Raw genomic sequence first — 57,671 nt, 5'->3', positions numbered from 1 at the left:
AGCCGCAATCGATCAGCCGCTTGGCGATATCGTCCACCGTCACCCCGGCGCTGTCGGCAAAGGGGCGGGTGTCGATGATGCATTCATGCGCCACCCGGCCATGGCTGCCACGATAGAGCACCTCATAGGCCCCCGCCAGCCGCGCCGCGATGTAATTGGCGTTCAGGATCGCCACCCGCGTCGCCTGGGTCAGCCCCTCGCCACCCATCATCAGGCAATAGGCCCAGCTGATCGGCAGCACCGAGGCCGAGCCATAGGGCGCCGCCGAAACCGGCCCCTCGATCCCGCCGGTATGGGGATGGCCAGGCAGGAAGGGCACCAGATGCGGCTTGACCCCGATCGGCCCCATGCCGGGACCACCGCCGCCATGCGGAATGGCAAAGGTCTTGTGCAGGTTCAGGTGGCTGACGTCGCCGCCCAGATCGCCGGGCCGGCTGATCCCCACCATGGCGTTCATATTGGCCCCGTCGATATAGACCTGGCCGCCATGGGCATGGGTGATCTCGCAGATCTGGCGCACCGTCTCCTCGAACACCCCATGGGTCGAGGGATAGGTGATCATGCAGGCCGCCAGCGTATCGGCATAGGCCTCGGCCTTCTGACGGAAATCGTCGAGGTCGATATCGCCATTGGCCGCCGCCTTCACCGGCACCACCTGCCAGCCGGCCATATGGGCGCTGGCCGGGTTGGTGCCATGGGCGCTGACCGGGATCAGGCAGGTCTTGCGGTGATGCTCCCCGCGCGACCGGTGCCAGGCGTCGATGGTCAGCAGCCCGGCATATTCCCCCTGTGCGCCCGAATTGGGCTGCATCGAGAAGGCGGCATAGCCGGTCACCTGACACAGGATATCCGACAGGTTGTCGATCAGCTCGGCATAGCCCTGCGCCTGATCGGCGGGCACGAAAGGATGCAGTTGCGCGAATTCCGGCCAGGAGATCGGCATCATCTCCGCCGCCGCGTTCAGCTTCATGGTACACGATCCCAGCGGGATCATCGCCCGGTCCAGCGCCAGATCGCGATCCGCCAGACGGCGCATGTAGCGCATCATCTCGGTCTCGGCCCGGTTCATGTGAAAGATCGGGTGATCGAGATAGGAGCTTTGGCGCAGCAGCGCCTCGGGCAGACGGTATTCAGAAGCGATGTCATCGGCCTGCAACACCAGACCGAAGGCGCGCCAGACCGCCTCGATGGTGGCCGGGCGGGTCGCCTCGTCGATGGTGATCCCCACCTTGGTCTCGCCCACCGCGCGCAGGTTCACCCCCTCGCGCACCGCCGATTGCAGCACGCCCTGCTGCAGCAGCCCCACATCCACCGTGATGGTATCGAAGACCTGCTTCGGCTCCACCTTGAAGCCCGCCGCCTCCAGCCCGCGGGCCAAGCGCACGGTCTTGCGATGGATGCGCTGCGCGATGGCGCGCAGCCCCTCGGGCCCGTGGAACACCGCGTACATCGAGGCCATGACCGCCAGCAGCGCCTGCGCCGTGCAGACGTTCGAGGTCGCCTTCTCGCGCCGGATGTGCTGCTCCCGCGTCTGCAGCGCCAGACGATAGGCCCGGTTGCCCAGGCTGTCGACGCTGACACCGACCAGCCGGCCGGGCATCGACCGCGCATGCGAAGCCCGCGTCGCCATATAGGCGGCATGCGGGCCACCATAGCCCACCGGCACCCCGAACCGCTGGGCGCTGCCCACCGCGATATCGGCGCCCATCGCGCCCGGTTCCTTCAACAGCGTCAGCGCCATCGGGTCGGCGGACATCACCGCCACCGCCTTGGCCGCATGCAGCGCCTCGATCAGCGGGGTGAAATCGGTCAGATGCCCGTAGGTGCCCGGATATTGGAACAGTGCGCCAAAGACCTTGTCGGCCTCGAGCGTCTCAGGCGCCCCCACGATCACCTCGATCCCCAGCGGCCGCGCCCGGGTCTGCACCACGGCGATGTTCTGCGGATGGCAATTCTCGTCGACGAAGAAAGCCGCAGCCTTCGACTTGGCGATCCGCTGCGCCATGGTCATCGCCTCGGCGCAGGCGGTCGCCTCGTCCAGGAGCGAGGCATTGGCGATCTCGAGCCCGGTCAGATCGCTGATCATGGTCTGGAAGTTCAAGAGCGCCTCAAGCCGGCCCTGGCTGATCTCCGGCTGATAGGGGGTATAGGCAGTGTACCAGGCCGGGTTCTCCAGGATGTTGCGCTGGATCGCCGGCGGCGTCACCGTCCCGTGATAGCCCTGCCCGATCAGCGAGGTCAGGACCTTGTTCTTCCCCGCCACCTGGCGCATGTGCCACAGGAGCTCCCGCTCGGACAGCGGCGCGCCGATCGACAGGGGCGCCGCCTGGCGGATCGCCTCCGGCACGGTCTCGGCGATCAGCGCCTCAAGGCTCGCGGCGCCGACGACCCCGAGCATCTCTGTCATCTCGGCGGGCGAGGGTCCGATATGGCGCCGGTTGGCGAAATCGTAAGGCTGATAATCGGTGGGCGTGTAACTCATTGCATCATCCCCATGGGAAGCGCACCGCCCCCCGTTATCTGGCGTGATCCGGGGACAGGGCGCGCCGCCCCCGGCTTCTTCTCGGTTCAAATACGGCCGCCGGAGGCTCCCCAAGCCGAAGCGAAAGAGCCGCCCGGGCGGGGTCACCTCAGCCCGGGTGTGCCGGCCGGGCGATCCCGGCAGAGGTACCGTGCCGTGTTCTGGCGCGCCTTGCCGGGGCTACGCCCGTTCGCGGCTGCAGTGAGGCGGATCAGAAAACGCTCCAGCGGAGCGTTTTCCGGGTGCCGCTCAGCCAATGAATTCCTTGTAGGCGGCCTCGTCCATGTACTCGTCCAGCTGCGACGGGTCCGTGGGCTTGATCTTGAAGAACCAGGCCTCGCCCAGCGGATCCTCGTTGACCAGCGCCGGGTTGGCCACGATCGCCTCGTTGACCTCGACGATCTCGCCATCGAGCGGCGCCAGGATGTCCGAGGCGGCCTTGACGCTCTCGATCACCACAACCTCTTCTTCCTTCGACACTTCGGTGCCGGGCTCGGGCAGTTCGACGAAAACCACATCGCCCAACTGCTCGGCAGCATGTTCGGTGATGCCCACGACGATCAGATCGCCCTCGGCCAGCAGCCATTCGTGTTCTTCGGTATATTTCATCGGGCTCTTTTCCTCTCAGAGTCGGGATGACAGATGGGTCAGCGTTTGAAATTGGCAGGAACGAAGGGCAGCGGCGCCACCGTCAGCGGCAGCCGCTTGCCGCGCAGCTCGCCGAAAAGGGGCGTGCCGGGGGCGGCCAGGTCGGCGGGGACATAGCCCATGGCGACCGGTGCCCCGACGCTGGGACCGAAGCCGCCCGAGGTCACCCGCCCCACCGGCGCGCCGCCCTCGGCCGCCGTGAAGATCTCCACCCCCTCGCGCATCGGCGCGCGCCCCTCGGGGCGCAGCCCCACGCGCTTGCGGGCGGGGCCATCGGCAAGCTGCGCCAGCACCGCATCGGCACCGGGGAACCCGCCCTGCCGCGCACCGCCGCTGCGGCGCACCTTCTGGATCGCCCAGGCCAGCCCGGCCTCACCCGGCAGGGTCTCGGTGTCGATATCGTGGCCGTAAAGGCAAAGCCCGGCCTCGAGCCTGAGCGAATCCCGCGCGCCCAGCCCGATCGGGGCCACCGCGTCATGCGCCAGAAGCCGGCGCGCCAGCGCCTCGGCCTGATCCGCCGGGACTGAGATCTCGAACCCGTCCTCGCCGGTATAGCCCGAGCGCGACACCCAGGCCTCCACCCCGTCGAGATCGAGCGTGCGCACATCCATGAAGCGCATCTCGGCCACTTCAGGGGCGAATTCGGTCAAGACCGCCTCGGCCAGCGGCCCCTGCAGCGCCATCAGCGCGCGATCGGTGATCTCTTCCACCGTCACACCGGGCTCCAGCGCCGCCTTCAGATGCGCCACGTCCTGCGCCTTGCAGGCGGCATTGACCACCAGGAACAGGTGATCACCGCGATTGGCGAACATCAGATCGTCGAGAATGCCGCCCGTCTGGTTCAGGAACAGCCCATAGCGCTGCCGCCCTTCGGGCAGGTCCAGCACATCCATCGGGATCAGCGTCTCGAGCGCCGCGGCCACGGCGGCCACATCGGCGCCGCGCAGGATCACCTGCCCCATGTGGCTGACGTCGAACAGCCCGGCCCGGGCGCGGGTGTGATTATGCTCGGCCATGATGCCGGCGGGATATTGAACCGGCATCTCATAGCCGGCGAAGGGGACCATCTTGCCCCCGAGTTCCAAATGCAGATCGAATAGCGGCGTGCGCAGCAATTCCGTCATCGGCCCGTCCCTGTTGCAACCGGGTGTTCTGACGAATCCTCCGGCATCCCATATTCGGCGGTCAATGCCCGCCATGCGATGCCCCCTCTGTCCTTTCGCCTGAGATCGTTATCCCTTCGGCGGACGCACAGGGCGCCTCTCTCCAGAGTTCCAGTCGAGCATACGGTCCTTTTGCCTGAGAGTTTCCGGGGGCGGTTGCTCCTTCGGCACCGGGTCGAACCCGGTTCTCCCACATGCTCGGCCGCGACATTAGCGGCGAAAGAAATGCCGCACAAGAGGCCAAAAGCGTCGGATTTCGACCGTCCCGGGCCAGCCCATGGGAGGGCCGGCCCGGAACCGAGGCCATCAGGCCAGAAATACCCCCCAGCGCGCCGGACGGCGACGGGCGGCGCGGGCCAGGACCACAAGGGTCAGCATCAAAAGCCCGGCCTCCGCCGCGGGCGAGGCCCACCAGATGCCGCGAACGCCCCAGAGGCCGGAGAAGACGAAGATCAGCGGCAGCGAGAAGAGATAGGGTTTCGCCAGCCCCAGCACCGCCGCCCGGGGCACATCCCCCACCGCCTGGAAATAACCGCCGAGAATCATCAGGGGTCCCGTCAGCAGGAAGAGCGTCACCATCACGGGCAGGATGTGCCCGACTTCCTGCACCACGGCCCCATCCGCGACGAAGAGCCGGCCCAATCCCTGGGCGCCGAGGCTCAGCCCGGTCTGGACGACAAGGCCGTAGACCAGCGCCAGAACCAGCGCCAGACGCAGGCTGTCGTCGGTGCGGCGGTGATCGCCGGCACCGAAGTTCGTTCCGGTGATCGTCTGCATCGCCTGCACCAGCCCCACCAGCGGCAGGACCGCAAAGGTCATCATCCGGGTGACGATGCCATAGGCCGACAGCGTATCGGCATAGCCCACCCCGCCGGTCCGCCCCACGGTGGCGACGATGGCGGCGGAGACCAGCGAGATGCCCAGGAAGCTCAGGCTCTGCGGGGCGCCAAGCGCCAGGATCGCACCCCAGCCGCGACAAAGGCCACCCTCGGTCAGCGCCCTGAGCGGCAGGGGCGTCGCCGCGCGCAGCCGGAAGACCGCGAGCAGCCCCAAGGCTGTCCCCTGGGCCAGCACAGTGCCCCAGGCCGATCCCGCCACCCCGAGCCCCAGGCCGGCGACGAAAAGAGCGTCGAGCCCGATGTTGAGAAGCGAGACCAGCAGGCTCAGCCCCGCCATCAGCCCCGCCCGCCCCTCGTTCCTCAGCGCGTCGGTCTCGACCGACAGCAGGAACATCACCGGCGCGGCGAAGCCGACGATGCGCAGATAGACCAGCGCCTGAGCGGCGATATCGCCACCGGCGCCGGCAAAGACCCCGGTGAGCGGCCCGCCGAGGGCCATCACCAGCACCACCATCCCAAGGGCGACGGCCAGCGCCAGACCATGCGCCCCGGCGAAGACCGCCCGCGCGCCGCCCATGTCGCGGGCGCCGAGCCTGCGGGCCAGCAGGCTCGACATGCCGCCGGCCACCAGCGTCGCCAGTGCAACGAAGATCATGTAGACCGGGAACAGCAAGGTCACCGCCGCCAGCGCCTCCGGCCCGGCGAAGCGGCCGAGAAACAGCGCGTCGACCACTGTCAGCAGCCCGCTCATCCCCATCACGGTGATGATCGGCACGGCCGTGCGCGCATAGGCCGCCAGCAGCGACCCGGTCAGGAATTTGTTTTCAGGGGGTCTGTCCATCATGCCCCGCCTCCTGTCTGCGCATATCGCCTGTAAAGGAGGGGAACCCGCGTTATCCTCCGCGCGATATGCGGGAAAGGATCGAAAAGCACGACGATGGCAGAGCTTCACCAAGACCAGGGGCCTGCGGGTGGCGGGCGTCTGCGGCCCATGGCGTGGCCGATAGCCGCAGGCGGCGCTCCGGTCAAGCGTCAGCGCAGGGGAACCAGCGCAGCGCCGTTCCAATAGCTGAGCGTTTCGCACCGGGTCTGCCCGACGGTCCGGGTGCAGGAACCCAGCGATCCGGCGAAAGCCAGGGCATCGTTGCCGTTGGTGAGGGGCTGCAGCCGCACCCCCAGCGCCAGGGTGCTTTCCGGGGCGCCGACGCGGGGATAGAGCGCACTGATATAGACCTCGACCAGGCAATTGGCGGCGCCGCAGTTCGGGCGCGGGACGCCGGTCGTACAGGTCACCCCATGCCAGTCGACGACGATATCCTCGGCCCCGTCGCCGTCGATCTGCGCCGGCAGGATCGCCTCGGGCGTCCAATGCGCCGCGCCGCCGCAGCTCTGGCGTATCCCCGCCTCCGCCAGTTGTCGCATGGTCTGGCGGGCGGGAGGGAGAGCCTGGGTCGCAGGCCAGGGCTTGCCGATGCTGGCGAACATGGTCTGGCAATAGGTCGAGAGACCCCCGACACCCGCGGCGAACCCGGCCGAGGACAGCCGGCGGACACCGCCATCATAGCGCAGCTCAAACTCCTGGGCGGCGGCGATCGCCGCAAAGGACGGATCGGTCGCCGGCAAGTCGATCTGCCAGGTCGAAAACGCCGCGTTCCAGCGCAGCCCGCGCAGCCGGTATCCGCTGCCCCCCGCGACGATCAGCACATCGTCGCGGATCATGCGCTGCGGCGCCGGCGCGCCGATCGCGCGATCGCTGAGATAGAGCCGGAAGGCGCCCACCGGGGTGATGTCAGGCTCGAGATTGCCGGTGGCGGCCGGCGACAGCCCCCTGGGCGACCGCTCGCCACAAACCAGCGCCGGCCCGGGCCCGTCGATCGGCGCCAGAGTGGCACTGAAATAAGACCCATCGTCAAATTGCGACATCGACCAATCCTGCGCCGATGCCGCCCCGACCAGCGCCAGCATCGACATCGCCGCCGCCCAGATCGCCTGCCCAATCGCCATAGCCACCCCATCCGCTTTCGCCGCAGACTACGCCCGCCGGACCTCCCGTCAACGCCCGACGCCCCGCGCGGGGGCTTCACAGCCGCCGGCTTTTCTGCTGAGGTCAAAGCAGATTAAGCCATTTTCAGGAAACCGCCACATGAAGACCCTTCTGCTGTCCGCCGCCCTGGCCCTTGCCACCGCGCCGTTGCTGACTGCCCTGCCCGCCTCGGCCGGGGCGCGACCGGCCACTGTGGTCACCGTCTTGGGCCGCACCTGGACGATCACCTCCGAGGCACATAAGCCCGGCTACTGGCGGGCGACGCGCGACTGGAACAACCTCGATCCCTTCGGCCAGCCGGCCCGGCTGCGCACGGTGCAGGCGATGCAGGCCTTCGAGGCCGCCACCGGCTGCAAACCCGTCTACAAGACCATGTATCAGACCATCACCGGCGATGTGCTGAGCCAGTTGCGCTGTCCCGCGGCACGGTGACCCGGCCACGCCCGACGCCTCCCCCACGGCACCGGTTTGCCGGTGTCAAACCGGGATTGAGGTCGGTCAGCCTTCCTGCCATAGCTGCAGCATGAAAGTGGCGATCAACGGATTCGGACGGATCGGCCGCAGCATTCTGCGCCAGATCCTGACATTGCCCCGCTATGCCGGGGTCGAGGTAGCGCAGATCAACGATATCGCGCCGCCGGAAACCTGTGCGTATCTGTTCCAGTACGACAGCACCTTTGGCCCCTTCCCCGGCCCGGTCACCTATGCCGATGGCTGTCTCGAGGTGGGCGGACGGCGCATTCCGATCTCGCGCGAGACGGATATCCGCGCCGTCGATCTTGCCGGCGTCGACGTGCTGCTCGACTGCACCGGCATCGCGCGAACCACCGATCTCGCCCATCGCGGGATCGAGGCGGGCGCGCGCAAGGTGCTGATCTCGGGCCCCTCGCCGGCGGCCGAGAAGACCATCGTCCTTGGCGCCAACGAGGACACGCTGGGCGATGCCCAGATGGTCTCGAACGCCTCCTGCACCACCAACGCCCTGGCGCCGCTCCTGAAGGTGATCGACCAGATCGCCGGGGTCGAGCGCGGCCATATGACCACCATCCACTGCTATACCAGCAGCCAGCCCATGGTCGACGCGCCGCGCGGGGATCTGGCCCGCAGCCGCGCCGGCGCCCTGTCGATGGTGCCCACCACGACCAGCGCGATGAAGCTGATCGACGTGGTGCTGCCGGCGCTCGCCGGCCGGATCAGCGGCGCCGCAGTGCGGGTTCCGACCGCCAGCGTTTCGGCCGTTGATCTGGTGGTGCAACTGGATCGCGACATGACGGAGGACAGCCTCAACGCCGCGCTGAAATCCGCGGCCGAGACCAGCCCGGTGCTGGGCTGGATCGACCAGCCGCTGGTCTCCTCCGACTTGCGGGCGCGGCCGGAGTCGCTGGTCATCGCGCTGCCCGAAACCCGGATGATCGGCCCGCGTCAGGCCCGCGTCTTCGGCTGGTACGACAACGAATGGGGGTTTTCGGCGCGAATGCTGGATGTCGCCGAGCTGATGGCGCGCGACTGACCCCGGACGGCGCCCGCGGCCGCGAACCGGCCAAAGGCGCCAGCCGGCCGGCGTAATCTTGCGCAGCTCCCCGCGAAATGCGCCACCCCCTTAAAATCGCCCGAAAAGACCACGGCTTTCCGGAAAGAAACCGGTTCCCCCCCCCAGATTTCGCATGTTAAGCAAGGTCAGGGGCAAGGGAGAACATCGAGCGCAGGCAACTGTGACACCAATCCCTGCCGCATCTTGAAGCGGGAGCGTCGCCATGACCGGAAACCATCGCAAGGATGCCGTTCTGCGCGGTTTCGGTGCGCTCTGTATCGCCGCCACGCTCGGCCTGTCCTCGCAAATGGCGCTGGCGCTCGATGCGGCGCTGACCGCGCCGAAGGCCTCTAAGGAGCTGCAAAGCACGCTCAGCACCGCCTCGGCCGTGATGGCGGCGAAGGAGCGCGGCACCTCCTCGGTGCAGGAACTGGTCGCCGCCGCCCAGGCCGATTACAACACGCTGGTGCAGGTGCTGTACGATCAGGGCTATTTCAGCCCGGTCATCCACATCCTGCTCGACGGTCAGGAGGCGGCCTATATCGACCCTCTGAAACTGCCGCGCGAGATCAAGAAGATCGACATCGCCGTCGATCCCGGCGATCTGTTCCACTTCGGCAAGGCCGAGGTGGTGCCGCTGGCCCCGGGGACCAAGCTGCCCGAAGGCTTTGCCCCCGGAAAGGTCGCCACCACCGGGGCGATCCGCGATGCCGCCGCCGCCGGGGTGCAAAGCTGGCGTGACGCCGGCTATGCCAAGACCCAGCTCGACGGCCAGCGCATCGTCGCCAACCATCTGGCCGATCGGCTCGACGCGGAAATCAACCTGGCCCCAGGCCAGCAGCTCCGCTTTGGCAAGCTGATCGTCGCCGGCACCTCCACGGTCAAGGAAACCTCGGTCCAACGGATCGCCGGCCTGCCCCAGGGAGCGGTCTACAGCCCGGCGACGCTGCAGAAGGTCAGCACCCGGCTCAGGCGCACCGGCACCTTCGAGACCGTCACGCTGAAAGAGGCCGACAAGCCCAATCCCGACGGCACGCTCGACATCACTGCCACGCTGGAGGATCAGCCCAAGCGACGGGTGTCCTTCGGCGCCGAGCTGTCCTCGCGTCAGGGCATGAACCTGAGCGCGGCCTGGATGCACCGCAACCTGTTCCGTGGCGCCGAACGGCTGCGAATCGAGGCGGCTGTCCGCAATATCGGCGGGACCGAGGATGTCGATGGTCGGCTCGGCATCCGGCTTGACCGGCCCGACCGGCTGGGGCCGGACGACAGCATCTTCTATACCTTCGATCTCGAACGGTTGGACCGCACCCATTATTCGGTGAACATGGTCGACTTCGGCATCGGGATGCGGCGTGTCTATTCATCGAAGCTCTATGGTGAAATCTCTCTGACGGCGAATTATGCCCGCGCCGATGACGCCTTCGGATCGGGGCGCGACTTCCGCTATCTGGCGCTGCCGGTGAAACTGGAATGGGACCGCCGCGACAATCCGGTGAACGCGCGACGCGGCGAATATCTCAACCTCGAAACCATGGGCTTTGCCGGGGTCTCGGGCAGCGCCTCGGGCCTGCGGCTCAAGGCCGACGGGCGGGTCTATCGCAGCTTCGGCGCTGACGAGCGGATCACCCTGGCCGGCCGGGTGCAACTGGGCTCGGTGATCGGGCCGGCGCAGGACGAGGTGTCGCCCAACCTGCTGTTCTTCTCCGGCGGTGCCGGCACCGTGCGCGGCCAGCCCTATGATTCACTGGGGATCGAACAACCCTCGGGCGACATCGCCGGCGGCCGGTCCTTCCTTGGCGCCTCGGTCGAGCTGCGCGGCCAGATCACCGACAAGATCTCGGCGGTGGGCTTCTTCGACTATGGCGCGGTCGATGCCGATTCCTTCATCGGCAGCAATTCACCCAGCCAGGCCGGCGCCGGCCTCGGCGTGCGCTATGATCTGGGCGGCTTCGGGCCGATCCGGCTGGATCTGGCGCTGCCGGTCAACGGCGGCACCGGCGACGGGCTGCAGTTCTATATCGGCATCGGGCAGGCGTTTTAACGGGCAACGGGACAAGAACATTGAGCGTGAAACGGTATCTGGTTCTGGTCACCTGTGTGACCCTCACGGTTTCCACCCCGGGCCTCGCCCCGGCCAAGAGCGCCGCCAAGGACGCCAGCGAATCCGGCGGCATGCTGGTGAACTTCCTGGAAAGCTCGCTGTCCGGCGACAATCGCAAGGTCTCGGTCACCGGATTGGAGGGCGCTTTCAGCTCCCGCGCCACGATCAGGGAAATCCGGGTATCCGACGACCAGGGCGTCTGGCTGACGATCCGCAACGCGGTGCTCGACTGGAACCGGCTGGCGCTGGTGCGCGGACGGTTTTCCGTCAACGCGCTGACCGCGGATGAGATCATCGTCGCCCGCAAACCCATCCCCAGCGCCACCGCCGTCGACCTGCCCAGCCCGGAGGCGACACCCTTTTCGCTGCCCAGTCTGCCGGTCTCGGTCGAATTGGATAACATCGGGGTGCAAAAGCTGGACCTCGGGGCCGATCTGATGGGCACGGCGGCGACGCTGAAGCTCGACGGATCGCTGTCGCTGGCCGACGGCGCGCTCGATACCGATCTGGCGGTGACCCGGCTGGACCGGCCCGGCGATCAGATCGGGCTGAAGGCCTCTTTCGCCAATGAGAGCCGGCAGATCGGGCTCGACCTCAAGATGATCGAGGATCAGGGCGGGCTGATCTCCACCCTGCTGAACATGCCCGATCGGCCGGCGCTGCTGTTCACCGCCAAGGGCGATGGGCCGGTCAGCGATTTCACCGCCGATATCGCGCTGATGACCGACGATGCCGAGCGGCTGGGCGGCCAGGTGCGGCTGCGCGGGCTGGAGGCCCCGGCGGGCAGCGATCCCGCCGCCCCGGTGCCGATCGGCTTCGCCGCCGATCTGGCCGGCGATGTCACCCCGATGCTGCCCTCGGACTATCGCGCCTTCTTCGGCACCGATACCGCGCTGACGTTGCGCGGCGAAAGCAACCCCGACGGCCAGCTCGACATCACCACGCTCGATCTCAAATCCGACGCGCTGAAACTGACCGGCGACATGGCGCTGGCTGCCTCCGGTCAGATCGAGCGGCTGAAGTTCCAGGGCGGCATCACCCCGCCCGCCGGCAATGAGGTGGTCTTGCCGATCAGCGGCGACCGCACCGCATTGGGCACGGCGGAGTTCGACGTGAGTTTCGACGCCAGCACCGGCAACGACTGGAGCCTGGTGCTGTCGACCGAGCGGCTGAACCGGCCCGAGATGTATCTGAACCGCGCCGCGCTGGTCGGCAAGGGCACGCTGGATCAGACCCAGGGCTTCGCCATCCAGGGCGATATCGAGGCCGCGCTCGCGGGTCTGAAACTGACCGACCCGGCGCAGCAGCGGGCGATCGGCGACCAGGTGACGCTAAAGGGGGCAATCGCCCGCGATGCCGGCGGCGCCTTTGAATTCAACGGCTTCAAACTGACCGGCGCAGATTATACCGCCACGCTCGACGGCAAGATCGCAATCCCCGAGAGCGGACTTGAAGTCGATACCAAACTGCATCTCGGCGCCGCCGATCTGTCGCGCTTCTCGGGGCTGGCGGGGCAGGATCTGGGCGGCTCGGTCACCGCGGATTTCTCCGGCAAGGGGGCGCCGCTCGACGGCACCTTCGACTTCACGCTCGACATGCAGGCCCAGGATCTGGCCGCCGGCATCAAACAGGTCGATCCGCTGATCGGCGGCGCCACCACGCTGCAGCTGTCAGCGGCGCGCGGGCTCGACGGGCTGACCATCCGCAATTTCGACCTCAAGGGCGAGGCGCTCTCGGCCTCGGCCTCGGGCACCGCCAAGACCGCCGACAGCGCGCTGCGCTTCACCGCCGCGCTGGACGATCTGGCGCGGGTGACGCCGCAGGTCTCGGGACCGCTGACGCTGAAGGGCGATCTGAAGCAGACCGGCACCACCTGGGCCGGCGACATCAACCTGAAGGGGCCGGACAAGACCTTTGCCGATCTCAACGGCAGCTTCGATCCGGCCGGAGAGGCCGACCTGACCTTCAACGCCCTGCTCGACCGGCTGGAACGGTTCGTGCCGCAGCTCTCCGGTCAGCTGACCGCCAAGGGCACCGCCCAGAGCAAGGGCGGCGTCTGGCAGGGCGATGTGGCGCTGAACGGGCCGGACAGTTCGCAAGCCAAGCTCAGCGGCAGTTTCGATCCGGCGGGTGACGCCGATCTGACCTTCGACGCCGCACTCGACCGGCTGGAACGCTTCATGCCGGAACTCACCGGCCGGCTGACCGCCAAGGGCACCGCCCAACGCAAGAGCGGGATCTGGACGGTGGGCGCCGATGCCTCCGGCCCGTCGGACATCACCACCCGCCTCAGTGGCACCTATGACGAGGCTCAGGGCACCGCCAATATGGATGCCACCGGCCGGCTGCGGCTTGAGGGCGCCAATCCCTTCCTCAGGCCCAATTCGATCAGCGGTGCTGCCAACTTCGACATGAGGCTGCGCGGCGCCCCCTCGCTTGCGGCGCTGAGCGGGACCGTCACCACCTCGGGCGGGCGGATGGCGATTCCCTCCGCTGCCCAGACGCTGGAGAACATCGGCGGCACGGTGACCCTGGCCAATTCGCGCGCCAATGTGGCGATCAGCACCAACCTCGGTTCCGGCGGCACCATCCGCGTCAACGGGCCGGTGGCGCTGCAGGCGCCCTTTGAGGGGCGCCTCGTGATCGACCTGCTGCAGTTGATCCTGACCGACAACAAGAGCGTCACCTCCTCGGCCAACGGGCAGCTCGTCCTGGCAGGGCCGCTGACCGCCGGGCCGAAGCTGTCGGGACGGATCGAATTCGGCGAGACCAATATCAACCTCAACGCCGTTTCCGGCAGCGCCGCCGCCGCGCCGATCCCCGAGGGAATGGTGCATACCGGCGAATCCGCCGCGGTGCGCGCCACCCTTGATCGTGCCGGGCTGCTGCAGACCGAGGACAGCGGCAAAAGCGGGCCCGCGATCGGGCTCGATATCGCGCTGCTGGCGCCCAACAAGGTCTTCGCCCGCGGCTTCGGCCTGCAGGCCGAGCTGGGCGGCGCCATGCAAATCCGCGGCACCACCGCAGCACTCGCCCCCACCGGGCAAATCTCGCTGATCCGCGGCACGCTCGACCTGCTCGGCCGCCGGCTGAAGCTGACCAAGGGGATTGTGTCGCTGCAGGGCGATCTGAAACCCTATGTCGAATTCGCCTCTTCGACCACCACCGAGGACGGCAAGGCCACCATCCAGATCGCCGGCCCCATCGACGGGCCGAAGATCACCGTCTCGGCCGATCCCGACCGGCCGGCGGAAGAGGCGCTGGCCATGCTGGTCTTCGGCAGCCGCATCTCTGATCTCTCGCCCTTCATGATCGCCAAGATGGCCGCCTCTCTGGCAACGCTCGGCCGCTCCGGCGGGGTCACCGACAAGATGCGCAGTGCCACCGGCGTCAGCACGCTCGACATCGGGACGGATTCCAGCGGGGCCGGCCAGGTCGGGGCGGGCGCCTATATCTCGGACAGGATCTATACCGATTTCACCGTCAACACCAAAGGCGAGACCGAGGTGAACCTGAACTTCGATCTGACCAAATCGGTGACGGTGAAGGGCAGCATGGACAACCTGGGCAATACCGGGGTCGGTCTGTTCTATGAACGCGATTACTGACCGGGGACACGCGTGGCGGCAAGTCGCGCCAACCCGGTCAGCGCGGCGGCGTCGTCGGTGATCAGGATCAGCGGCATGTCCTCGGCCAGCCCCGGCGCAGCAAAGCCATCAAGCAAGGCCGCCCGCGCCGATGCCCGCGCCAGCACCGCGCGCGCCATGCTGCCGGCCAGATAGAGCCCGCCCAGCGGCAGATAACTGCAGACCAGTTCACGCGCCAAAAGCCCGATCAGATGCGCCATGCGATCAAGGCTTGCCGCCGCCGCGCCGTCGCTGTCGGCGGCGGCGCTGATCGCCTCGGGCGACAGATCGGCCTGCGCCAGCGCCCGGTGCAACCGGCTGAGCCCGGGCCCGGCGAACAGATGTTCGATGGTCGCGAACCCGTCGCCGGCGGCCGCGGCCACCGGGGTGGGCAGCGCGGCATGACCCAGTTCGGCAGCGAAGGCCACCGGCCCGGCGGCGGTCTCGCGCAGCAGTCCGACGTTGAAGCCGGTGCCGAAATTCGCCACCAGCGCCTGGCCGTTGCCGCTCCCCTCGCCCGGGCGCAGCCCGATAAGCTGATCCGCGGCGAGAGCCGGCAGAGCCAGCGCCAAAGCCTCAAGATCGTTGACCAATTGGACCTCCTCCACCCCGCAGCGCACCCGCAGCCGGTCCGGCACGATCTCCCAATCGCGGTTGGTCAACCGCGCCCCTGCGCCGGTGACGGGACCCGCCACCGCGATCGCCGCCCGCGAGGGTCGCGCGCCAGCCTGCCGCACAAAGGTGTCGATCAAGGCCTCGGGCCCATCGAAATCGTCATTGGCCCAGGTCTGCGCCGCCAGGATCGCCGCGCCGCGCGCCAACGCGATCCGGCTTTTGGTGCCGCCGATATCGGCCAAGAGCACCAGCCCCGCCTCAGTCATGCTCTGCCCCCCTTGTCGTCTCGCCCAGGCTGCCCCAATCCCCGCCCGCCGCCAAGGGGCAAGCCCGCTTGCGGGGGCCGTCAAAGCCGTTAGGCTGTGCGGCAACCGGGCAAGGAGACGCAAATGGCGGAAATGCGGGTGGACGCGGTGGTGATCGGCCGCAACGAAGGCCAACGGCTGATCGACTGCCTGCGCTCGATGCAAGGCGCGGCGCGGCGGGTGATCTATGTCGATTCCGGCTCCACCGACGGCAGCGTCGCGGCGGCCGAGCGGCTGGGGGCCGAGGTGGTGGCGCTGGACATGTCGCAGCCCTTCACCGCCGCCCGGGCGCGCAACGCCGGACTGGCAGCACTGGCCGGGGACGGGGCGGAATTCGTGCAGCTGGTCGACGGCGATTGCGTGATCGACCCGGGATGGATCGCCACCGCTCAGGCGTTTCTTGTAGGTCACCCCAAGGCCGCCGTCGCCTGCGGCCGACGGCGCGAACGTCACCCCGAGGCTTCGGTCTATAACCGGCTCTGCGACCGGGAATGGAACACCCCGGTGGGCGAGGCCACGGCCTGCGGCGGCGATGCGCTGGTGCGGCGGCAGGCGCTGGCCGAGGTCGGCGGCTTTCGCGACGATCTGATCGCCGGGGAGGAACCCGAGATGTGCTTGCGGTTGCGGCGCGCCGGCTGGAGCATCTGGCGGCTCGATGCCGAGATGACGCTGCATGACGCGCAAATCCTGCGCTTCGGCCAATGGTGGCGGCGCAGCCGGCGGGCCGGTCATGCCTTTGCCGAAGGGGCGCATCTGCATGGTGCCGGCCCCGAACGGCACTGGGTGCAGGAAACCCGCCGCGCGCTGCTTTGGGGCGCCGGGTTGCCGCTGGCGATCCTGCTGCTGATGCTGATCACCCCCTGGGCCGCGCTGTTGGCACTGATCTACCCGGCGCAGGTTCTGCGCCTGGCCCTGCGCGATCGCGGCCCGAACCGCTGGGAAACCGCGCTGTTCACCGTCCTCGGCAAATTCGCCGAGGCGCAGGGCGCATTGGAGTTCCACCTGCGCCGGCTGCGCGGCCAGCGGCGGGGGATCATGGAATACAAGTAATGACTTGGGGAATGCCCCGGAGATCCGTCAAGAGCACAAAGGGTGGCACCTGCCGGGAGGCAACCAGGCGCTGCCCGGCGTAAACGCCGGGAGAGCCATCTGGCTGGGGACATGGCGCAAAGCGCCAGCGACACGCGTTCCTACTTGCCGAACCAGCGCAGCCGCAGCGCCTTGAGCGACTGGCCCGGCAGCACCGCGAAACAGCGGGCATAGCGCGGCACCATCCGCGCCGGGCTGCTCAGCATCCGCCACAGCCATTCCAGCCCGACCCGGCGCATCCAGCGCGGTGCCCGCACCTGATGCCCGCCGAGGAAATCCAGCCCCGCCCCGATCGAGGCGAAGCCCACCGCTGGCGCCAGCGCCCGGCCCCGCGCCGCCAGGCTTTCCTGCTTGGGCGCGCCCAGCGCCAGGAAACAGAGCCTGATCCCCTCGCGGTCGAGCCGTTTCAGAATCTCCGCCGCCTCCTCGCCCATCGGATCGAACACGCCCGAGGGGGCGATGGTCAGCACAATGTTCAACCCCGGCACCTGGCGCTGCAGCGACTGTTTCGCGTCGGCCAACGCCACCTCGGTGCTGCCGACCAGGGCGACCGGCATCGCCTCCTCGGCTGCGACACGACAGATCGGCAGGATCAGATCCGACCCCGGCATCAGCTCCACCGGCCGACCAGCGAGCTTTGACAGTGCCACGATCGGCCAGCCATCGGCCACCACCAGATCCTGCGCCGCATAGATCGCCACGAAGTCGGGCGAGACGCGCATCTTGGCCAGATGGTCGAGATTGACGGTGGCCAGCGCAAAGCCCTCGCCGGCACGGAACCTGCGCCGCAGCTCGGCCAACAGCGCATCACGCGTCGGCATGTTGATCGAGATGGTCTGACCGGAAAACCTGAACTGCACCGAAACTCTCCTTCGCCCCAAGACCATAGGGGCCCCAATGGCATAGGGGCGAATCGACCGCTCGACCAGCCGGGGCCCGAAAGTTTCCGCTGCGGCGTTGTATCCCTGCCCCTCCCGGCTGGATCGCGCACAACGGAGGAGGACAGAGCCGGGCAGAGTTGATAGACTGCGCCGGCGCAGCCGCGCCAAGACAAACAACGACCCCGAGCAGCCCCGATGCCCAACGCCCTTGCCATGCTGATGCTGATGATCTGGCCGATTGCCTGCATCATCCTGATGAAGCGTCTGCCGCTGGAACGCGGGCTGATCTGGTGCATCCTCGGCGGCTATCTGCTGCTGCCGCCGGTGGCGAATTTCGACCTGCCGCTGATCCCGCCGATGGACAAGGATTCGATCCCCAGCGTGATGGCCTTCCTGCTGGCCATCCTGATGCTGCACCGCAAGGTGCCGCTGATGCCGCAATCGGCCGCCGGCAAGGTTCTGGTGCTGATGTTCCTGCTGGGCACCATCCCCACGGTGTTGACCAATGGCGAGCCGGTGACCTATTCGAACGAGTGGGGAGAGTCCTATACCGTGCAGGGGCTGCGGGTGCATGACATCCTGTCGGTGATGGTGGGCCAGGCGATCGTGCTGTTGCCCTTCCTGCTGGGCCGGGCCCTGCTGGGCACGGAAAAGGGCCTGCGCGAGCTGCTGCTCGCGATGATGGTGGGCGGGCTGATCTATACCATCCCCTCCCTGATCGAGATCCGGCTGAGCCCGCAGATCAACGTCTGGGTCTATGGGTTCTTCCAGCATTCCTTCGAACAGATGATGCGCGAGGGGGGCTTCCGTCCGATCGTCTTCCTGCCGCATGGGCTATGGCTGGCCATCTTCATGTTCAGCGCGCTGATTTCCACCGCCGCGCTGACCCGATACGCCGACCCGAAGGTTAGGGCGAAGATGATCATGGCCACCATCTATCTCGCCGGCGTGCTCTACCTGTGCAAAAGCCTCGCCTCGCAGATCTATGCGATCAGCTTCCTGCCGCTGGTGCTTTTCGCCAGCCCCAAGGTTCAAATCCGCGTGGCCTTCCTGCTGGCGGCCACTGCGGTGCTCTATCCGATGCTGCGCAATGCCGGGCTGATCCCGCTCGATTCGATCCTGGCCTGGGCCTCGGACATCAGTCAGGAGCGCGCCGCCTCGCTGCTCTATCGCATCAACAACGAGGAAATCCTGCTGGCCCGGGCGCATGACAAGCTGCTGTTCGGCTGGGGTGGCTGGGGTCGCAACCTGATGCTCGATCCCGCCTCGGGCCGGGTTCTGACGGTGCCGGACGGGCGCTGGATCATCGTCTTCGGCACCTTCGGCTGGCTTGGCTATATCGCCGAGATGGGGCTGCTGGCGCTGCCGCTGGTGCTGCTGTGGCGGCGCAGCCGGTCCGGGGCGGTCTCGAACTATGCCGCGCCGGTGGCCCTGATCATCGCCGCGACGATGGTGGACATGCTGCTGAACGCCACGCTGGTGCCGCTGACCTGGCTCTGTGCCGGGGCGGTGCTGGGGCATGCGGAAAATCCGCGCCTGGCCTCGAGCCCCGAACCACGAGAGACAACGTCGAGGCTGTTCGGCAAGGGACCGGTGATCGGACGACGGCGCCCCAGGGGGCGCCGCACCGTGCTGTGACCCGCGCCGACGGCCGGATTGCGGCAGAAATGGCCACAAATTGTTCATATGACGGCCCAAATAACAGATGATTAATCCCATTGTGCGGCGAGCTGCACGAATGTGATTTCGGCTCTGGAAGTTTTTCCGATCCGAAACAAGGTGTTAGGGGTGACGGTCGGGCACCCTTGAAAGATTGACTGTTGGCAGCCTGCCCCTGTGTCTATTCTCTGACGCGGGTGGGGGCCAACGTGGGGTAAAGCGGAGCGTTTGGTCACTCTATGACGTCGAACGAGAACCATATCAGCAGCGGCGATATCGCCATCGTCGGTCTTTCTGTCCGGGTGCCCGGCGCAGGCTCTGCAGGCGCCTTCTGGGCCAATCTGCGCAGCGGGACGGAATCCATCGTCCGGCTGAGCGAGGAAGAGCTGCTCACCAATGGCGAGGATCCGGCGTTGATGGCGGATCCCAATTACGTCCCCGCCGCCGCGCCGCTGGACGATTACGCGATGTTCGACCCGGAATTCTTCGGATTTTCCCCGAAGGAGGCCTCGATCCTCGATCCGCAGCACCGCAAGTTCCTCGAAGTCGCCTGGGAGGCGATGGAGGATGCCGGCCACCCGCCCGAGACCATCGCCGGACCGATCGGTGTCTATGCCGGCTGCGGCATGGGCAGCTATTTCTATTTCAACATCTGCTCCAATCCCGGGCTGGTGCAGGACGTGGGCATGTTCCTGCTGCGCCACACCGGCAACGACAAGGATTTCCTGTCGACCCGGGTCAGCCATGTGTTCGACCTCAAGGGCCCCTCGATCAACCTGCAGACCGCCTGCTCGACCTCGCTGGTCGCGGTGCATTACGCCTGCAAGGCGCTGCGCGAGCGGGAATGCGACATGGCGCTGGCCGGTGGCGTGACCATCGAGCTGCCGCAGGGCCGTGGCTATATCTACAAGGAAAACGAGATCCTGTCGCCCGACGGCCATTGCCATGCCTTCGACCACCGGGCGCAGGGCACCGTCTTCGGCTCTGGCGCCGGCGCGGTGGCGCTGCGGCGGCTGGAGGATGCGATTGCCGATGGCGATCACATCTGGGCGGTGATCAAGGGCACCGCCGTCAACAACGACGGCGCCGCCAAGGCGGGCTATCTGGCCCCCTCGGTCGACGGTCAGTCGCAGGCGGTGACGCTGGCGCTGAAGGCCGCCGGCGTGCCGGCCGACACCATTGATTACGTCGAATGCCACGGCACCGGCACCTATCTGGGCGACCCGATCGAGGTTTCCGCCCTGACCGAGGCCTATCGCAAGGAGACGACCGAGACCGGCTTTTGCCGCATCGGTTCGGTCAAGACCAATATCGGCCATCTGGATACCGCCGCCGGCGTCGCCGGTCTGGTCAAGACCACGCTGGCGCTGAAACACGGGGAAATCCCGCCCTCGCTGGGCTATGAGGCGCCGAACCCGGCGATTGATTTCGACCATTCGCCGTTCCAGGTCGCCGACCGGCTGCTGCCCTGGCAGTCGCACAAGGGCCCGCGCCGCGCCGGCATCAACGCGCTTGGCGTCGGCGGCACCAATGCCCATGCGATCCTTGAGGAGGCGCCGGAACGCGCCCCCTCGGAGGAGAGCGAGTTTCCCTTCCAGATCCTTTGCCTCTCCGGCCGCACCCGTGCCGCGCTCGATGCCAATTCCCGCGCGCTGGCGGCGCATCTGCGCGCCAACCCCGATCTGTCGCTCGCCGATGTCGCCTTCACCCTGAAGGAAGGGCGCCGCGGGTTCGACAAGCGCCGGGTGCTGGTCGCCGAGAGCGCCGAGGAGGCCGCCCGGCTGCTGGAGGAAAACGACCCGCGCAAGGTCTTCACCCACGACCGGCTCGGCACCGCGCCGGAGCTGATGTTCATGTTCCCCGGCGGCGGCGCCCAATATGCCGGCATGGCCCGCGATCTTTACGAGACCGAGCCGGTCTTTGCCGACTGGATGGATCGCGGCCTCGACCATCTGGAACCCAAGCTCGATTTCGACATCCGCGCGCTTTGGCTGCCGGAGGATGAGGCGGCGCAGTCCGAGGCCGACCGGACGCTGACACGCCCCTCGGTGCAGCTGCCGCTGATCATGATCGTCGAATATGCGCTGGCCCAATTGTGGATGAGCTGGGGCGCCCGCCCCTCTGCCCTGGTCGGCCATTCGATGGGCGAGAATACCGCCGCCTGTCTGGCCGGCGTGATGTCGTTCGAGGATTGCATCGACCTGGTGCTGCTGCGCGGGCGGCTGTTCGATACCGTGCCCGCCGGCGGCATGCTGAGCGTGTCGCTGCCCGAGGCCGAGCTGCGCGAGTTGATCGGCGACGATCTGGACATCGCCAGCGTCAACGCCCCCCGGCTCTGCGCCGTCTCCGGACCGCAGGCGGCGCTCGACGCCCTGTCGAAAACCCTGACCGCGCGAGAGGTCGACCACCAGCGGGTGCAGATCGACATCGCAGCGCATTCGCGCATGCTCGACCCGATCCTGGCAGAGTTCGGCGCCTTCCTGCGGTCGATCCCGCTGTCGGCGCCGACGATGAAGGTGATGTCGAACCGCACTGGCGCGGTCCTGAGTGCCGAACAGGCGACCGATCCCGACTATTGGGTCGGCCAGCTGCGCAATACCGTGCGGTTCAACGACTGCATCACCACCCTGGCGCAGGGCAAGAAACGCGTCTTCCTCGAGGTCGGGCCGGGCAAGGCGCTCAGCTCTCTGGCGCAGATGAACGATGCGGTGGGCTCGGGTCAGGTGATCAGCTCGCTGCGCCACCCGCAGCAGGAGATCGCCGACGACGCCTATTTCCTGTCCGGCATCGGCCGGCTCTGGGCCTGCGGCATCGAAGCCGACTGGGATCAGATCTGGGGCGAGACCAAGCGCCACCGGCTGCCGCTGCCGACCTATGCCTTCCAGTCGAACCGTTATTTCATCGAGCCCGGCAAGCCGCAGGTGACGGTGGAGGGCGAGGTGTCGCTTTCCCGCATCGAGGAGATGTCGCGCTGGGGCTATCGCCCGGCCTGGCGGCCGCGCCCGGCGGATTGCGAGATCGACGTGGACCGCGATCTGGCCGAGGCCGGGGCGCAGACCTGGCTGATCTTCGAGGATGACGCGGGCCTGGCGTCGAAGGTGATCCGGCGACTGAGCGAAGCCGGCCAGAGCGTGACCCGCGTGACCGCCGGCGACACCTATGCCAAGCTCTCCGAGGATCATTATCAACTGCCGCCCGAACAGGGCCGCTTCGGCTATGATAGCCTGTTGGCCGATCTGGCCGAGGCCGGCCGCAGCCCGACGCGGATCGGGCATTTCTGGCTGGTCACCCGGGACGAAAGCCACCGCCCCGGCGGGTCGTTCTATGACCGGATGCTGGAACAGGGGTTCTTCAGCCTGATGTATCTGGCGCAGGCGCTTGGCGGCGCAGAGCTGGAACATCCGGTGCATGTGGTCGCCTTCACCAATGGCGCGGCGCAGCTGGACGACGAAGGGCTGGCCTATCCCGAAAAGGCGCTGATCGCCGGCCCGGTGGGCGTGATCCCGCACGAGATGCCGGGGATCACCCTCGCCTCGGTCGATATCACCCTGCCCGAGGCGGCACCAAAGCGCCTTCTTGCCGCACTCGGCGGCGAAGCGGCCCCGGCCGATCTGACGCCTCTGGTGTCGCAGGCATTGGAAGAACTGCTGGCCGAGCCCGGCACCGAGGTGGCGCTGCGGCGGGGCGAGAAACGCTATATCCGCAGTTGGCGACCGCTGCCGCTGGAGGACAGCGCCGCGCCGGTCTGGAAGGCTGGCGGCACCTATCTGATCACCGGCGGCTTCGGCGGCATCGGGCTGACGCTGGCGGCCGAGCTGATGCGCGACCACGGCGCCAATGTGATCCTGCTGGCCCGCGATCCCCTGCCCGCCCGCGACGATTGGGCGGGCTATCTCGCCAGCCATGCCCCCGGCGACCGCACCGCCCGCCGCATCCGCGCGCTGCAGGAACTTGAGGCGATCGGCCAGGGCGCGGTGATGGCGATCGCGGCGGATGTCTGCAACATCGACCGCATGCGCGCCGCAGTGGCCGAGGCCGAGGAGCGCTTTGGCGCGGTGACCGGGGTGATCCATGCCGCCGGCCAGATCGACGATGGCCCCATCCTCGCCAAGACCGAAAGCGGCGTCGCCCAGGTCTTCGCGCCGAAAGTCACCGGCCTCAGGGTGCTCGACACCCTCTTCCCCGACGGGATGGTCGAGGTGATGGTGCTGTTCTCCTCCTCCTCCACCGCGACGGCACCGGCGGGGCAGATCGACTATGTGGCGGCGAACGAATATCTCAACGCCTTCGCCCAGGGCCGCAAGGGCGCCGCGACGCGGGTGATGGCGGTCGATTGGGGCGTCTGGTCGCAGGTCGGCATGGCGGCCGATGCCATGTCCGCCCGCGACAGCGCCGGCAAGCCGAGCGAGCGGGTGGAGTGCGACCAGCCGCTGTTGCGCGAGACCGGCTTTGATGCCGCCGGCAATCGCCTGTTCGTGTCGACCTATGACGCGCAGGAGACCTGGGTGTTCGACCAGCACCGCACCGCCGCGGGCGAGGCGCTGTTGCCCGGGACCGGCTATATCGAACTGGCGGCAGAGGCGATGGCGGCCCAGGGCATCGCCGCGCCTTACGAGATCCGCGATCTCTATTTCCTCAGACCGCTGCGGGTGGCGAACGACCAGCCCCGCCGCGCCGTCCTGCGGCTGGAGGCCGACGAGGCGAGCCTGAACCTGACCGTGCATTCCGCCCTCGGCGCCGAAGAGGCCGCGGGGTACGAGCTGAACGCCCAGGCGCAGATCCTGCCCCGCGCCGATCTGGCCCGCCCCGCGCCGCTCGATCTGGCCGCGATCGCCGCGCGCTGCGGCGCGCCGGAGCTGGCGGGACCGGAGGAGTGCCTGCATTCCCCGCAAGAGGCGCATCTGCGCTTCGGCCCGCGCTGGCAGGTGCTGCGCCGTCGTGCCATGGGCGCGGGCGAAGGGCTCGCCACGCTGAGCCTGCCACAACAGTGCCGGGGCGATCTGGCCAAGGGCTATCTGATGCATCCGGGGCTGCTCGACCTCGCCACCGGCTGGGCCATCGCGCTGGCGCCGGGCTATGACGACGGCGCCCTCTGGGTGCCGGTCAGCTATCGCGCCATCCGCGTCTTCGCCCCCCTGCCGGGCGAGATCCGCAGCTGGATGCGGCTGACCCCGGGCAGCGCTGCGGCGGAGGGTTTCGCCAGCTTCGATGTCACCCTGACCGACCCTGAGGGCAATGTCTGTGTCGAGATCGAAGGCTTCCAGATGACCCGCACCGCCGGCACGCTGGAGTTCACCGCGCCCAGTAAACCCGATGCGCAGGCCGCCGATCTCGGGCTGGTGGCGGCGTCGCACGACGCGCCGCTCAGCCCCGAGGAACAGCGGCTGCGGCACAATATCACCCAAGGCATCCGCCCCGAGGAAGGGCCCGAGGCGCTGCGCCGGGCGCTGGCGCTGGGGGCGCCGCAGGTGCTGATCAGCACGCTCGACCTGCCGGCGCTGATCACCCAGGCCGCAAGGGTCAGCGCGCCGAAACCGGACGAGGCGCAAAGCTTTGATCGCCCCGATCTGGACACCGATTATGTCGCCCCCGCGACCGAGGTGGAAAAGACCCTAGCCGGTCTCTTCTCCTCGCTTCTCGGGGTGGCGCGGGTCGGGGTGAACGACAGCTTCTTCGACCTTGGCGGCCATTCGCTGATCGCCGTGCGGCTCTTCGCCCGGATCAGCCGGCTCTATAACGTCGAATTCCCGCTCGCCACCCTGTTCGAGGCGCCGAGCGTCGCCGCGCTGGCCGGGCTCATCGCCGCGCGCACCGGGGTGACTGGCGAGGCCGTGGAAGGTGAGACTCCGCCGCAGGCAGAGGCCGCCCCGGCCTTCACCCATCTGGTGGCGCTGCACAAGGGTGGCGCCGCGGCCCGCACCCCGTTCTTCCTGGTCGCCGGCATGTTCGGCAACGTGCTGAACCTGCGCCATCTTGCGCTGATGCTGGGCCGCGACCGGCCGGTCTGGGGGCTGCAGGCGCGCGGGCTGATCGGCGGCGACGAGCCGCACCACCGGATGGAGGAGGCCGCCGCCGATTACATCGCCGAGCTGCGCCAGGTGCAGCCGCATGGGCCCTATCTGCTGGGCGGCTTCTCGGGCGGCGGCATCACCGCCTATGAGATCGCGCGCCAGCTTGAAGCGGCGGGTGAAAAGGTGGCGCTGCTGGTCATGCTGGATACGCCCCTGCCCGTCCGCCCAACGCTCAGTTCGCAGGACAAGGCGCTGATCAAGCTGCAGGAGTTGCGCCGCAAGGGTGCCGGATACCTGAGCGAATGGGCCGGCAACCGCATCCGTTGGGAACTGCAGAAGCGTCGTGGCGCCCCGGCGCTGGTCAGCACCGGCACCAGCTTCAACAACGAAAAGATCGAAGCCGCCTTCCGCGATTCGCTGACCGCCTATGACCTCAAGCCCTGGAACGGGCCGATGGTGCTGTTCCGCCCGCCGCTCGACCGGCACTGGAAGGTGTCGGGCGGCAATTGGGTGAGCGCGGCGCGCGAATATGTCTTCGACGACAACCAATGGACCGCCCACGTGCCGCGCACCCAGGTGGTCGAGGTACCGGGGGATCACGATTCCATGGTGCTGGTCCCGAATGTCAGCGTGCTGGCCGAGAAGATGAAGACCTTTATCGACAAGGCCGAGGCCGGGCTGCCGCCCGACAGCCCCGAGGTTTCGGGCGACCATCGGCAGGCGGCGGAGTGATGACGATGACCGCCCCCACTGTCCTGACCGTGCTTCTGAACTTCCGCACCCCCGATCTGACCCTGCGGTCGGCCGAGGCGGCGCTGATCGCCATGGAGCATGTCGCCGGCGAGATCGTGATCGTCGACAACGATTCCGGCGACGGATCGTTCGAGACCATCCGCGCGGCGGCCGAGGCGCGCGGATGGCTCGCCTCCGGCCGGCTCAGGGTGATCGCCTCGGACCATAACGGCGGCTTCGGCGCGGGGATGAATGTCGGCATGGCCGCCGGCCTCGCCTCTGGTGCGGCGCCGGATTTCTATTACCTGCTGAACTCCGACGCCTTTCCCGAGGCCGGCACCATCGCCGCGCTGCGCGATTTCCTGATCGCCCACCCCAAGGCCGGGTTCGCCGGCAGCTTCGTCTATGGCGAGGACGGCGCGCCACATCAGACCGCCTTCCGCTTCCCCTCCGCCGCCGGAGAGTTCGAGACGGCGGCGCGCACCGGCGTCTTCTCGCGTCTGCTGAAGAATTCCATCATTGCCCTGCCGGTCCCCGATCGGGCGACGCAGATCGACTGGACCGCCGGCGCCAGCCTGATGCTGCGGGCCGAGATGATCCACCAGATCGGCGGCTTCGACGAGACCTTCTTCCTCTATTACGAGGAGACCGAGCTTTGCCATCGGGCGGCGCAGGCCGGCTGGCAATGCTGGTTCGTCCCCGAAAGCCGGATCATGCATCTGGGCTCCGTCTCCACCGGCATGAAGCGCTGGAGCCGGACCCCGGGGTATTGGTTCGACTCGCGCCGCTATTACTTCACCAAGACCCATGGGGCCGCCTATGCCCTGGCCGCGACGCTGGCCCGGGTGGCCGGACAATCGGTCTGGGGCCTGCGCCGGCTGCTGCAGGGCAAGCCGCAGGCTGATCCAGATCATTTCCTGCGCGATCTCGTCGCCCATAGTGTCGGGCCGGGGCTCAAACCCCGCGCGCCCGTCTCGCCTTTTACCGCCACCCCTCGTTGAGGACAGCAAATGACCGCTTTTTCCTGTGTATTGATTGGTAACGAATCCCTCCTGATCGGCTGCGGCGACGCCCTGCGCGACGCCGGCCACACCATCCGCGCCGTGGTCTCGCGCGATCCCGATATCCGCACCTGGGCCGAAGGTCTGGGTCTGCCGGTCGAAACCAAGATCGCCATGCTGGCAGAGCGGTTCGGCGCGGGCGATTTCGACTGGCTGCTGTCCATCGCCAACCTCAACGTGATCCCGGACGTCGTTCTGGCGCTGCCCGCCAAGGGCGCGGTCAACTTCCATGACGGTCCGCTGCCGCGCTATGCCGGGCTGAACGCCCCGGTCTGGGCGCTGATCAACGAAGAGACCGATTACGCCATCACCTGGCACATGATCGAAGGCGGCATCGACGAGGGCGACATCCTGGTGCAGGAGCCGGTCGCCATCGCGCCCGAGGACACCGCCTTCACCCTGAACTCGAAATGCTATGCCGCGGCGATGGACAGCTTCCCGCGGTTGATCGCCCAGCTCGAGACCGGCGCGCCCGACCGGCAGGTGCAGGATCTGAGCCTGCGCAGCTATTACCCCCGCGATGCCCGGCCCGAGGCGGCGGCCCGGCTGAATTTCCACCGCCCGGCCAATCAACTGGCGGCCTTGGTGCGCGCCCTGGATTTCGGCGGCTACTGGAACCCGATCGCCTGCCCGAAGATCGAGATCGCAGGTCAGGTGGTTCTGGTCGGCACGGCCGATCTGGCGGGGCCGGCGCAGGGCCTGCCCGGCACGGTGATGGCGGTCGACGGCCAGGGGCTCACGGTTGCGACCAGCGAAGGCGCGCTGCGGCTGTCGGCGCTCACCACCCCCGAGGGCATCGCCCTCACCGCCACCGATCTGGTCAGCCCCGGTGCCTCCCTCCCCTCGCCCGATGCCACCCAGGCCTCGCATCTGACCAACGCGATCTCCGCCGCGATCCGCGACAAGGCGCAATGGCGCCGGGCATTGGCGGCGATGCATCCGATGCCGGTGCCGTTGGCCCATGCCGCCACGGCGGCGCCAGAGTGGGACGCCCTGCGCATCGCCCTGCCGGACGGGCTCAACCCCGAGCGCGCGGCGCTGGCGGCGCTGGCCTGGGGATTGTCCAGCAGCGGCGAGGACTTCGCCGATGTGGCCCTGACCACCCCCGCCGTCGTCGCCTCGGAGCAACTGGCGCCAGGCTATGTCTCCGGCTGGGTGCCGCTGCAAGTCCGCAACGGCGCCACCCTGGCCGAGACCGGGCAGGCGCTGGCCACCGCGCGGGACATGGCCGCGGCCGGCGGTATCGCCCGCGACCTGATCGCCCGCGACCCGCAGATCACCTGGGCCGGCGCGCCGGGGATCGCGCTGGGGCTGTGCGGCACCGGCCCGGTACCCGACAGCATCGCCACCGTCTCCCTGCGGGACGAACGCGCGACGCTTTATATCGACAAGACCCGGCTGAACGAGGACGCGGCCGAGCTGCTGGCCCGCCGGCTGGAAAAGGCCTTTGCCACCATTGCCGCCATGGCCGATGACAGCCTTCTGGGGGCGCTCGATATCCTGCCCGCCTCGGAACGGCGCAAGACGGTGGAAAGCTGGAACGCCACCCAGGCGGCCTTCGACCCCGAGCTGACCATCCATCGCGCCTTCGAGCTGCAGGTCGAGAAGACCCCCGAGGCCACCGCGCTGGTCTTCGAGGACCAGAGCCTGAGCTATGCCGAACTGAACGCCCGCGCCAATGGCGTCGCCGCCGCGCTCAGCGGCATGGGGGTGGCGCCCGGCGCGCATGTGGGTCTGTTCCTCAATCGCTCGCCCGAGCTGGTGATTGCGGCGCTCGGCATCCTCAAGGCCGGCGGCGCCTATGTGCCGCTCGACCCGGTCTATCCGGCCGACCGCATCGCCCATTACATCCGCGACAGCCGGGCGCAGGTGATCGTCACTTCCGCAGGGCTCGAGGGCGATCTGCCCGAACATGCGGCGCAGATCCTCAAGGTCGAAGGCCTCGGACCCGAGGCCGCCAATGTCGACGGCGGCGCCAGCGGCGCTGATCTGGCCTATCTGATCTATACCTCCGGCTCCACCGGCCTGCCCAAGGGGGTGATGGTCGAACATCGCAACGTGTCGAACTTCTTCGCCGGCATGGACGACCGCATCGGCGTGCCGGAAAACGGCACCTGGTTCGCGGTGACCAGCCTCAGCTTCGATATCTCGGTGCTGGAACTGTTCTGGACGCTGGCGCGCGGCTTCAAGCTGGTGCTTTCTGGAGACGAGAACCGCGCCGTGGTCTCGAAAGGCCCGCTGGCGGTGAGCGATCGGCGGATCGACTTCAACCTGATGTATTGGGGCAATGACGACGGCGTCGGCCCGAAGAAATACGAATTGCTGCTGGAAGGCGCCAAATTCGCCGATGCCAACGGCTTCAACGCGGTCTGGACGCCGGAGCGCCACTTCCACGCCTTCGGCGGCCCCTATCCGAACCCCGCCGTGACCGGCGCCGCCGTCGCGGCGGTGACCCAGAACATCGCCGTGCGCGCGGGAAGCTGCGTCGCCCCCCTGCACCATCCCGCGCGCATCGCCGAGGAATGGGCGGTGATCGACAACCTGACCAACGGACGGGTGGCGCTTGGCATCGCCTCGGGCTGGCAACCCGACGATTTCATCCTGCGCCCCGAGAACACGCCGCCGCACAACAAGCCGGCGATGTTCGCCACCATCGAAACCCTGCGCAAGCTCTGGCGTGGCGAGGCGGTTGAATTCCCCAAGGCCGACGGATCAATGCACGCCGTGGTCACCCAGCCGCGGCCGGTGTCGAAGGAACTGGCGATCTGGGTCACCACCGCCGGCAACCCCGAAACCTGGATCGAGGCCGGCCGCATCGGCGCCAATGTGCTGACCCACCTGCTGGGCCAGTCGATCGAGGAGGTGGGCGAGAAGATCCGCCTCTATCACGCCGCCCTGCGCGAGGCCGGCCATGATCCGGCCGACTTCACCGTCACCCTGATGCTGCACAGCTATCTGGCCGAGACCCGCGAGCAGGCGGCCGAGGTCGCCCGCGGGCCGATGAAGGACTATCTCCGCTCCGCCGCCGCGCTGATCAAGCAATACGCCTGGGCCTTCCCCGCCTTCAAGAAACCCAAGGGGGTGAGCAATGCCTTCGACATGGATCTGGGCATGCTGGGCGCGGAAGAGCTGGAGGCGATCCTCGATTTCGCCTTCGAGCGGTATTTCGAGGAGTCCGGCCTCTTCGGCACGGTGGCCGACGGTCTGGCCCGGGTCGAACAGCTCAAGCGCATCGGCGTGGACGAGATCGCCTGTCTGATCGACTATGGCATCGCCCCCGATCTGGTGCTCGAAGGGCTGAAGCCGCTGGCCCAGGTGCTGAAGCGAGCCAATGCGCCCAGTGAACCCGAGGCGGACGATTTCTCGCTCGCCGCGCAGATCATCCGCCACAACGCCACCCATATGCAATGCACCCCCTCGATGGCGCGGATGATCGCCATGAACGACGAGGCGCGGCTGGCGCTTGGCCGGGTCAAGCATCTGCTGGTCGGGGGCGAGGCGCTGCCGGGCGATCTGGTCGCCGATCTGCGCGAATGCACCGGGGCGCAGATCCTCAACATGTACGGCCCGACCGAAACCACCATCTGGTCGACCTGCGAGGCGGTGGGCCCCGCCCCGCGCGGCACCGTCAACGTCGGCACGCCGATCGCCAATACCGGCGTCTACGTGCTGGACGAGACCGGCCGCCCCGCCCCCATCGGGGTTCCGGGAGAGCTTTATATCGGCGGCGCCGGGGTGACCCGCGGCTATTGGGAACGCGAGGACCTGACGGCGGAACGCTTCCCCGCCGATCCCTTCGCTGCCGAGATCGGCCTGACCGGGCCTGAGCCGCTGCGCATGTATCGCACCGGCGATCTGGTGCGCTGGCGGATCGACGGCAAGCTCGATTTCCTCGGCCGCACTGACCACCAGGTCAAGATTCGCGGCCAGCGCATCGAGTTGGGCGAGATCGAGGCGGCCCTGGCCGCCTGGCCGGGCGTGAGCGCCGCCGTGGTGGTGGCGCGGCAGATGGCGCCCGGCGATCTCAGGCTGGTGGGCTATGTCACCGCCGATGGGGCGATCGACGAGGCGGTGCTGCGCGCCGAGCTGGCGCGGCACCTGCCCGAGGTGATGGTGCCCGCCCATATCGTCCGGCTCGACACCTTCCCGCTGACACCGAACAAGAAGATCGACCGCAAGGCGCTGCCGGCGCCGCAGGTCACCCGGCAGTTGCGCCCGGCCATTGCCGCCAGCGTCACCTCCGAGGCCGCCGCTCCGGTCACCGGCGGCGCCCAGGCGCAGATCGCGGCGATCTGGGCCCGGATCCTCGGCCTCAATGCCGCCGAGATCACGGTGGAGGATAATTTCTTCGGTCTCGGCGGCCATTCGCTGCTGGCGGTGCAGGCGCATCGGGAAATCCGCAGCACGCTGAGCCGGCCCGATCTGTCGATCACCGATATCTTCCGCTTCCCCACCCTTGGCGGGCTGGCGGCGCATCTTGGTGGCGGCAGCCCCGAGCCCGAGGGGCCGGAGCCGATCGACGAGGCGGATCGCAGCGAAACCATGTCCAAGCGCCGCGCCATGCGCGACCGTCGGCGGATGCGCGCGGGATGAACGCCCCGGTCCGAAGACCCGCGGCGCAACCCTCCGCGCTGATCCTGGCGCGGGGGCTGTTTCCGGCAGGCGTTGCGCTGGCCGAGACCGATCCGCGCGTGCCGCAGCCTGCCGCCTGGCCCGAGGAGCGCGCGGGGCTGGACCGGCCGCGCCCGGAACGGCTGCGCGAATTCGCCGCCGGACGGACTGCGGCGCGGCACGCCATGGCGCAGCTCGGCCAACCGGCGCGGGCCATTCCCCACGGGATCGACCGCGCCCCGGTCTGGCCCGCGGAGCTGGTGGGAACGATCAGCCATTGCACCACCACCTGCCTCGCCGCAGTGGCGGAGGCGCGCAGCTTCGCCGCGCTTGGTCTCGATCTCGAGGAGGCGACGCCGCTGCCGCTCGACCTGATCCCGGCGATCTGCACCGAAGCGGAGGCCGAACGCCTCGCCCCCCTGCCCGAGGCGCAGCGGGGCCTTGCGGCCAAGCTGATCTTCAGCGCCAAGGAATGCGCCTATAAGGCGCAATACCCCGCCTCGCGCCAGGTGTTCGGGTTTCAGACGCTTGAGATCCTCTTCGACGCCGAGGCGCCGCAGACCAGCGGGACCTTCACCGCGCGGTTTCTGCATGAGGTGCCGCCTTTCGCGGCGGGCACCCGCCTGCCGGGGCGCTTCGGCCTTGCCTTGGGGCTGATCCTCACGACCATGGCCTTGCGAAGGTGAAATTCATGTGTCGACACCCTAGATAACACCATGCCGACGTGACCCAACCCACCTGAGGCCCGCCGACAGATGCTTTTGCGTACGATTTTTCTTGTTACCCTTGCCGCCGTGATCTTCGCCGCCGCCTTCTGGGCGCTGCGGTCGCGTCCGCGCCTGCCCGATGCGGCAGAGATCGCCGCCGCCTATGCCGCCCCCTTGCCGCCGCCCGACCATCCGCTCACCGTCTATCACCTGGGTCACAGCCTGGTCGGCCGCGACATGCCGGCGATGCTGGCGCAGCTTGCCGGCCCCGGCCATCGCTATGATCTGCAACTGGGCTGGGGCACCTCGCTGAGGGAGCATTGGGAGCCCGGCCTGCCGATCAAAGGCTTCGAGGCAGAGAATGCCACCCCGCACTTCCGCCCGGCGCGCGAGGCCATCGGATCGGGCGATTACGATGCCGTCATCCTGACCGAGATGGTCGAGCTGCGCGATGCCATCCGCTATCACGACAGCCCGCATTCTTTCCAGAAATGGGCCGATCTGGCGCGCGCCGCCGCGCCCTCCACCCGGGTCTATCTCTACGAGACCTGGCACCCGCTCGACACCGCCGAGGGCTGGCTCGACCGGCTCGACCGCGACCTCCCCGAGCTGTGGGAGGGCAAGCTGCTGCTGCCCGACCTGGCCCATGACACCAGTCACCGCCCGGCCCATGTGATCCCGGCGGGCCAGGTGATGGCCGCCTTCGTCAGGCGGCTGGAGGCCGAGGGCGGCATCGGCAATATCCAGCGGCGCGAAGATCTCTTCGCCCGGCAACCCGATGGCACCCCCGATCCGATCCACCCCGGCGATCTGGGCAATTACCTGGTGGCGCTGACCCATTACGCCGTGCTCTATGGGCGTTCTCCGCTGGGCCTGCCCCATGCGCTGGCCCGCGCCGACGGCACCCCCGCCATCGCCCCCGACGCCGAGGCCGCCCGCGCCATGCAGGACACCGTCTGGCAGATCGTGACCACCTATCCCAAGACCGGAGTCGCCCAATGAGACGCCGCACCCTGCTGCAATCCGCCCTGCTGTCGCCGCTGGCCCTGACCTCGGCCCCCCGCGCCTTTGCGCAGGACGCGCCGGCGCCGGCCAAGCCGCTGGGGCCAATGCCGATGTGCATCGGGCTGAACGGCGTCAACGACTGGAGCCCGGAGCAGCCCTTTCTCGACGTGATGAAGACGGCGCGGACCTGGATCGGCCACAAGCCCGGCCAATGGGGCGGCGCCGGCCACGCCGATCTGGCGCAGGCGGATTATCTGGACGACCACGGCTGGCCGTTGGCGATCCCGCCCGAGCTCAGCTCGATCGGCACGGTGGTGCTGAACGACCTGCCCGACGACGCGGCCTCGCTCAAGGGGCGCTATGTGCTGCGCTTCGAGGGCGATGGCATCGTCGAGGTCAGCGGCCGCAGCCAGAACGTCCGTTATGGCCACAACGAGGTGAGCTTTGACTTCACCCCGGGTGAGGGCGCGGTGATCATCCGCATCCAGCGCACCGACCGCAGCAAGACCGGCGATCATGTCCGCAACATCACCATCGTGCGGGAGGAGCATCTGCGCGCCTTCGATGCCGGCGCCACCTTCAACCCGGATTTCCTGCGTATCCTCGACGGCTTCAAGGCGGTCCGCTTCATGGACTGGATGCTGACCAACGAAACCCCGCAGACCACCTGGGGCAGCCGGCCGCAGGTCAGCGATTACACCTATGGGCTGCGTGGGGTGCCGGCCGAGGTGATGCTGGATCTGGCCAACCGGATCGGGGTCGACGCCTGGTTCAACATCCCCCATACCGCCGATGACGACTTCGTCCAGCAGTTTGCCGCATTGGCCCGCGATACGCTGTGGCACGATCTGCGCTGCTACGTGGAATTCTCGAACGAGGTCTGGAACTGGCAATTCCCCCAGGCCCGCTGGGCCGATGAGATGGCCAGGAAACGCTGGGGCAAGGACAATGCCTGGGTACAATATTACGCGCTGCGCGCCGCCGAGGTCGCCCGCCTCTGCGCCGGGGTCTTCGACGAGACCGGCGTGCGCGACCGGCTGATCAACGTGATCTCGTCGCAAACCGGCTGGCTCGGGCTCGAGGGCGATATTTTCGAACCGCCGCTGCTGGCCCAGGAGCAGCCCGATGCGCCAAGCATCGCCAGCGCCTTCGACGCCTATGCGATCACCGGCTATTTCGGCGCGCCCCTGGGGATGGAGGACCGCGCGCCCCTGATCCGGCAATGGCTGAGCGACAGCCGCGATCTGGCCGAGGGCGCCGCCGCCGCCAAGCGGCTACGCGGAGAGGAGCGCGACGCCTATCTCGCCGCTCACAAATACGATGCCGCCACCGCGCTCGCCGCCGCCGAGCTGCGCGACGGCCTGGCCAGCGGCGAGACCGAAGGCTCGCTCAACTGGCTGATCGCAACGGTCTTCCCCTATCAGGCGGAGGTCGCGAAAAAATGGGGGCTCGATCTGGTGATGTACGAAGGCGGCACCCATGTGGTGGGAATAGGCCCGATGGTCGATGCCGAGGATCTGACCGATTTCTTCATCCATCTGAACTACACGCCGGAGATGGGCATGCTGTATACCGAGCTGATCAATGGCTGGGCCAAGGCCGGGGGCAAGCTGTTCAACGTCTTCTCAGACGTGAACAAACCCAGCAAATGGGGAAGCTGGGGGGCGCTGCGCTCTCTCTCGGACAGCAATCCGCGTTGGGACGCGATCAGAGCCTTTCTATGACCCAGACCCTCAGTATCATTCTGCCGGCCCATAACGAAAGTACCTGGATCGACGGCTGCCTCGGGGCGCTCTGCGGCTCCGACCCGCTGCCCGAAGATTGGGAGGCCGAAATCATCGTGGTGCCGAACGGCTGCCGCGACGATACCGCGGCGCGGGCGCGGAATTGGGTCGATCGCTTTGCCGCGCGCGGCTGGCGCCTTCGGGTCGAGGAATTGGTAGAGGGCGGCAAGCTGCGGGCGCTGAACCGCGGCGACGAGCTGGCCGGCAGCGCTGCGGTGCGGGTCTATCTCGACACCGATGTCACCGTCTCGCCCTCCCTGCTGAAAGAGATCGCCGCCGCGCTGGCGACCGATGCCCCCCGCTTTGCCGGGGGCACGCCGCGAGTCTCGCCGGCACAGAACAGCATCACCCATCTTTACGCCCGCTTCTGGGCCCGGCTGCCCTTTGTCACCACCGGAGCGCCGGGTTTCGGCATCTTCGCCATGAGCGCCGCCGGGCGGGCGCGCTGGGGTGACTGGCCCGATATCATTTCGGACGACACTTTCGCGCGGCTCAATTTCACCCGCGACGAACGGGTGCGGGTCAACGCCAGCTATAGCTGGCCGATGGTCGAGGGGTTCGCCAATCTGGTGCGGGTGCGGCGGCGGCAGAATGCCGGTGTCGACGAGGTGGCCGGGAAATTCCCCGCTCTGATGGAAAACGCCGATGTCGGCCGCCCTGGTGCCGCGTTGATCCTGCGCCTCGCCCTGCGTGATCCGCTGGGGTTTCTGGCCTATGCCGCCGTCACCCTGGCGGTGCGGTCGCCGCTTTATCATAACCGCAGCCGCTGGGATCGCGGGCGCTGATCGCTCAGTCGCCCGCCACAGCAGAGAAGCAGGCGATCAGCCGGGCCGCCCCGATATCGACGTCATGGCGCGCCAGCACCCGGGCGCGCCCGGCCTGGCCCATCGCCTCGAGCCGGGTGGCGGGGGTCGCCGCCAGCTCTGCCACAGCATTGGCCAAGGCCTGCACATCGCCCGCCGGCACCAGCCAGCCGGTATCACCGGGGCGCACCAGTTCCGGAATGCCGGCAATATAGGTGGCGATCACCGGACGGGCGGCGGCCATCGCCTCCATGATCACCATCGGCAGGCCTTCGGCAAAGCTGGGCAGGATCATCGCATGCGCCGCCGCCAGTTGGGCGCGGACCCCCTCCTCGTCCAGCCAGCCGGTCAGGGTGACGGCCGAACTCAGCCCGTGGTCGGCAATGGCGCGCTCCAGATCACCGCGCATCTCGCCATCGCCGACCAGCACCAGGTGCAGATCGGGATGCTGCGGTCGCAGCCGCGCCATCGCCCGCACCAGCATCATCTGCCCCTTCTGTTCGGCGAACCGCCCGATCGACACCAGGCGGATCGGTCCCTCGGGCAGCGGCTGCGGCGCGGCAAAGGCGCCGGGCTCGATGCCGCAATGAACCACGCGGATGCGGCCCCAGGTGTCGAAATCGGCCCAGCGGTAGAGCTGGCTGCGACCGAACTGGCTGATGCCGACGGCAAAGGCCGACCGGTTCAGCTTGTCACCGAGGGAAAGCGCGGCGGGGGCGTCGAATTCCTCGGGCCCGTGGACGGTAAAGCTGTAACCGGGGCCGCCCAGCACCTGCGCCAGCATCGCCACCGTGGTGGAATTGGTGCCAAAATGCGCGTGGACATGATCGACCCCCTCGGCGGCACAGCGGCGCGCCACCTCGGCAGCCTCGGCCAGATAGATCAGATGACGCAACCGCCCGGCGGGCGAGGCGCGCCCGGCCTGCATCGCCAGGCGAACCGCCCGCCAGGTCGCCGCGGGATGCCGCAGAGCCCGGGCCGCCAGCCCGATCAGCAACCGCCCCGCGCCACGGTCGAGCACATAGTCGGTCGCCGCCGCCTCCTCCCTGTCCTGCGGGTCGACCAGCGGCGTCGCGCTGCGCCGCATCGCCAGACGCAGCACCGGCACCCCGGCACGCTCCAGCGCCCTGAGTTCGCGCCGGATGAAGGAATGGGACGGCATCGGATAGGTGTTCAGCACATAGGCGATCTTCACGGCGGCGGCTCTCCTGTGGGCGATGGCGAGGCTGACCCTAGCCGCTGCGGTGGGCTCAGGAAAGCCATGCCCCCTTATCTGCCGCGCCAGGCCCCGGAATTGTTTCTGGGGTCGACGGAATATGGCGAAGAGGCAGGGATTTTCCGACCATGACACCTTGAAAGCCCTGTTGATTCTGGGCTTTTCCCCTCACTGATTGACCCGGACCACCCTGCCCCCTAGCCTGCCCGACAGATCCATCCGGGCCGCATCTCCGCAGCAGTATCGCCGCATTTCCGGGGCCGCGAACGAACCAGAGGCAAAGCCGCAGACGTGACCAAGTTCCTTTCCGCTTTTTCCGGCAACACGCTGATGGCGCGGGTGCTGCGCAGCGCCTCCTGGCTGATGCTCAGCTTCGGTGGCGCGCAGGCGCTGCGGCTGATGTCCAACCTGGTGCTCACCCGCATCCTCTATCCCGAGGCCTTCGGGCTGATGGCGCTGGTCTCGGTGGTGACGATCGGCCTGTCGCTGTTTTCCGACATCGGCATCGGCCCGGCGATCGCGCAAAACAAGCGTGGCGACGATCCGGCCTTTCTGGACACGGCCTGGACGCTGCAGCTGATCCGGGGGTTCGGCCTTTGGGGTGGGGCCTGCGTGCTGGCGCTGCCGGTGGCGCATTTTTATGGCGAACCGGCGCTGGCCTATTACATCCCGATCGCCGGCATCGCCTCGGCGATCACCGGCTTCGCGCCGATGAAGATCGAGACCGCCCACCGCCATCTGCTGCTGGGCCGGCTCACCGTGCTTGAGCTGATCGCCCAGGCCATTGGCATCGCCGCCATGGTGGCGCTGGCGCTGGCGACACGCTCGGTCTCGGCGCTGGTGCTGGGCGGACCGCTGCAGGCGCTGGCGCGGGTGATCCTGACCCATTATTTCCTGCCCGGCCCGAAGAACCATTTCCGTTGGGATCCCGAAATCGCGCGCGAGATCATGCGCTTCGGACGCTGGATTTTCCTGTCGACCGCGCTGTTCTTCCTGACCAGCCAGGGCGACCGGCTGGTCCTGGGCCGCTTCCTGTCGATGGAGATGCTGGGGCTTTACAACATCGGCTATTTCCTGGCGAGCTTTCCGACCATGATGGGCCATGCGGTGACCAACCGGCTGCTGATCCCGATCTTCCGCGATCGGCCCGCGCATGAGGCCGAGGCGAATTTCCGCAAGCAGCGGTTGCTCAGGATCGGGCTGCTTGCCGGCATGGCGGGCACGTCGATCCTGATGTCGCTGATCGGCCCGGCGCTGGTGGGCATCATGTACGACCCCCGCTATTTGCCGGCCGGCGCTGTGGTGGTGCTGATGTCCTGCGCCCTGGTGCCCACCGCCTTGGGAATGACCTATGACCAAGCCGCGCTGGCCGCTGGCGACAGCCGCAGCTTCTTCCTCTACTCGGCGGTGCGGGCGGTGGCGCAGGTCGGCCTGATCCTGGTCGGCGCCATCTGGTTCCACCTGTTCGGTGCCATCGTGGCGATCGCCGTGGCGCAATTCGTCGCCTATCCGGTGCTGGTCTGGCTGGCCCGCCGCCACCGGGTCTGGGATCCGGTAACCGATATGGGGTTCTTCGTGCTGGCCGGTCTAGGCTGCGGCTTCGCGCTCTGGCTGCACTGGCCGGTGCTGGCCGAGCTGCCGGGCGCCGCAGGCTTCTGACCTCCGGAAGGAAAAGCTCCGAAGGCCCTGGTCGCCTCAGGCGGCCTTGTCGTTCCCCCGGCGCCGGCGGCGCCGGGAACGGGTGTCGAGATAGGGAATCGAAACCACCGGGCGAATGCCCAGATCGCGTTCCATATGCGCCGGGGTGCGCATCACCGGCTTTCTCAGTTCGAGCACGAAGGCCAGCCCCAGCGCCATCATCACGCTGACCGCGGCCCCCACCAAAGCCAGTTTCTTGCGGCTTCGGGTAAAGGGGTAATCGGGCAGGCTGGCCGGTTCGATCACCGTCAGCCGTTCGCTCTGGGCCTGGGTTTCAAGGCGATAGGCGACCTCGGCATCGGTGCGCCGGGCCGAGGCTTCCTGAAGCTGCGCGCGGATCTGCTCCAATTCGTGATCATAGGCGCCAACGCGGCGATCGACCTCGGGCGAGGACTGCAGCGAGGCCTCGAGCTCTCCCTTGCGCTGGCGCAGCAATTCGGCCTGCGCCTCCAGCGTGGTGAGCTGTTCGCTGAAATCGGACTGCTTGCGCGCGGCGGTGGCCGGCATGTCGTTCTGCCGTGACAGATCCGCGGCGCGTTCGATCTGGATTCGCTGACGCGAGATATCCAGCAATTCGTTGTTGATCGAGGTGATCTCGCTGCGACGGATTTCCAGGGTGCCGGGCAGCGCCACCGCATTGTCCTTGCGATAGGCGGCCAGTTCATCCTCCACCCGGGAGATGTGCTCGCGCAGCGTCTCCTCGCGGGCGGTGAAGAAGGCCAGCGTTTCCCGCGCCTTGTCCAGCCGGCTCTCGTTGCTGAGCTCGATGGTGCGGCTGGCGAATTCATGCGCGATCTCTTGCGCCTGCCGGGCGGTCGGCATCTCGGCGGTGACGGTCAACACCGATACCCAACCGTCCGAGGAGCCATTGTTCTGCAACCCGTCGATCCGGACCGAGGTGCGCAGCAGATCGACCTTCTCGTTCTCGGTCAGCGCAGGCAGGTCGGCATAGAGACCATATTTCTCGATCACCGCCAGCACGCTCTCGCGCGCCATCACCCGCTGCTCGATCAGTTGCAACCGGCGCGAGATGGTATCCTCGGTATTGTTGGGATCGCGGGTCGCCTCGCCCTCGATCTTCGGCTGGGTCACCTGAATGACCTCGGTCGAGCGGTACTTGTGCTTCGCCTCCTTCGCCGCCACGACCGACAACCCGCAGCCCACCGCGATCACCAAAAGGATCAGCCAGGCGCGACGGCGCAGCATGTCAACGAAGTCTCTGAAGGAAAGAACCGGCCCCATATACCCCTACCTCAGTTTCGCGCGGGACGGGCCCGCCGCCCGTGTTCCGGGCCATTAACCCGGAACACACCATAGCAAGCGGGCAAAACTAAGGCGATTCCATGCTCAGTCCGCGGAGCGGGTGCGGTTCAGGATCACCCCCAGCAGCTCGGTCTGCTCGCCCAGGATTTCCTCGCAGGCCCGCACCTGCGCCGCCGTGGTCCGGGTCGCGTCGGCAACCAGCAGCACGCCGTCGACATGCGGCAGGAAGGCGGCGGCGTCATCATGTTCCAGCACGGCCGGCAGATCATAGAGCACGACGTCGGGATCGAGCGTCAGCATCATCTCGTCGAGCGCGCGGATCGCCAGCGGGTCAAGAAAGGTCTCGGCCGCATTGGGATCGGCGGCATCCGCCAGCCCCAGCGCCAGCCCCTCGCTGCAGCGCACCAGATGGTCCACCGGCGAAAGCAGACCACTCAGAAAGGCGCTCATCTGCCCATGCCCGTGGATGTCCAGCGTCTTGGCGACACCGGGGGCGCGTCGGTTCATGTCCATCAGCACCGTACGAGTGCCGGGAACGCGTGCCAGGCTCAGCGCCAGATTCACCGCGGTGAAGGTGGCGCCACAGCCCGAGGTCGGCGTGGCGATGGCGACACGGCGCCACCCCTGGTTGCGCAGGGTGGCCATCAGCCGGGTGCGCAACAGGTCAAACCCCCGCGCCGTGCCGCTGTCGCGGAACAGGTTGACCAGCGGCGCCGGACGCGCGCCGATCGCGGCGGCCCCCGGCTTGACCCGTGCCAGACGATCCCAGCCCGCCAGCAGCGGACCCGGAACGCCATAGGACTTCGGCTCGGTCAGCAGAGTATCCTCAATCGGGCGGCCGGCGGCCTTGCGGCGGAAAATCTTGCGTTCCTTGCGATCCATCGGCTCCGCTTCGTTCCAAGATGTGGCCGAGAGGATATCGCCTTCGATCGCGGCCGTGTCCTTATCAAGATAATCTTTCATATCCTGCCCTCCAAATCGAAGTTCTCTAGAAATCGCCGGACTCACACGCCGGTGCGGCGCGCCATCACCCCGACGGTGCGGAAGATCAGCATCAGATCGCGGCCCAGCGACAGGGTACGGCAGTAGACGGCATCGACCTGCGCGCGATAGCTGAAGCCCTTCTCGTTGCGGGTGGAGACCTGCCACAGGCCGGTGATCCCCGGCTTGACCGCCAGATAACACGAGGCGTCACCGTAAAGCGGCAATTGCTCGGGCATCATCGGCCGCGGGCCGACCAGGCTCATCTCGCCTTTCAGCACGTTCCAGAGCTGCGGCAGCTCGTCCAGCGAGGTGGCGCGCAGAAAGTGACCCACGGCGGTGATCCGGGGATCCTTGCGCAGCTTCTGGTTGGTGTTCCATTCGTCCCGCATCGCCGGATCGTTGGCCAGATATTCGGCCAGCAGGGCATCGGCATTGCGCACCATGGTGCGCAGCTTCATCATCTGGAAGATGCGGCCGCCCTGGCCCAGACGGGCCTGCCAATAGAACGGCTGGCCCCCTTCGATCCAGAGCGCGGCGGCGCAGAGCAGAATGATCGGCAGCGCAATCGGCAGGGTCAGCAGCGTCAGCGTCAGATCAAGCAGGCGCTTACCCACACGGGCATAGAGTTCATGGCTGCCAGCCCCCTCGGGCGGGCAGAAGATGCTGTCGGCCGGGCCGTTGATGTTCGCCGGCGCGGGAAGCAGGATACTGACCGGCATTGCGGTCAGGGTGGGGAGCCGGTTGTGGGCAACACCATGGGCATGGCGATAGACAACGTGATTCATGATCGCTCTCCTGAGCTGGGTCAAAACCGACCCTGCCGCGAAAACTCACGGCACTTGTTCAAACCAAATTTTCCCGATGCCCGACCCTGTGCAGCTCAGCCGGACGTTGGACGTTTTTTCAGCAGCTCAGTCGGCCCCCACCGATAACCCGATCCGCCCGCAGCAAATTCGCGTCGCGTTTTTGCCCCGTTTTCGCCACGATTGCTTTTACCACCAACCGGAAAACTTTTAACGAATTCCATGGAAACAATCTGTTTCACTGCCGTAGGGGCAGGAAACCAGGCGGTGGCCCGGGTATCATCGAGATCAGTCTCTGTCGATTGCCAGGATTGTATCGTTTGCGGAAACCTGCCGAGCTTAGAATCAGGTTAACGCCGTAGCGCCAAACCCCCGCGATTTCCGCCAGGGTCCGACCGCATCAAATATGGCGAAAATCAGGCAACCGCCGCATTTCCCCGGCCCGGCGCCCCTGCCCCCGGTTGCGCGTTGACAGCCCCGTGCACGACGGGGCACACCTCGGCGGCAAGGACACCCCAGGGAGGAGAACGACCATGCCGGCATCGCTTCAGATCATCTATCCGGTCAGCGCCGACAGCCACTTCGATTACGACTATTACCTCGGCACCCATATGCCGCTGGTCGACAGCCACATGGGCCCGCATATCGACCGTGTGCTGGTCACCAAGGGGATCGCCGGCGGGCCCGATGTGCCGCCGCCCTATCATTTGGTGGCCACCATCGTCTTCGCCGATCAGGCGGCGATGAAGGCGGCGCTGCGGGCCTCGGGCCCGGTGAATGCCGATGTGCCGAATTTCACCAATGTCCGGCCGCAGGTGCTGATCGGCGAAGTGATCGCCTAAGGGAGGCCCGGCAGTTGGCGGAGTGGATCGCGATAGACCTGCAGCCCGGACGGGCAGAGGCCTGGTGGCTGGACGGCACAGACCTGCGCGCCCGGGCCGCGATCGCAGCGCCGCTCACCCCGCCTGACGCCGCCGGGGTCGCGCCGCTGCTGCCGGCCCTGCGTGCAGCGCTTGCCGCACCGGCGGGCCTGCCGGCGCTGATCGATGGGCTGCGGCTGCCTGCGGTGGCGGTGCCGGCGAAGCCCGCCGATCTGATCCCCAGCCCGCTGGACGGGCTGCAGGCCCAGGCGCTGCCGCCACTGATGCAACGCACACCGACCGCCGGGCTTCTGACCGGCGCGGCGGCACGGCTTGCCGGCTTCTTCGCGCTCAATCCGCGTTGGGACGGGGTGGTGATCCTGCCCGGGGCAATCACCCATTGGGTGCAGGTCAGCGCCGCAGAGGTGGTGAGCTTCCAAAGCGCGCTGAGCGGCACGCTTGCCCGGGCGCTGAGGCAGGACGGGGCCTTCGGCCCCGCGGACCTGTGGGACGAGACGGCTTTCTTCGACGCGCTCGACAATACCCTGTCGCGGCCCGAACGGCTGGCCTCGGGCCTTGCCGCGCTGCAAGCGGCGGTGATGCTGGGTCAGGTAGCACCCGATCAGGCGCCAGCGCGCCTTTCCGGTCTGCTGATCGGGGCAGAGCTGGCCGCCGCACGGCCCTATTGGCTGGGGCAGCAGGTCGCGGTGATGGGATCGCCGGCCGAAGCCCGCCCCTATGTCGCCGCGCTGGGGCGTCAGGGCGTGCCCTGTCTGCAGGCCGATCCGGCCCGGATGGCGCTGGCCGGCTTCATCGCCCTTCGTCGCGGAACCGGCGGCGCCCCCGCATGAGGCACCCCCAAGCCGATCCGCTCGCGCCCGCCTAGCGTCGCAGGCCGATCGGCACCCCCTGATGCGGCGAGGGCGCCAGCCCCGCGTGATCGGCCTTCATCCGCGCCAACCGGGCGACCACCCAGTCGGGATAGGGCGCCGACCGCCGGGTGCCGTGATCGACGTTCATCGACACCACCTCTTGCGTGGCGCAGAGCACACCGTCGGCGTCGCGGATCATCTCGCCGAAGAAATGCATCCGCTTGTGATCGTGATCGACCAGACGGAACCGCAGGCTGAACCCCTCGCCTTGACGCAATTCGTTCAGAAACAGCGTATGCGCCTGCAGCACGAAGGGCCCCTGCCCCGCTGCCGCGATGTAATCGCCGCCGATCCCCAGGTGGTCGACAAACAGCACATCGGCCGCCTCGTCGAAGGCGATGCCGTAATATCCCACGTTCATATGGCCGTTGAGGTCGATCCACCCCGGCTGAACGGTCAGCCCGGTCACCTCGACCGGGGTGGGATAGGGGCCGTCGTGTCCCTGCAGCGGTCCTTGCGTCATGTCTGTCTCTCTCCCTGTTGCACAGAACCGGCGCACTCTGCCCCGCGTCCGCGCCAAGGCCAAGCCCCGAAGGTTGCCTTTTCCGGGCGGTCGACTGAGGATGCCGCCAAATTTCAAAGCACGCGCAGGGAGAACCGCGAGATGAAAAGCACCTATCTCAAGCAGGACGCCACCGGGCTGGCCGAGCTGGTCGCCAAAAGGGAGGCCACAGCGGACGAGCTGCTGGATATTGCACTGGAGCTGACAGAGGAACGCAATCCGGCGCTCAACGCAGTGGTCAACATCCAGGAGGACGCCGCGCGTCAGGCGATCCGCAACGGCCTGCCCGACGGCCCCTTCGCCGGCGTGCCCTTCCTGCTGAAGGATCTGGGGGCCGAGGCCAAGGCCTATCCCACCTTCAACGGATCGAAGCTCTTTGCCGGCACCAACTGGAGCTATGATTCGGAAATCTTCCTGCGGATGCAGGCGACCGGCGTCGTCACCTATGGCCGCGGCACCTCGCCCGAGCTGGGGGTGGGTCCGGTGACCGAGGCGCAGGCCTATGGCGGCCCGACGCGGAACCCCTGGAACACCGGCCATACCTCGGGCGGATCCTCGGGCGGCTCGGGCGCGGCGGTGGCCGCCGGCATCGTGCCGATGGCGCATGGATCGGACGGCGGCGGCTCGGTCCGCATCCCGGCCTCCTCCTGCGGGCTGGTGGGCTTCAAGCCGACCCGCGCGCGGCTGCCCGACGGGCCGATGTCGGGCGAAGGCTGGGCCGGCATGGCGATCGACGGCTTCCTGACCCGGTCGCTGCGCGACACCGCCAAGATGCTTGATGCCTGTTCCGGCCCCGATCTGGGCGCGCCCTATGTCGCCCCGCCCTTGGAGATCGGCTTTGTCGAGGCGATGAACCGCGATCCCGGCAAGCTGAAGGTGCGCTTTTCGACCACCACGCTCAGCGGCGTGCCGATCGACCCCGAATGCGTCGCCGCGGTCGAGAAGACCGCCAGGCTGATGGCCGATCTGGGCCATGACGTCGAAGAATTCCGCCCTGCCGCCGATCTGGATGTCGAGGCGATGATGATGGCCTGGACCACGGTGGTGGCCTGCGGCACCGCGCTGAGCGTGCGCAAGAAGCTGAAAGGCGCGCCGCTCGATCCCTCAATGGTCGAGGGCGTCACCCGCGCCGCCATCGCCTATTCGCAAAAGCTCGACGGGGCGGATTATCTCGATGCGGTGGAAGAGGTGCACGCCTTTGGCCGGCGGATGGCGCATGTCTTCCTCGACTGCGATGTCCTTTTGACCTCGACCCTGGCGACCCCGCCGGCGCCGGTGGGCAAGTACAAGCCGGATTTCGAGGATTTCGTCGCCTATCGTAACGGGCCGGGATCGGTCTTCGACTATTCGCCCTTCACCGCGATCTTCAACGCCTCGGGACAACCGGCGATCACCCTGCCGCTGCACTGGAGCGCCGACGACCTGCCGGTCGGCGTGCATCTGGCGATGGCCTATGGGCTCGATGAAAGACTGATGTCGGTCGCCGCCCAGATCGAACGCGCCGCCCCCTGGGCCGCCAAGCAACTGAGCCTGATCGAAGCCGGCCCGCGTCTGGCCTGAGGCACCGCGCGCGCCCCTCCTCGGGGGCGCGCGCCACCGACCGGCGGCAAATCGCGGCCCTGCCGCCCCGTCGCCACGAAGGGCTTGCACTGCCCGGCCTTCTCGCCCATCCCGGACATTCCTTTGCCGCCAGGACCAGATGGGCCCATGAGAACCACCCGAGATCGCATCCGCCACGCCATTCTGTTCGAACTGATCGCCCTGATCATCGCCACGCCGCTGGGCGGGCTGATCTTCGGTGTCGAGATCAGCCTTTTCGGCGTCATCACCGTGATCAGCGCGACCATCGCCATGATCTGGAACTATATTTTCAACCTTGGCTTCGATCACGGCATGCTGCGGGTCTTCGGCGATCTCCGCAAGACGCTGGCGGTCAGGATCGTCCATGCCCTGCTGTTCGAGGTCGGGCTGCTCTGCCTGCTCGTCCCCTTCATCGCCTGGTATCTCGCGGCGACCCTGTGGCAGGCGCTGATGATGGATCTCGCGCTGGCGGGCTTCTACGTGACCTATGCCATGGTCTTCAACTGGGCCTATGACGCGGTTTTCCCGGTGCCGCTGCGAGATGCGCCCGACTGATCCGGGCGCCGATCCGCAGACCGCAGACAACGCAGCCGATCGTCGACCTTTTTGGGGTCTAGTCTTTGAAATCTAAGGGAAATGGTGCTGCTGGACAGGATTGAACTGTCGACCTCTCCCTTACCAAGGGAGTGCTCTACCACTGAGCTACAGCAGCGCCGTGGGCGGCTGATTAGATGCAAATCGCGGGGGGCGCAAGCGGTCTTTCGGATTTTTTTCCGGTTTTTTTCCCGCGCCTCCGGAGACGGGCATTTTCCCCCTCTCTCGCCAGCTGTTCGGGGGTGGCGGGGCCGGGTGTTCCGGCCTCGCGCCCCGGGGGCGATCAGAACAGGAAGTCGCCCGCATCGAGATCGGCCAGCAGAACCCCTTTCAGCGTCAGCATGTCGCCGCCCGTGGCCTCGATCACCACATCCGCCCCGACCTGCGTCATGTGGTGCGCCGCGAGATCGGCGAAATCGGTGATCTCGGCCACGCCGGCCAGGTTGATCCTTTCCTTCGCGTCGAGGGCGTCGAAATCGAGAATCTTGTCGGCGCCATAGCCATCCTTGAAGATGAAGGTATCGCCGCCATTGCCGCCGATCAGCTTGTCATTGCCGGCGCCGCCGTCGAGCTTGTCGCGCCCGTTGCCGCCATAGAGCTTGTCAAAGCCCGCGTCGCCGAAAAGCCTGTCGTTGCCGACCTCGCCCTTAAGCACATCTGCCTTGGTGCCGCCGCGCAGGAGATCGGCGCCCTCGCCGCCCAGCAGCCGATCGGCGCCGCCCAATCCCTTGAGCACATTGGCCCCGTCCGACCCTCGGATAGTATTCGACAGGGCGTTGCCGATTACATCCAGATCATTGTCGCCGGCCAGGGTCAGGCTGGTCACGCCGACCAGCTTCAGCACCGTCTCGACCGCGCGATTGCTCTGCACCGTCAGCCCGTTGTCGGTGACCTCATAGAGCGCCTCGGTCACCGCGGTGGCCTTGTTGATCTGGACCACATTGCCGTCCTCGGTCACCGCCAAAGCCTCCGCCAAGGTGCCGTGGTTCGACAGCAGCAGCCCCTGGGTGGTGTCCGACAGCACCCGCACCGCCGCCGCATCCGGCGTCAGCACCACGTTGTCGAGCCCGCCGGTATCGGTTCCCGAGACATATTCGCCGCGAATCCGCAGAGCGGAGATATCGGCCAGCGCCGTCTCGATCTCGGCCTGGGTCGCCACCTCGCCGGTGGAGGAACCGATCCGCCAGTCGGCGGAAGTATCCAGCGCCACCTGGTAATGGGTCCAGTCGAGCCCCGGATTCTCGGCCGTGCTCAGCGCGAGGGTGATGCCATTGCCCACGATCACCACATCATCCGCGTCGAACTGGGAATCGATCGGATCCTGCTTGAGATCGAAGGACAGGGTGCCGCCGGCATAGGCCGACTTGTCACCAAGGAATTTCTCGGGCGCGATGAAGTACCAGACATCGCCATAGGCGTAATCCACCGCCTCGACATAGCCGCCGGGATTGCCGCCGTCGCCGACCCAGTTGAATTCCTTGACGTCGGCGATGAAGGACCAGCCGTCGATATCGCTGTCGAAGGTCGACGCCACCTTGACCCCGACATACTCAGGCGGCGTCACCGGCTCGCCCGTCACGACGACATTGTCCAGGTTGCTGGCGTCGCCTGTCGTGCCGTTGACGAATTCCCCGCGAATCAAGAATCTTTCCAGATTGCCCAGAACATCGCGAATCTGCGCCTCGCTCGCCACCGAGCCGCTGAGCGTGCTGAGCCGCCAGCCGCCCCCCAGGGCCAAACTGACGGAATAAGAAGTCCAGTCCGTGCCAGGGTTGTCGCCCACGTCCAGCACCAGCTCGAGCCCGGCCCCGGTCAGGACCAGGTCAACGTCATCGAACTGGTTGATATCGACATCCTGCTTCATCTCGAAGCTGAGGGAGCCGCCATAATAGTCGGAAAGATTGCCCAGATAGCTGTCGGGCGCCGCGAAATACCAGACACCGCTCCCGCCTTCGGTGCCGCGCAGGCTGCCGGCGGGATCGCCCTCGGTGTCGGAAAAGCTCTGGGTCGCATTGGTGGCAACCCACCCTTCCAGATCGCTGGTGAACATGCTGCTGATCATTTGTCTCTCCTCCTGGCAAAGCACGGCCTTCAGGGGCGAGACATCCGCTGCGCCCAGGCGAATGCGGTGACGCCTGCCCCATTGGCGTTGCGATCGACCGTAAGACACATCCCAGATGCCGCATTGATTTATATCAACCACAGCGACGCAGCGAGAGGCAGAGGCTGCGGCACAATCTGGACCGAAGTGTCAGGCTGGGGTAGAGAACGGACATGGCACCCAGAACAAAGAACACCGACAAAACCAAACCGGCGGCGGATCGCGAGGATCGCCTGAAGGCAGCGCTCAAGGCCAATATGGCCAAGCGCAAGGCACAGGCACGCGCACGGGCGGCGGCGACTGGGGATGAGGCCAGCGATACAGGCGAAAACGAAGGGTAGAGGCAGATGGATTCGATTTTGGTCACCGGCAACGGGCCGCTCAGCGGTCAGATTCCGATCGCGGGCGCCAAGAATGCCTGCCTCACCCTGATGCCGGCGACGTTGCTCAGCGAAGAGCCGCTGACGCTGACCAATGCGCCCAGGCTGTCGGACATCCGCACCATGACGGCGCTGCTGCAATCGCTGGGGGCCGAGGTCACCAGCCTGCAGAACGGCCAGGTGCTGGCGATGTCGAGCCATGATCTGAACAACCACGTCGCCGACTATGACATCGTGCGCAAGATGCGCGCCTCGAACCTGGTGTTGGGGCCGATGCTGGCGCGGCTGGGCCATGCCGTCGTCTCCCTGCCCGGCGGCTGCGCCATCGGGGCGCGGCCGATGGATCTGCATATCCACGGGCTCGAGGCGCTGGGGGCCGAGATCGAGCTGCGCGATGGCTATCTGCACGCCAAGGCGCCACGCGGGTTGAAGGGCGCGGTGGTGGACTTCTCCTTCGCCTCGGTCGGCGCCACCGAGAACGTGATGATGGCGGCGACGCTGGCCAAGGGCACCACGGTGCTGAAGAACGCCGCCCGCGAACCCGAAATCGTCGACCTGGCCACCTGCCTGCGCAAGATGGGCGCCCGGATCGAGGGCGACGGCACCTCGGTCATCACCATCGAGGGGGTCGACCGGCTGAACGGCGCGACCCATCCGGTGGTGACCGACCGGATCGAACTGGGCACCTATATGCTCGCCCCGGCGATCGCGGGGGGCGAGGTCGAATGCCTGGGCGGGCGGCTCGATCTGGTGGCGAGCTTTGCGGCAAAGCTGGAACAGGCCGGCGTCACGGTGACCGAGACCGGCCAGGGCCTCAAGGTCACCCGCAAGGGTGGCCCGATCCGCGCCGTCGATGTGACGACCGAACCCTTCCCCGGCTTCCCCACCGACCTGCAGGCGCAGATGATGGCGCTGCTGGCCACCGCCGAGGGCACCAGCGTGCTGGAAGAGCGCATTTTCGAGAATCGCTTCATGCACGCGCCAGAGCTGATGCGCATGGGTGCCCGGATCGACGTGCAGGGCGGCACCGCCCGGGTCACCGGGGTCGAACAGCTCAAGGGCGCGCCGGTGATGGCGACCGATCTGCGCGCTTCCGTGTCACTGATCCTTGCCGGCCTCGCCGCCGAAGGGGAAACCGTGGTCAGCCGGGTCTATCATCTGGACCGCGGATATGAGCATGTGGAAACTAAGCTGCAGGCAGTGGGCGCGAAAATCGAACGGATCAGGGGCTGATGACCGAAGACGCAACATTCGAAGAAGGCCGCGAGGCGCCGCTGAATTTGGGGGCCGTCGATGCCGAGGATCTGAAGATCATCGCCACCCTGACGCAGGACGCGATCTTCACCGCCGCGGATATGAGCTGGAAGTCGCGCCAACGCCGCTTCGCCATCCTGCTGAACCGCTTCCGCTGGGAAGATCAGGGCCGCACACGGCATGGCGCCGAACGGGTCCGCGCCTTGCTGGTGATCGACGAGGTGCTGGGCGTCGCCAGCCAGGGCATCGACCACCGCGACAAGGATCTGGTGCTGTCGCTGCTGTCGATCGACTTCGAACCGGGCGAGGATGGCGCAGGCGATCTGCTGCTGACCCTCGCCGGCGATGGCGCGCTGCGGCTGCAGGTCGAGGCGCTGGACATCACGCTGAAGGATGTCACCCGCCCCTATCGGGCGATTTCAGGCCACACGCCCGAGCACCCTGAGTGAGCATCACCCTCCGCCCTGCCCGGCCCGGGGACTCGGCAGAGGCCGCCCGGATCCTCACCGCCTCGATCACAGCGCTCTGCGGCGCCGATCACGGTGACGATCCCGAGGCCCTGGCCAATTGGGTTGCCAACAAGACACCGGAGAGCGTGGCGCGGATGATTGCCACCGGCGGCATCCGGATCGCCGAGCTGGACGGAGCCCCCGCCGCCGTCGGCGCGGTCGATATCTCCGAGGGCACCATCACGCTGAATTACGTCGATCCCGCCTATCGGCGTCGCGGTCTCTCCACCGCCCTGCTCGCGGCGATGGAGGCGGAACTGTCCGCCGCCGGGATCGTCACCGCGAGGGTGACCTCTACCGCCACGGCGCGGGATTTCTATCTGCGCCATGGCTGGCGCAGCGCCGGACCGGGGCGCACCGGACGCTGGATCCTGGGGTTTCCGCTGGAGAAACGCCTCAACCCTTGAGACCCCGCGCCTGCGATTGTATGGGGGACCATCCGCCGGAGACCCAGAATGCCCCAGTTTCTTGACACCACCGCAGCCGATTTCGAAACCGCCTTCGCCGCCCTGCTGGGCGCCAAGCGCGAAGACAGCCCCGATGTGGACGCCATCGTCGCCGATATCATCGCCGATGTGCGCGCCCGCGGCGATCATGCGGTGATCGAGCTGACGGCGAAATTCGACCGGCTGGAGCTGACGCCCGAAACGCTGGCCTTCTCGCCCGAGGAGATTGCCGCCGCGGTGGCCCAGGTCGCACCTGCCGACCGCGCCGCGCTGGAACTGGCGGCCGAACGCATCCGCGCCTATCACGTCCGGCAGATGCCGCCGAACCAGCTCTGGACCGATCCGGACGGCGCCACCCTGGGCTGGCGATGGTCGGCCGTCGCCGCCGCCGGCCTCTATGTGCCGGGCGGGCTCGCCTCCTATCCCTCCTCGGTGCTGATGAACGCGATCCCCGCCAAGGTCGCCGGGGTGGACCGGCTCGCGATCGCGGTGCCGACGCCCGATGGGGTGGTCAACCCGCTAGTCCTGCTGGCCGCCCAGATCGCCGGGGTGGACAAGATTTACCGCATCGGCGGCGCCCAGGCGATCGCGGCACTCGCCTATGGCACCGAGACCATCAAGCCGGTCGACAAGATCACCGGGCCGGGCAACGCCTTTGTCGCCGCCGCCAAGCGGCGGGTCTTCGGCAAGGTCGGCATCGACATGATCGCCGGCCCTTCGGAAATCCTGGTGATCGCCGACAAGGATAACAACCCCGACTGGATCGCGCTCGACCTGATGAGCCAGGCAGAGCATGACGCCAGCGCCCAGGCGATGTTGATCACCGACGATGCGGAATTCGGCCGGAAGGTCGCCGAAGCGGTCGACAAGCGGCTGCAAACGCTGCAACGGCGCGAGATCGCCAAAGCAAGCTGGCGCGACTTCGGCGCGGTGATCACCGTGCGCGATCTGGACGAGGCCGCCGTGCTGTCGAACCGCATCGCGCCCGAACACCTGGAACTCTGCGTCGCCGACCCGGAATCGCTGTCCGCGCACTGCATCCACGCTGGTGCCATCTTCCTGGGCCAATTCACCCCGGAGGCGATCGGCGATTATGTCGGCGGCCCGAACCATGTGCTGCCGACGGCACGGTCTGCGCGGTTTTCCTCTGGTCTGAGCGTTCTGGACTTCCTCAAACGCACCACTCTGTCCAAGATGACCCCCGAAGCGCTGAAAGCGATCGGCCCCACCGCCGAGCGTCTGGCGCAATCGGAAAGCCTCGAGGCGCACGGGCTGTCGGTTCGCGCGCGTCTGGATCAACTGAACAACTAGGGTAGTAGTCGGCCCATGTCTCATATCGTGGATATCGCGCTGGACGATGCGGGGCTGCCCCCGCCCACGCCGGAAATCGAACAGGAACGCAAGGTCGCCATGTTCGACCTCCTGGAACAGAACAGCTTTACCCTGCCCAAGCGGGACGATCGAATCGTCCCCGAGGGCCCCTATCGGGTGATGCTGTCGATCCGGGAAAAGCGGCTGGTCTTCGACATCGAGACGGAAGAAGGCCAGAAGGCCGCCGAATTTCATCTTTCGCTCGGGCCGTTCCGGCAGGTGGTGAAGGATTATTTCCAGATCTGCGAATCCTACTACAACGCGGTCAAGACCATGCCCCCCAGCCAGATCGAGACCATCGACATGGCCCGGCGCGGCATTCACAACGAAGGCAGCCGCGTGTTGCGCGAGCGCCTCGAGGGCAAGGCCGATGTCGATGACGACACCGCCCGCCGCCTGTTCACCCTGATCTGCGTCCTGCACTTCGGGGGATAATTCGTGGAATCCTTGCCGCAGTCGGTACTGTTCTGCTGCGATCACAATGCCTGCAGATCCCCCATGGCCGAAGGGATCATGAAGAAATTCTACGGCATGTCGACCTATGTACAATCGGCCGGCGTGGAAAGCGATCTTGAGATCGACGGCTTTGCCATCGCCGTCTGCGACGAGATCGGGGTGGAGCTGTCGCGCCACCAGTCGCGTTCGTTCGACGAGATGCAGCGGCGCGGCGACGACCTGAGTTCCTTCGACCTGGTGGTGGCGCTGTCCCCCGCCAGCCAGAGCCGGGCGCTGCAATTGACCCGGTTCTTCCATCTGACGGTGGAATTCTGGCCCATCCTGGATCCGACCGGCATGGGCGAGACCCGCGACCAAAAACTGGCCGCCTATCGGCAGGCCCGCGACCAGATCATTGCCCGCCTCAAGGAAAAATGGGGCGAACCGAGGGACACCCGATGACTGCCATTCTCAAAGCCTATTTCGACGCCTTCAACGCCGGCGACGTGCCCGCCATGCTGGCCTGCCTGACCGATGACGTGGCCCATCACGTCAACGAGGGCCAGATCCGCGTCGGCAAGGTGAAATTCGCCGAGTTCTGCGCCCACATGAGCCGCTGCTACAAGGAAGAGCTGACCGATATCGTGCTGTTCGAGGCCGCGGACGGTCGCCGCGGCGCGGCGGAATTCATCGTCAACGGCACCTATCTGCACACCGACGGCGATCTGCCCGAAGCGCATGGCCAGACCTATCGGCTGCCGGGCGGATCGTTCTTCGACATCCGCGACGGCAAGATCGCCCGGGTGACCACCTATTACAACCTGGCCGACTGGATCCGTCAGGTCAAATGATCCAGACGCGGGTTCTGACCGGCGCCGCGCTCGACGCGGCGCTGGAGGATGTCGCCGGCCTCCGGATCGCGGTGTTCCGCGACTGGCCCTATCTCTATGACGGCAACCTGGACTATGAACGGCGCTATCTTCAGTCCTATCGCGACAGCGAAGATGCCATCTTGGTCGGCGCCTTCGCGGGCGACCGGCTGATCGGGGCTTCGACCGGAACGCCGCTGGCGGATCATGCCGACGATTTCGCCGAAGCCTACGCCGACACCGGCCTGAGCCTGGATCAGGTGTTCTATTGCGCCGAATCGGTGCTGCTGCCCGGTTATCGCGGCCATGGCATCGGGCATAAGTTCTTTGATGCCCGGGAAAATCACGCCCGCCGTCTGGGGTTCCGCTATAGCGCCTTCTGCGCCGTTGAGCGCCCCGCCGACCACCCGTTGCGCCCCGCCGATTATCGTCCGCTCGATCCGTTCTGGCGTGCCCGCGGCTATGACAAGCTGCCCGGTGCGATGGCCAGGTTCAATTGGAAGGATATCGACCGGGAAGACGAATCACGTCATCCGCTGCAGATGTGGATTCGCCCCCTCTGACCGCGACGCAGGACGATTTTCCCCGACGATTCGGTCACATTTCGCCGCAAAGCGGCATTGCAGCCTTGAAATACAGGGCGAATGAGATCATTTAAGCGCACGTTCCGCAGCTTGGCGGATCAATCAGCAATGGAGATAACATGGCCAAGGAAGATACGCTCGAATTTCCCGGTGTCGTGAAGGAACTCCTGCCCAATGCGACGTTCCGGGTCGAGCTTGAAAACGGCCATGAGATCATCGCACATACGGCAGGCAAGATGCGCAAGAACCGGATTCGTGTTCTTGCCGGCGACAAGGTGCAGGTCGAAATGACCCCCTACGATCTGACCAAGGGTCGGATCAACTATCGCTTCAAGTAAGCGCGCGCCCCGGCGCGGACCCATTGCGCGAGGGCCCATGCGATGAAACTTATCCTGGGCTCTGGCAGCCCGCGCCGCCGCGATCTGCTGGCGCAGATCGGCGTTGTTCCTGACGCCATCCTTCCCCCCGACATCGACGAAGACCCGACGGCGGGGGAACTGCCCCGCCCCTATTGTCAGCGCCTTGCGCGCGAGAAGGCCGCCGCCGTCGCGGCCGGCCCCGATGACATCGTGCTCTGCGCCGATACCACCGTGGCGCTTGGCCGTCGGATCCTGGGCAAACCGGTCGACGCGGCCGAGGCCGAGGCCTTCCTGCGCGCCCTCTCCGGGCGCCGGCACCGGGTGATCACCGCCGTGGCGGTACGCCGGGGCGACCGGCTGTGGGAACGCGACGTGGTCAGCGCGGTGAAGATGAAACGGCTGTCGGATCAGGAAATCGCCGCCTATGTCGCCAGCGGCGACTGGCAGGGCAAGGCCGGCGGTTATGGCATCCAGGGCATGGCCGGCGCCTTCATCCCCTGGATCGAAGGCTCGTTCACCAGCATCGTCGGCCTGCCGCTAGCCGAGGCCGCAGGGCTTTTGCAGGCGGCGGGGTATCCGCTTTATCGAAAGGGTCAGCCATGAAGGGCCGGCAAATCATTCTCGATCACATCGGCGACCAAGAGGCCGCGGCGTTGATGATCGACGGGCAGCTTGAGGATATCCTGATCGACAGCGATGCCCCCCGCCCCGGCGCCATCTATCGCGCCATCGCGCAGCGGCCGATGAAGGGGCAAGGCGGGCTGTTCCTCGACACGCCCGACGGCACCGCCTATCTGCGCCAGATCAAGGGCATCGCGCCCGGTCAGGCGCTGCTGGTGCAGGTCACCGGCTATGCCGAGCCCGGCAAGGCGATCCCGGTCACCGCGCGCCTCCTGTTCAAGAGCCGCTATGCCATCGTCACCCCCGAGGCGCCCGGCGTGAACCTGTCCCGCCGCATCCACGATGAGGAGGAGCGTATCCGCATCCTCGCCGCCGCGGGCACCGAACTGGCCGAGGCCAGTGCGCATGGGATCATCCTGCGCTCGGCCTGCGAGGGCGCTGACGAGGACGACATCGCCGAAGATGTCGATGCCATGCTGGAGCTGGCCGACAAGGTGCTGGCCGATGCCGAAGGACCGGCCGAGACGCTGACCGAGGGCGACGGCCCCCATCTTCTGGCCTGGCGCGACTGGTCGGAGCCCGCCGAGGTCGAGACCGAAGTCGGCGGCTTTGCCCGCCTTGGCGTGCTGGATGCGCTGGAGGCGCTGAAGACCACGCGCGTACCGCTGTCCGGCGGTGCCTTCCTGTTTGTCGAGCCGACCCATGCGCTGATCGCCGTCGACGTGAACACCGGGGCCGACACCTCGCTGGCCGCCGGCATCAAGGCGAATATCGCCGCCGCCCGAGAATTGCCCCGCCAGTTGCGGCTCAGGGGACTGGGCGGCCAGATCATCATCGACCTGGCGCCGATGCCGAAGAAGGATCGCCGCACTTTCGAGTCGGTGCTGCGCGCCGCCTTCAAGCACGACACCGAAGAGACGGTTCTCGCCGGCTGGACGCCCCTTGGAAACTATGAACTCCAGCGCAAGCGCGGGCGGCTTCCTCTGGTTCCCCAGCTGAGGGAGGCCGGGCTGTGAGCTGCCCCATCTGCAAGCGCGAGACCGATCCGAAATACCGCCCCTTCTGCTCGAAACGCTGCGCCGATATCGACCTCGGAATTTGGCTGAAAGGCGGCTATTCGATCCCCTCCGATGCCCCGGAAGATATTGAAAACGCAGAAGAAGAGGCAGACGCCGCACAAAAGTGGCAACATTAGTGACAAGAAGATGAAAATGCCTCTGGACACCCGCCGCGGCGTCGCCTAGAAGGCCCACACCCAAAGGCAAACGCCTTTCCCGTGCCCGGGTAGCTCAGGGGTAGAGCAGTGGATTGAAAATCCTCGTGTCGGTGGTTCGATTCCGCCCCCGGGCACCATTTTAAAATCATGATAAGATTGAGAAAATTTTGTGAACCCATCGGCGCTTCGCAAAATTTTGTGCGCGTGGGTACGCAGCGGGGACGCAAATTGCCTTGGGGCTTCATTTCTATCATAAGCATTGCATCTGCCGCCCCCTAACGCCGCCAGCGCCCCTCCGGTGCCTCAAATGGTGCAACCGGGAAGCGTAGTGGCGCGGGTAACCTCCTACACCCGGCCACCTTCTCCCTTATCGACAGGACACGATGCGCTGGATTGATGGTCGGCAGCGACAGGCCCCAACTCACTCAAGGATGTTTGCCCCCGGTGGCGGGAGGTCGGCGAGCAGTCGCTGCAGATCCGCCCCCTGGAGTTCGCGAGCCTCCATGAGCGCCGTTGCGAGGTCGGTCAGTTTGCCGGTATGCAGTTGCAGAAGCCTCTCAGCCCGGGTGGTAGCTTGCGCGAGCTTCGCGCGGATGCGCTGCTTTTCGCCCTCGGTCAGCCGGCGCATGTCGGCGGCGCCCAACCATGCATCACCGTTCTTTCCGAGCCCCAGCTCACGATCCGTACTTAGGACAAGCGCGGTGGCCTGGGCGATGTCGCTACGCGCATCTCCGCCGGCTCCGCCGGAGATGGAGCCGATCAGCAGCCGTTCGGCTGCGCGACCGGCCATATGGATGACCAGTTCGGCCTCGATCTCCTCGACCGTCAGTTGCCGCAGGGCGATCATACGTTCGGTCAGGCCGCCCTTTTCTGAGATCGAGACTCTGGCGACAGAACCTGGAACGAGACATGCGGCGGCTAGGAGATGTCCGGCCTCATGCACGGCGATCCTGTGGAGCAGTTTGGGATCGGTCTTGGCCAACCCGAGCTGGGTGCGGAGGAGATCGGTGGAGAGTGGCGACTTGGCACGGCGCGCCACCGCCTTCGCCGCCCGGACCGCGGCATCGATCTCCGCAGGCGTCTTGCCGACCGCCTGTCGCGCGAGTTGCCGGATATCGTCCGGGTCGAGCGCTTCAGATACCCCCTTCGCAAGGATCCGGGTGATGTCCAGACAGGATGGGTGCGGCATCTGAACGACCTGGTCAAAGCGGCCCGGTCGGGTGGTAATCCCCCCATTTTTGCGGGGGCTTGGTCGTAGACTTTACGCGGCCATCTTCAGTTTCTGGGCGGGTGTCATGCCGCCATTGCCCATGTTGGGGCGCTCGTTGTTGTAGGACCAGAGCCACTCGGTGGC

45 protein-coding genes, 2 tRNA genes and 1 riboswitch (1 of these 48 running past the window's edge) are annotated in these 57,671 nt (G+C 67.1%); of the genes, 32 read left to right on the top strand and 15 right to left on the bottom strand.

Annotated features, from left to right (window positions below):
* From gcvP to ACN0V4_RS13880, 5 genes are all read right to left on the bottom strand, one after another.
* Positions 1–2,482: the 5' portion of an aminomethyl-transferring glycine dehydrogenase gene (gene gcvP / locus ACN0V4_RS13900; RefSeq protein WP_417677088.1), read on the bottom strand. It extends 368 nt beyond the left edge of the window; 2,482 of the gene's 2,850 nt are visible here — the first part of the coding sequence; the start codon lies at positions 2,480–2,482; its stop codon lies off the left edge, out of view.
* A gap of 288 nt (positions 2,483–2,770) precedes the next feature.
* Positions 2,771–3,130: a glycine cleavage system protein GcvH gene (gene gcvH, locus ACN0V4_RS13895; protein WP_417677086.1), complete on the bottom strand. Its 360-nt coding sequence runs from the start codon at positions 3,128–3,130 to the stop codon at positions 2,771–2,773.
* Positions 3,131–3,168: 38 nt separating this feature from the next.
* The gene (gcvT, locus tag ACN0V4_RS13890) at positions 3,169–4,293 is read right to left on the bottom strand and encodes a glycine cleavage system aminomethyltransferase GcvT (RefSeq protein WP_417677084.1); all 1,125 of its coding nucleotides are present in this window, start codon (positions 4,291–4,293) and stop codon (positions 3,169–3,171) included.
* A gap of 153 nt (positions 4,294–4,446) precedes the next feature.
* Positions 4,447–4,535: riboswitch (glycine riboswitch) on the bottom strand.
* A 103-nt stretch (positions 4,536–4,638) separates the two neighbouring features.
* On the bottom strand, positions 4,639–6,015 hold the full coding sequence (locus ACN0V4_RS13885; RefSeq protein ID WP_417677082.1) for an MATE family efflux transporter: 1,377 nt from the start codon (positions 6,013–6,015) through the stop codon (positions 4,639–4,641).
* 188 nt (positions 6,016–6,203) lie between these two features.
* Positions 6,204–7,181 carry a hypothetical protein gene (locus ACN0V4_RS13880; RefSeq protein ID WP_417677080.1) on the bottom strand — a complete coding sequence of 326 codons (978 nt, stop codon included), beginning with the start codon at positions 7,179–7,181 and terminating at the stop codon, positions 6,204–6,206.
* Positions 7,182–7,314: 133 nt separating this feature from the next.
* On the opposite strand from ACN0V4_RS13880, the gene ACN0V4_RS13875 reads away from it, so the two are divergent.
* The 4 genes from ACN0V4_RS13875 (at position 7,315) to ACN0V4_RS13860 (ending at position 14,458) form a co-directional block, all read left to right on the top strand.
* Positions 7,315–7,647, top strand: coding sequence for a hypothetical protein (locus tag ACN0V4_RS13875; protein WP_417677078.1), 333 nt, complete (start codon positions 7,315–7,317; stop codon positions 7,645–7,647).
* A gap of 91 nt (positions 7,648–7,738) precedes the next feature.
* Positions 7,739–8,725 (top strand): type I glyceraldehyde-3-phosphate dehydrogenase, encoded by a 987-nt coding sequence (locus tag ACN0V4_RS13870; RefSeq protein WP_417677076.1) that lies wholly within the window; start codon positions 7,739–7,741, stop codon positions 8,723–8,725.
* Positions 8,726–8,969: 244 nt separating this feature from the next.
* Positions 8,970–10,790, top strand: a complete 1,821-nt coding sequence (locus ACN0V4_RS13865; RefSeq protein WP_417677074.1) for an autotransporter assembly complex protein TamA — start codon at positions 8,970–8,972, stop codon at positions 10,788–10,790.
* A gap of 26 nt (positions 10,791–10,816) precedes the next feature.
* Positions 10,817–14,458, top strand: coding sequence for a translocation/assembly module TamB domain-containing protein (locus ACN0V4_RS13860; protein WP_417677072.1), 3,642 nt, complete (start codon positions 10,817–10,819; stop codon positions 14,456–14,458).
* On the opposite strand, the gene ACN0V4_RS13855 is transcribed toward ACN0V4_RS13860, so the two are convergent.
* Positions 14,452–15,357 carry an ROK family protein gene (locus ACN0V4_RS13855; RefSeq protein ID WP_417677070.1) on the bottom strand — a complete coding sequence of 302 codons (906 nt, stop codon included), beginning with the start codon at positions 15,355–15,357 and terminating at the stop codon, positions 14,452–14,454. The genes ACN0V4_RS13860 and ACN0V4_RS13855 overlap by 7 nt on opposite strands.
* Positions 15,358–15,480: 123 nt before the next feature.
* Here ACN0V4_RS13855 and ACN0V4_RS13850 point away from each other — a divergent pair, with 123 nt between their 5' ends.
* Complete coding sequence (locus ACN0V4_RS13850; protein WP_417677068.1) at positions 15,481–16,446, top strand: glycosyltransferase family 2 protein; 966 nt, start codon at positions 15,481–15,483, stop codon at positions 16,444–16,446.
* Between the two features lie 140 nt (positions 16,447–16,586).
* Here ACN0V4_RS13850 and ACN0V4_RS13845 read toward each other — a convergent pair whose 3' ends face one another.
* Positions 16,587–17,345, bottom strand: coding sequence for a WecB/TagA/CpsF family glycosyltransferase (locus tag ACN0V4_RS13845; protein ID WP_417677066.1), 759 nt, complete (start codon positions 17,343–17,345; stop codon positions 16,587–16,589).
* A 216-nt stretch (positions 17,346–17,561) separates the two neighbouring features.
* Between ACN0V4_RS13845 and ACN0V4_RS13840 the strand changes: the two genes are divergently transcribed.
* The 8 genes from ACN0V4_RS13840 to ACN0V4_RS13805 all read left to right on the top strand — a co-directional run bounded on the left by ACN0V4_RS13840 (position 17,562) and on the right by ACN0V4_RS13805 (position 35,721).
* On the top strand, positions 17,562–19,004 hold the full coding sequence (locus ACN0V4_RS13840) for a hypothetical protein (protein WP_417677064.1): 1,443 nt from the start codon (positions 17,562–17,564) through the stop codon (positions 19,002–19,004).
* A gap of 260 nt (positions 19,005–19,264) precedes the next feature.
* Positions 19,265–25,768: a type I polyketide synthase gene (locus tag ACN0V4_RS13835; protein WP_417677062.1), complete on the top strand. Its 6,504-nt coding sequence runs from the start codon at positions 19,265–19,267 to the stop codon at positions 25,766–25,768.
* A 5-nt stretch (positions 25,769–25,773) separates the two neighbouring features.
* Positions 25,774–26,769, top strand: a complete 996-nt coding sequence (locus ACN0V4_RS13830) for a glycosyltransferase family 2 protein (protein ID WP_417677060.1) — start codon at positions 25,774–25,776, stop codon at positions 26,767–26,769.
* Between the two features lie 9 nt (positions 26,770–26,778).
* On the top strand, positions 26,779–31,422 hold the full coding sequence (locus ACN0V4_RS13825; RefSeq protein ID WP_417677058.1) for a MupA/Atu3671 family FMN-dependent luciferase-like monooxygenase: 4,644 nt from the start codon (positions 26,779–26,781) through the stop codon (positions 31,420–31,422).
* Positions 31,419–32,126, top strand: a complete 708-nt coding sequence (locus ACN0V4_RS13820) for a 4'-phosphopantetheinyl transferase family protein (RefSeq protein ID WP_417677056.1) — start codon at positions 31,419–31,421, stop codon at positions 32,124–32,126. The genes ACN0V4_RS13825 and ACN0V4_RS13820 overlap by 4 nt, the downstream gene beginning before the upstream one ends.
* Before the next feature lie 69 nt (positions 32,127–32,195).
* Positions 32,196–33,149: a hypothetical protein gene (locus tag ACN0V4_RS13815; protein WP_417677054.1), complete on the top strand. Its 954-nt coding sequence runs from the start codon at positions 32,196–32,198 to the stop codon at positions 33,147–33,149.
* On the top strand, positions 33,146–34,876 hold the full coding sequence (locus tag ACN0V4_RS13810) for a hypothetical protein (RefSeq protein WP_417677052.1): 1,731 nt from the start codon (positions 33,146–33,148) through the stop codon (positions 34,874–34,876). Before ACN0V4_RS13815 ends, ACN0V4_RS13810 begins: the two co-directional genes overlap by 4 nt.
* Positions 34,873–35,721: a glycosyltransferase gene (locus tag ACN0V4_RS13805; RefSeq protein ID WP_417677050.1), complete on the top strand. Its 849-nt coding sequence runs from the start codon at positions 34,873–34,875 to the stop codon at positions 35,719–35,721. Before ACN0V4_RS13810 ends, ACN0V4_RS13805 begins: the two co-directional genes overlap by 4 nt.
* 4 nt (positions 35,722–35,725) lie before the next feature.
* Here the strand turns inward: ACN0V4_RS13805 and ACN0V4_RS13800 are convergent, their stop codons facing one another.
* Entirely contained in the window at positions 35,726–36,934 is a 1,209-nt protein-coding gene (locus tag ACN0V4_RS13800; RefSeq protein ID WP_417677048.1) for a glycosyltransferase, read from the bottom strand.
* Between the two features lie 312 nt (positions 36,935–37,246).
* On the opposite strand from ACN0V4_RS13800, the gene ACN0V4_RS13795 reads away from it, so the two are divergent.
* On the top strand, positions 37,247–38,614 hold the full coding sequence (locus ACN0V4_RS13795) for an oligosaccharide flippase family protein (protein WP_417677046.1): 1,368 nt from the start codon (positions 37,247–37,249) through the stop codon (positions 38,612–38,614).
* A gap of 36 nt (positions 38,615–38,650) precedes the next feature.
* Here the strand turns inward: ACN0V4_RS13795 and ACN0V4_RS13790 are convergent, their stop codons facing one another.
* The 3 genes from ACN0V4_RS13790 to ACN0V4_RS13780 all read right to left on the bottom strand — a co-directional run bounded on the left by ACN0V4_RS13790 (position 38,651) and on the right by ACN0V4_RS13780 (position 41,685).
* Positions 38,651–39,895: a GumC family protein gene (locus ACN0V4_RS13790; RefSeq protein WP_417677044.1), complete on the bottom strand. Its 1,245-nt coding sequence runs from the start codon at positions 39,893–39,895 to the stop codon at positions 38,651–38,653.
* Between the two features lie 105 nt (positions 39,896–40,000).
* Complete coding sequence (locus ACN0V4_RS13785; RefSeq protein WP_417677042.1) at positions 40,001–40,879, bottom strand: CpsD/CapB family tyrosine-protein kinase; 879 nt, start codon at positions 40,877–40,879, stop codon at positions 40,001–40,003.
* Between the two features lie 41 nt (positions 40,880–40,920).
* On the bottom strand, positions 40,921–41,685 hold the full coding sequence (locus ACN0V4_RS13780; RefSeq protein WP_417677040.1) for a sugar transferase: 765 nt from the start codon (positions 41,683–41,685) through the stop codon (positions 40,921–40,923).
* 551 nt (positions 41,686–42,236) lie between these two features.
* Here ACN0V4_RS13780 and ACN0V4_RS13775 point away from each other — a divergent pair.
* Positions 42,237–42,545, top strand: coding sequence for an EthD family reductase (locus ACN0V4_RS13775; RefSeq protein ID WP_417677038.1), 309 nt, complete (start codon positions 42,237–42,239; stop codon positions 42,543–42,545).
* A 14-nt stretch (positions 42,546–42,559) separates the two neighbouring features.
* Positions 42,560–43,414, top strand: coding sequence for a 2-dehydro-3-deoxygalactonokinase (locus ACN0V4_RS13770; RefSeq protein ID WP_417677036.1), 855 nt, complete (start codon positions 42,560–42,562; stop codon positions 43,412–43,414).
* A 31-nt stretch (positions 43,415–43,445) separates the two neighbouring features.
* On the opposite strand, the gene ACN0V4_RS13765 is transcribed toward ACN0V4_RS13770, so the two are convergent.
* Entirely contained in the window at positions 43,446–43,958 is a 513-nt protein-coding gene (locus ACN0V4_RS13765; protein WP_417677034.1) for a thioesterase family protein, read from the bottom strand.
* Positions 43,959–44,099: 141 nt separating this feature from the next.
* On the opposite strand from ACN0V4_RS13765, the gene ACN0V4_RS13760 reads away from it, so the two are divergent.
* Both ACN0V4_RS13760 and ACN0V4_RS13755 read left to right on the top strand, forming a co-directional pair.
* Positions 44,100–45,557, top strand: a complete 1,458-nt coding sequence (locus ACN0V4_RS13760; RefSeq protein ID WP_417677032.1) for an amidase — start codon at positions 44,100–44,102, stop codon at positions 45,555–45,557.
* Between the two features lie 147 nt (positions 45,558–45,704).
* Positions 45,705–46,133, top strand: coding sequence for a PACE efflux transporter (locus ACN0V4_RS13755; RefSeq protein ID WP_417677030.1), 429 nt, complete (start codon positions 45,705–45,707; stop codon positions 46,131–46,133).
* Between the two features lie 82 nt (positions 46,134–46,215).
* On the opposite strand, the gene ACN0V4_RS13750 is transcribed toward ACN0V4_RS13755, so the two are convergent.
* Both ACN0V4_RS13750 and ACN0V4_RS13745 read right to left on the bottom strand, forming a co-directional pair.
* Positions 46,216–46,290 (bottom strand) — tRNA-Thr (locus ACN0V4_RS13750).
* Positions 46,291–46,455: 165 nt separating this feature from the next.
* Entirely contained in the window at positions 46,456–48,234 is a 1,779-nt protein-coding gene (locus ACN0V4_RS13745; protein ID WP_417677028.1) for a laminin B domain-containing protein, read from the bottom strand.
* Between the two features lie 212 nt (positions 48,235–48,446).
* On the opposite strand from ACN0V4_RS13745, the gene ACN0V4_RS13740 reads away from it, so the two are divergent.
* From ACN0V4_RS13740 to ACN0V4_RS13675, 14 genes are all read left to right on the top strand, one after another.
* Positions 48,447–48,614, top strand: coding sequence for a hypothetical protein (locus tag ACN0V4_RS13740; RefSeq protein ID WP_417677026.1), 168 nt, complete (start codon positions 48,447–48,449; stop codon positions 48,612–48,614).
* Between the two features lie 6 nt (positions 48,615–48,620).
* Positions 48,621–49,886 carry a UDP-N-acetylglucosamine 1-carboxyvinyltransferase gene (murA, locus tag ACN0V4_RS13735; RefSeq protein ID WP_417677024.1) on the top strand — a complete coding sequence of 422 codons (1,266 nt, stop codon included), beginning with the start codon at positions 48,621–48,623 and terminating at the stop codon, positions 49,884–49,886.
* A complete protein-coding gene (locus ACN0V4_RS13730) occupies positions 49,886–50,356 on the top strand; it encodes a DUF2948 family protein (RefSeq protein ID WP_417677022.1) in 471 nt (156 codons plus the stop codon). The genes murA and ACN0V4_RS13730 overlap by 1 nt, the downstream gene beginning before the upstream one ends.
* Positions 50,353–50,823 carry a GNAT family N-acetyltransferase gene (locus tag ACN0V4_RS13725; RefSeq protein ID WP_417677020.1) on the top strand — a complete coding sequence of 157 codons (471 nt, stop codon included), beginning with the start codon at positions 50,353–50,355 and terminating at the stop codon, positions 50,821–50,823. The genes ACN0V4_RS13730 and ACN0V4_RS13725 overlap by 4 nt, the downstream gene beginning before the upstream one ends.
* Positions 50,824–50,871: 48 nt before the next feature.
* Positions 50,872–52,173: a histidinol dehydrogenase gene (hisD, locus tag ACN0V4_RS13720; RefSeq protein ID WP_417677018.1), complete on the top strand. Its 1,302-nt coding sequence runs from the start codon at positions 50,872–50,874 to the stop codon at positions 52,171–52,173.
* Positions 52,174–52,188: 15 nt separating this feature from the next.
* Positions 52,189–52,668: a UPF0262 family protein gene (locus ACN0V4_RS13715; protein ID WP_417677016.1), complete on the top strand. Its 480-nt coding sequence runs from the start codon at positions 52,189–52,191 to the stop codon at positions 52,666–52,668.
* A gap of 3 nt (positions 52,669–52,671) precedes the next feature.
* Positions 52,672–53,130 carry a low molecular weight phosphatase family protein gene (locus ACN0V4_RS13710; RefSeq protein WP_417677014.1) on the top strand — a complete coding sequence of 153 codons (459 nt, stop codon included), beginning with the start codon at positions 52,672–52,674 and terminating at the stop codon, positions 53,128–53,130.
* A complete protein-coding gene (locus tag ACN0V4_RS13705; protein WP_417677012.1) occupies positions 53,127–53,519 on the top strand; it encodes a ketosteroid isomerase-related protein in 393 nt (130 codons plus the stop codon). Before ACN0V4_RS13710 ends, ACN0V4_RS13705 begins: the two co-directional genes overlap by 4 nt.
* Complete coding sequence (locus ACN0V4_RS13700; RefSeq protein WP_417677010.1) at positions 53,516–54,100, top strand: GNAT family N-acetyltransferase; 585 nt, start codon at positions 53,516–53,518, stop codon at positions 54,098–54,100. The genes ACN0V4_RS13705 and ACN0V4_RS13700 overlap by 4 nt, the downstream gene beginning before the upstream one ends.
* Positions 54,101–54,240: 140 nt before the next feature.
* Positions 54,241–54,459, top strand: coding sequence for a translation initiation factor IF-1 (gene infA, locus ACN0V4_RS13695; RefSeq protein ID WP_005978431.1), 219 nt, complete (start codon positions 54,241–54,243; stop codon positions 54,457–54,459).
* 42 nt (positions 54,460–54,501) lie between these two features.
* Positions 54,502–55,083: a Maf family protein gene (locus ACN0V4_RS13690; RefSeq protein WP_417677008.1), complete on the top strand. Its 582-nt coding sequence runs from the start codon at positions 54,502–54,504 to the stop codon at positions 55,081–55,083.
* Positions 55,080–56,117 (top strand): ribonuclease E/G, encoded by a 1,038-nt coding sequence (locus tag ACN0V4_RS13685; protein WP_417677006.1) that lies wholly within the window; start codon positions 55,080–55,082, stop codon positions 56,115–56,117. The genes ACN0V4_RS13690 and ACN0V4_RS13685 overlap by 4 nt, the downstream gene beginning before the upstream one ends.
* Entirely contained in the window at positions 56,114–56,296 is a 183-nt protein-coding gene (locus ACN0V4_RS13680; protein ID WP_417677004.1) for a DNA gyrase inhibitor YacG, read from the top strand. The genes ACN0V4_RS13685 and ACN0V4_RS13680 overlap by 4 nt, the downstream gene beginning before the upstream one ends.
* Positions 56,297–56,379: 83 nt before the next feature.
* Positions 56,380–56,454 (top strand) — tRNA-Phe (locus ACN0V4_RS13675).
* Between the two features lie 284 nt (positions 56,455–56,738).
* Here ACN0V4_RS13675 and ACN0V4_RS13670 read toward each other — a convergent pair.
* Positions 56,739–57,506 (bottom strand): hypothetical protein, encoded by a 768-nt coding sequence (locus tag ACN0V4_RS13670; protein ID WP_417677002.1) that lies wholly within the window; start codon positions 57,504–57,506, stop codon positions 56,739–56,741.
* Between the last annotated feature and the right edge of the window lie 165 nt (positions 57,507–57,671).

The organism is Pseudodonghicola sp. (assembly GCF_048268305.1).
GTDB lineage: Bacteria > Pseudomonadota > Alphaproteobacteria > Rhodobacterales > Rhodobacteraceae > Pseudodonghicola.
This window is presented reverse-complemented; position numbering and strand designations above follow the sequence as displayed.

What these genes read in the sequence shown, in the direction of transcription:
- ACN0V4_RS13730 (WP_417677022.1), top strand. Translation starts at nt 49,886, where the DNA reads ATGACCGAAGACGCAACATTCGAAGAAGGCCGCGAGGCGCCGCTGAAT.
- gcvT (WP_417677084.1), bottom strand. Translation starts at nt 4,293, where the DNA reads ATGACGGAATTGCTGCGCACGCCGCTATTCGATCTGCATTTGGAACTC.
- ACN0V4_RS13820 (WP_417677056.1), top strand. Translation starts at nt 31,419, where the DNA reads ATGAACGCCCCGGTCCGAAGACCCGCGGCGCAACCCTCCGCGCTGATC.
- ACN0V4_RS13805 (WP_417677050.1), top strand. Translation starts at nt 34,873, where the DNA reads ATGACCCAGACCCTCAGTATCATTCTGCCGGCCCATAACGAAAGTACC.
- ACN0V4_RS13855 (WP_417677070.1), bottom strand. Translation starts at nt 15,357, where the DNA reads ATGACTGAGGCGGGGCTGGTGCTCTTGGCCGATATCGGCGGCACCAAA.
- ACN0V4_RS13850 (WP_417677068.1), top strand. Translation starts at nt 15,481, where the DNA reads ATGGCGGAAATGCGGGTGGACGCGGTGGTGATCGGCCGCAACGAAGGC.
- ACN0V4_RS13700 (WP_417677010.1), top strand. Translation starts at nt 53,516, where the DNA reads ATGATCCAGACGCGGGTTCTGACCGGCGCCGCGCTCGACGCGGCGCTG.
- gcvH (WP_417677086.1), bottom strand. Translation starts at nt 3,130, where the DNA reads ATGAAATATACCGAAGAACACGAATGGCTGCTGGCCGAGGGCGATCTG.
- ACN0V4_RS13825 (WP_417677058.1), top strand. Translation starts at nt 26,779, where the DNA reads ATGACCGCTTTTTCCTGTGTATTGATTGGTAACGAATCCCTCCTGATC.
- ACN0V4_RS13745 (WP_417677028.1), bottom strand. Translation starts at nt 48,234, where the DNA reads ATGATCAGCAGCATGTTCACCAGCGATCTGGAAGGGTGGGTTGCCACC.
- ACN0V4_RS13715 (WP_417677016.1), top strand. Translation starts at nt 52,189, where the DNA reads ATGTCTCATATCGTGGATATCGCGCTGGACGATGCGGGGCTGCCCCCG.
- ACN0V4_RS13705 (WP_417677012.1), top strand. Translation starts at nt 53,127, where the DNA reads ATGACTGCCATTCTCAAAGCCTATTTCGACGCCTTCAACGCCGGCGAC.
- ACN0V4_RS13815 (WP_417677054.1), top strand. Translation starts at nt 32,196, where the DNA reads ATGCTTTTGCGTACGATTTTTCTTGTTACCCTTGCCGCCGTGATCTTC.
- ACN0V4_RS13760 (WP_417677032.1), top strand. Translation starts at nt 44,100, where the DNA reads ATGAAAAGCACCTATCTCAAGCAGGACGCCACCGGGCTGGCCGAGCTG.
- ACN0V4_RS13875 (WP_417677078.1), top strand. Translation starts at nt 7,315, where the DNA reads ATGAAGACCCTTCTGCTGTCCGCCGCCCTGGCCCTTGCCACCGCGCCG.
- ACN0V4_RS13810 (WP_417677052.1), top strand. Translation starts at nt 33,146, where the DNA reads ATGAGACGCCGCACCCTGCTGCAATCCGCCCTGCTGTCGCCGCTGGCC.
- ACN0V4_RS13790 (WP_417677044.1), bottom strand. Translation starts at nt 39,895, where the DNA reads ATGGGGCCGGTTCTTTCCTTCAGAGACTTCGTTGACATGCTGCGCCGT.
- ACN0V4_RS13830 (WP_417677060.1), top strand. Translation starts at nt 25,774, where the DNA reads ATGACCGCCCCCACTGTCCTGACCGTGCTTCTGAACTTCCGCACCCCC.
- ACN0V4_RS13865 (WP_417677074.1), top strand. Translation starts at nt 8,970, where the DNA reads ATGACCGGAAACCATCGCAAGGATGCCGTTCTGCGCGGTTTCGGTGCG.
- ACN0V4_RS13755 (WP_417677030.1), top strand. Translation starts at nt 45,705, where the DNA reads ATGAGAACCACCCGAGATCGCATCCGCCACGCCATTCTGTTCGAACTG.
- ACN0V4_RS13780 (WP_417677040.1), bottom strand. Translation starts at nt 41,685, where the DNA reads ATGAATCACGTTGTCTATCGCCATGCCCATGGTGTTGCCCACAACCGG.
- ACN0V4_RS13685 (WP_417677006.1), top strand. Translation starts at nt 55,080, where the DNA reads ATGAAGGGCCGGCAAATCATTCTCGATCACATCGGCGACCAAGAGGCC.
- infA (WP_005978431.1), top strand. Translation starts at nt 54,241, where the DNA reads ATGGCCAAGGAAGATACGCTCGAATTTCCCGGTGTCGTGAAGGAACTC.
- ACN0V4_RS13840 (WP_417677064.1), top strand. Translation starts at nt 17,562, where the DNA reads ATGCCCAACGCCCTTGCCATGCTGATGCTGATGATCTGGCCGATTGCC.
- ACN0V4_RS13765 (WP_417677034.1), bottom strand. Translation starts at nt 43,958, where the DNA reads ATGACGCAAGGACCGCTGCAGGGACACGACGGCCCCTATCCCACCCCG.
- ACN0V4_RS13690 (WP_417677008.1), top strand. Translation starts at nt 54,502, where the DNA reads ATGAAACTTATCCTGGGCTCTGGCAGCCCGCGCCGCCGCGATCTGCTG.
- ACN0V4_RS13835 (WP_417677062.1), top strand. Translation starts at nt 19,265, where the DNA reads ATGACGTCGAACGAGAACCATATCAGCAGCGGCGATATCGCCATCGTC.
- ACN0V4_RS13785 (WP_417677042.1), bottom strand. Translation starts at nt 40,879, where the DNA reads ATGAAAGATTATCTTGATAAGGACACGGCCGCGATCGAAGGCGATATC.
- ACN0V4_RS13870 (WP_417677076.1), top strand. Translation starts at nt 7,739, where the DNA reads ATGAAAGTGGCGATCAACGGATTCGGACGGATCGGCCGCAGCATTCTG.
- murA (WP_417677024.1), top strand. Translation starts at nt 48,621, where the DNA reads ATGGATTCGATTTTGGTCACCGGCAACGGGCCGCTCAGCGGTCAGATT.
- ACN0V4_RS13775 (WP_417677038.1), top strand. Translation starts at nt 42,237, where the DNA reads ATGCCGGCATCGCTTCAGATCATCTATCCGGTCAGCGCCGACAGCCAC.
- ACN0V4_RS13740 (WP_417677026.1), top strand. Translation starts at nt 48,447, where the DNA reads ATGGCACCCAGAACAAAGAACACCGACAAAACCAAACCGGCGGCGGAT.
- ACN0V4_RS13670 (WP_417677002.1), bottom strand. Translation starts at nt 57,506, where the DNA reads ATGCCGCACCCATCCTGTCTGGACATCACCCGGATCCTTGCGAAGGGG.
- ACN0V4_RS13885 (WP_417677082.1), bottom strand. Translation starts at nt 6,015, where the DNA reads ATGATGGACAGACCCCCTGAAAACAAATTCCTGACCGGGTCGCTGCTG.
- hisD (WP_417677018.1), top strand. Translation starts at nt 50,872, where the DNA reads ATGCCCCAGTTTCTTGACACCACCGCAGCCGATTTCGAAACCGCCTTC.